This is a genomic window from Flavobacterium sp. SORGH_AS_0622, assembly GCF_030818825.1.
In the GTDB taxonomy this organism is placed as follows: Bacteria; Bacteroidota; Bacteroidia; order Flavobacteriales; family Flavobacteriaceae; genus Flavobacterium.
Genome location: NZ_JAUTAX010000001.1, coordinates 3,690,975 through 3,748,645, shown reverse-complemented (window position 1 = coordinate 3,748,645; position 57,671 = coordinate 3,690,975). Strand labels below are relative to the sequence as shown.

The following is a 57,671-nucleotide window of genomic DNA, read 5'->3' as shown; positions in this document are numbered from 1 at the left end:
CTAAGGTATTTTAATTACGAGACTTGGGAGAAACCTATTTATTAAGTTCGCAAAGCTTTGTCTGTAAAAAAAAATAAATAAAGCTTTGTGAACTTTCCATTTTAAAGACCGTCCAAAAAACTTCTCGGACTTTGCTAAAAACCTTTGTGTTCTTTGCGTTTAAATAACCATCAAGCAAGACCTTTCGGAAATCGATCTAAAACTAAATTTAATTGTAAGTTATGCTCTAAATACGCTTTTGCACCTGCTAAAACCAATGTAAAACCTTCTGTAGAATTGCGAACCTGATCGATTATTTTATCTGTATCACCATGAAAGCCTGAATTTGTAATACTCACAAAAGTTTCATTTTCGTTTAACGGACTAAAAACCCATTCTACTAAAGTAATTTCGTCTGGATTTCCCCATTCAATAACAATCTTTTTATTTTCCTGTAAAACCAATGTTTGAACCGTAAGCGAAAAACCATACATTTCCCAAGTCCATTCTGTTTTTTGGTTTTCTTCCAGCTTTCCTGAACCTTTAGTAAACCAAAATTTGCTAGTAATCTGTGGGTTTACAAAAGCCTCAAAAACTTCTGAAACCGGTTTCCGAATCAGCATTTCGGCTTTTGCAAATTTGTTGTTTTCTGTTTTCATTTGTTTGAAGGTTAGATGTTATAAGTTCTATGTAAAACAATATTTTACAGTCAAACTTCAATTTTTTCTTCCGACCTCTAAATTATGAAATTGCTGTAGTAAAAATGTCAAAAATTAATTAAAAGTGTAACCTACTAATAAATTAAGTGAGTTGGTTTTTATAGAACCATCGTTTATAACTGGAGTGTCAGAAATATTTGTTAAGCCAAGATTTTCTCTTAATTCAATATAAATTTGATTAGTACCATTTAATTTAAATTCTTTTCCAATTCCTGCTGAAAAACCAAAATCTATAGATTTTTTATTTTTTGTGTCCTCATCATTTTCATTAATTAAACCTGGAATATTTGAGTTTGATTTTAGACCAGATTTAAGTAAATAACCTAAATAAGGTCCACCATTTATGTAAAAACTTTTATCATCAGAGAAATTGTATTTTAACAAAATAGGAAGTACGATATAATTTAAATATGCTGTTGCTTTAAATTTATAAGTTCCAAATGGTTCTGTTGGAAGCGTTGGTTCTAATACTTCGATTGTACCTTTCGAAATCTGAGTTTTTCTCTCATAATTCAAATCTGCTTTTATCGATAAATTTTCTTGAATTTGATGTTGAAAAGAAAATCCTAATACGTAAGCGAAACCAGGATTGCTGTCTACATAAGAATCGTAACCTCTAAGGCTGGAGTAGTTTAAACCGCCTTGTATTCCGAATTTAACTTTTGAATCTTGTGCCGTTGTTTTGAAAGTAATTAAAGAAATGATAAATAATAATAAGGTAATTTTCTTCATGTTTTTTGGTTAGTTAATTTTGGTTGAATGTTTTACAGTATTTTTAAAAAGGTTTTAAACTTCCTTTTTATCAATCCATTTTCCAACTGTTGGAGGAGTATAATTTTTCATTTGGTTTAGTAAATCTTCTATATCCTCACTCACCAAAAGCATTTTTTGATTTACTTCTTTTAAAAGACCTTTTTCCGTCATAGTTTGAAGCAATTCTAAAAGTGAATCGTAGAAACCATTTATGTTTAAAATTGCAATAGGCTTTTTATGAAGTCCTAATTGTGCCCAAGTCAGCATTTCGAAAAGCTCTTCAAGAGTTCCAAAACCACCTGGAAGCGCAATTACACCGTCGCATAATTCATTCATTTTGGTTTTGCGTTCATGCATACTTTCAACCAAAATCAATTCGGTTAAGCCTTGATGTGCAATTTCTTTAGATCTTAAGAAGTTAGGAAGAACGCCAATTACTTTTCCGCCTGCATTTAAAGTTCCATCGGCAACTGCGCCCATCAAACCTACATTAGCACCTCCATATACTAATTCTATATTTTGTTCGGCTAAAGTTCTACCCAATGCAATTGCTTGTTCTTCGTAAATTTTATCAGTACCAAAACTTGAGGCACAGAAAACTGTAATTCTTTTCATTTTTTTTTTGGAGTTATGGGTTGTGGGTTAAGGGTTAAGGGTTAAGGGTTAAGGGTTATTGGTTATGAGTTAAGGGTTAAGGGTTAAGGGTTAAGGGTTAAGGGTTATTGGTTATGAGTTCAGGGTTAAGGGTTCAGGGTTCAGGGTTCAGGGTTCAGGGTTCAGGGTTCAGGGTTATGAGTTAAGGGTTATTGGTTATGAGTTATTGGTTATAAGTTGTGAGTTTGGGTAAGCGCCACAATAATTAGCTGATGACTCTAGTTTGATTTCTAACTTCTAACTTCTAACTTCTAACCAATAACTCATAACTTCTAACTTATAATTCATTACGCTTCTTCAGTTCATATTCAAAGTGGGGTAAATTTATCCCATTATTAACAACTACCATTGTATTCGTTTTTTGCGCTCCAAGTTTTAAAACGGCTTTCTGCGAACGGAAATTTTCTGCTGCAACATGAAATATTATCGAATTTATATATTGAAAAGCATAATCAATCAATAGTTTTTTACAAGATTTATTATAAGGTCCGCCCCAAAATTTTCTTGCTAAGAAAGTATATCCAATCGCAATATTTGAGTTTTCTGGTTTATAATCGTAATAACGGGTAGTTCCTATAATTTCATTGGTTTGTTTATCTAAAATTAAAAAAGCGCCTTTAGAATTTATTCCTGTTTCAAAAAAGGTTTTAAAGCCTTCTCTGTTACTTCTGTCTTTTGCAGGATGCTGTTCCCAAATTAAAGGATCTGAAGCAACTTTGAACAGCTCTTCAAAATGACTTTCTTCTAAAGGAATTAACTTTACGATTTCATCTTCTAAAAAATCGGGTTGCAAGTTGAAATATGGTTTTGTCATTTTTTGAAGTTTTATAGTTAGTTTTTAATTGAGATCGTAGAATATGTCATTATAAAATAAATTAAATCCTTTTAATCTGCACACACGAAACATTTTCCATTTTAATTTCTTTACCAACTTTTTTTAGTAATCCCGTTTTGGGATCTCTTCTAAAAACAATCACATTCCCAGTGAGAACATTCGAAGCAACCAAAAATTTGCCGCTTTCATCAATGGCAAAAATTCGAGGATGTTTTCCTAAAGTCGGTTGATAACCAATATTTTTCAAAAGGCCATTTTCGTCAATAGAGAAAATAGCAATATTGTTTTCATTTCCTCGGTTTGTGGCATAAAGAAATTTTCCGTCTGGAGAAATATGAATGTCAGAACTTTCAAAACCTTCTTTTATTTTGTCAGGATGAGTAGCAATGCGCTGGATTTTGTTTAAAACGCCATCATTATATTTGTAAACACTTATTTGACCCGCCATTTCTTCAATACAATACCCAAATTTTTGATTCGGATGAAAGGTAAAATGTCTTGGACCAGCTTCTAAATCGGTTTTGGTAAATGGATTTTTAGTTTCCATTAACGGCTTTTTCTGATTTTCATCAAAAGCATAACAACGGATTTTATCGGCACCCAAATCAGGTAAAAACAGATAATCAAATTGCGGAGAAAATACAGAGGAATGAACGTGAGATCTTGTTTGTCTTTCTTTGTGTGTGCTTCCTTCCATATATTGGAAATTCTGTGCAATAGAATCTATTTTTCCGTTTTCTAAAATCGGGAAAACAGAAACGCTTCCTTCTGTATAATTGGCATTTGCAATCCATTTGCCACTTTTGTGAACGGCAACATAAACAGGATTTTCGCCTCCGCTTCTCTGACTGTTTAGAAAAGTCAGACTTTTAGCTGCAGGATTAAATTCAAAACTGCTAATGCTTCCCGCGTTCGGCGTTTTTGTATCGGTACACGCGTAAACAAATTTCCCATTTGAAGAAACAGTTAAATAAGAAGGATTAACAACGTTCTTAACCGAAGTAAACTTCACCAATTTACCACTTAAAGTATCGAGCTGATAAACTTGAATAGTCTCTGCCGATTTATCACGATTATAAGATCCTAAAAAGACATAAGTGTTTTGAGCAAACAGATTTATCGTTAGGAGAAACGTAATCGTTAAGAAGGTTATTTTTTGTCTCATTTTTATGAAGTTTCAGGTTTCAAGTTTCAAGTTTTTGCCCGCATTGTCAGGCTGAGCGAAGTCGAAGCCCTTTACGTTGTGTCCTTCTCCCGAATTCTCGGGACGCTCAGGGTGACGTTGAAAATGTTTAGTTTCAGGTTTCAAGTTTCAGGTAAAATCAACAATCAACAATTAACCATTAACCATTCACAATTCACCATTAAAAATTACCTAACCCCTTTCCACCATTGTTTAAATTCTTGGTTTTCGTTTTTCAACTCTACTGCTTCACCAATCATAGGTGTGATCAAAGAGATTGGATTATCAGATAAACTATTTAATTCTGTCACTCTGATTAACGGCTCATCCCAAGAGTGAAGTGATAAAGCAAATTTAGAAGAATGAACTGGAAAAACCCTTTTCGTTTTTAAATCTTTCATGGCTTTTATCACATCATCTGGCATGTTGTGAATGTATTTCCATTTTTCGTTGTATTGACCGTTATCAATTAACGCAACATCAAAAGGTCCGTATTTTTCGCCGATTTCAGCAAAATGCGAATCGTAACCGCTGTCTCCGCCCAGATACATTTTAAAATCTTTAGTTTCTAAAACAAAAGAAGTCCAGAGCGTATTGCAGCGTTTAAAACTTCTGCCCGAAAAATGTCTGGAGGGCGTCGTGTGAATAGTAAGATTTTCATCTAATACTATTGTACTGTACCAATCTTTTTCGATGATATTTTCTGGGAGAAAACCCCAGAATTCAAAATGAGAGCCTACTCCAAGAGCAGTAATTATTTTTTTAGTTTTGGGTTTTAATTTTAGGATAGTTTCGTAATCCAAGTGATCGTAATGATCGTGTGTAATCAATAAATAATCAATTTCTGGAAGATCATCAACAGTATAAATATCAGATCCTTTAAACGATTTTGTAGTGCCGGGAATAGGAGAGGCGTTCCCGCTGAAAACCGGATCGATTAGAAAACGCTTTCCTTCAAGCTGAATGAAATAAGACGAATGCCCAAACCAAACCAAAATATCCTGATCGATAGGTAATTCGTGTAAATTGGTTTTTACGGACGGAATCAAATCGGTTGGAATTTTTCTGTCTACTTTTTTAAAGAAAAATTCAAACAAAACTCCCGCAAAGCTAGCTCCTTCGGCAAGATCTGGCGTGAAATGCTGGTTTTCGAATTTTCCGTTTTTATATTGAGGTGAATTTTGAATTGTGGTTAACCTTTCACCAGAAGGTGCTTTTCCGAATTTTGGATGTTGTAAAAAGTTATAAGTTATAAAAACTATTAGAACTAGGATAATTAAGAATGTGATCATTTTTATTGTTGGGGATATAATTTTTGGGTAAATTCAATTGAAAGTAAGATTATCTTTTTTAAGACTTCAATATCGATATCAGTCAATTTATTGATGTAAATGCAGGCTTTTGAAGATTTGTGTTTTCCTAGTTTGGACAAAAGTTCTTCTCTATTTTCTTCGGGCAAATAAAAATAAACTGTGGTGGCAGCTTTTCTAGGAGAAAAAGCGGTAAGAGGTGCATCACCTTCGTGTCCGCTATCGTATTTATAATGATAGCTTCCGAAACCAATTATACTTGGACCCCACATTTTTGGTTCAAAACCTGTGGTCTCCTGCATTGTTTTTAAGAGTTCAAAAGCATCATTTCTTTTTGCGTCATTTTCGACAGCATTAATAAAATCAGTTACACTTTGCTGCGTTTCGGTAGTTTTATTTTTTGCCATTTTATAATTTTTGATTGAATAATTTGCTCTTCATCAAAATGTCTTTGATCTTAATTTCTGAAGCATAAAAAAGATCAGATTTAGCGTTCATTTGATTTTCTAGAATAATTAAACTAATTCCAGAATCAGGAAAATATAAGTTAAGAGAAGAGAAACCATCTCCTAAACCTGTGTGTCCCAAATATTTTATAGGCTCGTTGTCGATAATTCTTATGCCGTAACCGTAGCCTTTTTTGTCTTTTCCGAAGACATTATGCTGCGACAAAATATTATACTTTATCATTAATTTATAGGTTTCTGGCTTTAAGATTTTCCCGTTGTGCAGCTTATTATTCCAAATTACCAAATCTGCTGCGGTAGAAACAACGCCGTCTGCACCTAAACTTTGCGGTGTGATCTGGCTTTGGGTTACTTTTTCTAAAACATTGTTTTCATTAAAATATCCTGAAACTAAATTTTGAATTTTGCTTTTATCGTAAGAAAAAGTATTCTTCATTTCCAGTTTCTGAAAAAGTTCATTTTGTAATGCCGAAACACTTTTTTGTGCCGAATATGCCGCAATTTCACCAAGTAAATTAAAACTCAAATTTCCGTATTTAAAATCGGTTCCAGGTTTAAAAGCCAAAGGTTTATCTAAATCTATAATTCCATGAGTATGATTTAATAATTGATGAACGGTAACCGAATCTGCCCAAGTTTGTTTAAGATGAGGCAGATATTTTTTAATTGGAGATTGCAGGTCAATTTTTCCTTTTTCTACTTCCAATAAAATCAAAACAGCTGTAATCTGTTTGCTGTTGGACATAATCTCAAACTGACTTTCTGGTTTTAAAACTTTTTTAGAATCAAAATCAGAATATCCTTTTGCTTTAGAATACAAAGTTTTTCCCTTTTGCGAAATAAGAACAACACCATTAAAAAGCGGATCTGCATTTTGAATTAAACTGTCAATACTTTTTTTATAATCTACTTTTTTTTGTGCCGTCGAATGACAGCTGGATAAAACAAGTACTAAAAATAAAAAAGACGAAAGTTTAAAAAATGATTTCATTGATGGATTAAAAGATTGTTGATTAGTGTTTTATGTGTTTTACAATTAAAAATTAAAGATTAAAAATTAAAAATTTATGATTGAAAATTAACAATTCACAATTCACAATTCACCATTAATCTAAAACATTCCATTTTCATTGATAGTTTCTTTAGGAATTGGCTGACCTAAATCCCACAGTTCGATGATTTTATCCGATTCAAATTTAAGGATATGAACAACGGCAAAACCAATATCTGTGGGTGTTTGTTTGAGGTGCGAATGTACTGCGACAAGATTTCCGTCTTCTAAAATATGGTGAATTTTAAAAACCTTATTCGGATTTGTTCTGGCAGATTCTTCCATAGCCAGCATCAAAGTTTCGGCATCACCTTTGAAGTGCTGGTTATGATGTTTGAAATTCTTTCCGACATATAATCTAAAACCTTCGTGAGAATGCCCTTTTGCGGCCAATTTCAGAAAGTTCTTAGCGATTTCTTTCTTAGTCATAATTCGAGATTTAAAAGCAAACTAAGGTAAGGAATTCGGCTCGATAATTATTGCAGAAAATGACTGGAAATTTTATAAAATTAAACTTCTTCAGATTTAATTTTTGAGAGATCAATTCCTAATTTAGAAAACTCTTTTTCGCCCAATTCTGTAATGTAAAAATGTTTGTCTGAAGGCGATTTTTTAGCAATCCAGTTTTTATCTGCAAAGTTTTCTAAAAGGAGTTCACCAAGTTTACCGCCAAGATGTTCGTAGCATTTTTTGGCAGGTTTTATTGTAGATTTTGTGCTCATTTATTTTCGTTTTTAGTACAACGAATTTATGAAATAAATGAATCGTTTCGCTAAATGTTTAATTGAAAGATTGTCTGAATTCCAGAGGAGAAACATTCGTTTTGGTTTTAAATAATTTGCTAAACGACTGCTGATGTTCGAAACCTAATTCAAAAGCAATTTCGCTTATAGATAAGCTTGTGGTCGATAGTTTTTCTTTTGCTTTTTCAATCAGTTTATTGTGAATGTGCTGCTGGGTGCTTTGTCCGGTAAGATGTTTCAATAAACCGCTTAAATAATTGGGAGAAACATTCAGGCTTTCGGCAATATAGTGTACGGTTGGCAGACCTTTTTTACTAAGGGAATCGTTGTTGAAATAATCTTCAAGTAATTTTTCTAAGCGCGCCAGAATCTGATGATTGCTTATTTTTCTGGTAATAAACTGACGGTTATAAAAACGCTCCGAATAAGTAAGCAATAATTCGATTTGGGCAATAATTACATCTTGGCTGAATTTGTCAATATTCGATTGATATTCCTGCTGAATATTTTTGATGAGATCGATAATCATTTTTTCTTCCTTATCAGAAAGGTGCAGCGCTTCATGAACGGCATATCCAAAATATTCGTATTGTTTGATTTTCTGCGCAAGCGGTGTATTCCATAAAAAATCAGGATGGATCAATAATGACCATCCTGTATGCTGCATTTCGGAATTTCCTTCTATAGAAAAAACTTGACCCGGTGAAATAAATAACAAAACTCCTTCTTTAAAATCATATTCCTGCTGGCCGTAGCGCATTTTTGCATTTGCATTTCTTTTGAGTGCAATAGAGTAGAAATCAAGCATCAGGCTTTTTGGTTCATTTTCGTTTAAGTATTTTAAATCTTCAAAATTATAAACACTTACAAGAGGATGTTCCGGTTTAGGCAGATTTCGAAATTGATGAAATTCGCTGATACTTTTTATTCGAACGGGTTGTTGATTTGCCATAGTCTAAAGTACTTAATTTTGGTTGTATATAGAAGCAAATTCTTTGGCATATTCAGCCAGTTTTGTTTTTCCTAATTCAGAAGCGCGATTCTTATAATAATCTTCACCTAGTGTACCGTTGTAAAGTCCGGCATACATTTCAACTAAACCTTGGGCAATTTTTGGCTGCATCCCAACAGAAACTAATCCGTTTAGGACTTCTTCGTCGCTGATTAACTGCCATTTTAAATCTGGTTTTCCAATGGCATCGCCCAGAATTTTAGCTGTTTCATCACCCGTTAATTCTTCACTAGAAACATAACGAATTTTTCTTCCGTCAAGCGGAGTTGTGATTTCTTCTGCAATAGCGCTGGCAATATCGTTTGGAGAAACCCACGGAATCAATTGATCTCCACCATAATTTGCTGCAATGATTCCTTGGTTTTTAATCATCGGAATATAAGCCAGCAAATTGTAATAAAATGAAGTCGGACGCATAAACGTAATCGAAACATCTGAAAGTTTATTCAGAACTGCTTCAATCTCGTTATAACGCTGGATAATTCCAGAATTCTGTTCTAAATGTGCACCAATACTGCTCAGAAAAACAACACGTTTTACACCAGATTGTTGGATTGCTTCGGCATAATTATTTCCTATTTTTCGTGTAAACGCATCCAAATCAAGATTCGGATCAAAATAATTTGCTCGAGGAATCATACAATAAACGGCATCTGCTCCAGTAAAAGTTTTGGTTAAAAAACTCAAATCTTCTACAGAACCAATTGCTGCCGATGCACCCAATTTTTCAATTTCTTCTTGTCTTGCATTGCTGCTTGCAATTACGGTAACCGAATGTCCTTTTTGTACTAAAGCTGCAGTTAAAGGCTTGCTGATGTTCCCTAAAGAACCTGTAATTATAATTTTCATAATTCTATTTTTTTGATGATACAAAGTTGCGAAGCATCTATCAAAGAGATGTAGCCAAATCTATTATTGATGTAGTCTAAAAATAGAATTATGAATCTGTATTTTATTTTTCAGATAATTTTCGTTCGGTTTCTGTTTGAGGTTTTCCAGTTGCATTCGGTTCACCCTTACCAGTTGTAATCAGCTTTTTTAAACTGTTTTGAATATAATTCGTCCAGCCAGATTTACAGACTTCATAACATTCATATTCAGGAACTAATCCGAAATGGGTGAATGTAAGTTCTGTTTTTCCGTTTTCTTCTGCGATTTTAAAAGTTGGTTTTGTTCCCGTCCATTCGGTTTTATCTTCGGTGAATTTAAAATAGTTTTGCTCAACCAGCCAGACTATTTTTTCATTTTTAATAACTTCAACCAGTTTTATTTTGCATCGATGAACATCTTCATAATGGTAATCAAATTCATCATTAAGTTCGGCAGTGTTTCCTTCAATTTCTTCAGACCACCAGCTTCTAACATTTTGTATGGCTTTAAAAACTTCTTCTGGAGATTGATCTACTATTATTTTTGTGGTAAAACTTTGTGCGCTCATTTTTAGTGATTTATAAATTAGTAAAGTAAAATTACAATCTAAAAATCAATTAGTTGAGGTGTTTAAAAGACAATTTTACGGTGTGTTTCGGACAAGGAAGGGGGGGAGGGATTTTAGACTTTAGATTTTAGACTTTAGATTTTAGACTTTAGATTTTTGATTTAGACTTTAGATTTTAGACTTTAGATTTTAGAATTGATTTTTAGAATTTAGATTTAAACTTAATGTTGAATCATTTCTGTTTTACTTTTTCTAAAAATTCCAATTAATAAATTGATTATATAAATTGGAGTGGCTACGAAAATTATGATTAAGAATTCAGACACTAAAGTAATATTGATTAATTCAAAATCATCAAAATAATTATAAGTACGATTATTAAGATGGAGCTTGCCAAATACTACAACGATCCAATAAAAGAGAAAACTACCGATTAAAATTACGGTATGAATAATAGTCAAAAGTTTAAACAGCTGTTTATTTAAAATTTTTAGAACCAGCCAATACCCGAGCCCCATTAATAGATAAGAAAAAAATAAAACAATAGCTAAATGATAATTTGAAATGACAAAGTAAGTATCTGAAATGTTTATATCTAATGATGAGTTAGGATAATTGCTTGACACTAATGCAATGAATGCAACTAATACAGCAACAAACCAAAATAAATGATAAACTTTTATTTTTTTAAGATTCATGTTTATTTTATTAAAGTCAATAGAAATTTTAGGTAGGAGTGTTCTTAATCCTTCTTCCAAATTATTAACAAATTGATTTTAAGATTTAATTAAATACCGTCAATTAATGTGGAAGCACCTAAAACAAGACTTAAAAAAATCAAAATACTGATCAAACCAATCAAACAAGTTCTCCAACCGCTGAAAGTTTCTCCACCTTTTTCGATATGGTCTTGAATATTTTTTTCTTGATAAGTTTGAACAGCATAAGAAGCCATTCCTAAATAAGCCGCTGGAAACAAAATTGAAGGAAAGTTATCAGGAAGCCAGAATACCAATACAATAACTATTATTGTAGAAATTATAGTGAAAATCCATGTTTTTCTTGCTTTATCAAAATCATTAAAAGCTTTAAAATTTTCGGCAATGCAATATCCTCCAACTAGAATACCAGCAAAAAATGTTGCTGTTTTTATGGCTTTGGAAGAGTAAATTTTTTCGGTTGGAATTTCTTCAAATACTGATTTTTGTGACTCGTCTTCTTGTATCATTTTTTATTAATATTGGGTAATTACTGCTTTATAGTTTTTATTTTTTCTGGAATTAGATTCATCTGGTCAAAGTGCTTTTGCATCACATTTTCCAAGTCCAAAGTACCGCCTAGAATAATCATTTCTTTATTTTCAAAACGTTTTCCAAGTCGATCTTGGAGCATTACTTTTTCCATGCTTTGGGCAATTTCGATTTCATGTAAAAAATCATTTGGATGTCCAGCTGTACAAATTACAAGTCCAAGGGGAATTGTTTTCATTTTTCTTGAAGTTTCATTTTGACCGTATGCATATCCAACAGAATAAACACGATCAAACCAGCCTTTTAGTTTAGCAGGACAATCGCTCCACCAAACGGGATAAAGAAAAATAATGCAGTCTGCTCTTTCTATTTTTTCTTGTTCACTCCAAACATCTGCCGAAATCGGCAGTTCTGTTCTTCCAAAACCTTCACGTTCGTATTCTTCTTCAGACATATCGCTGTTGAAATTGGAAGCATATAAATCGGAAACTTCTACATTCCATTTTTCAAGAGCTAAAACAGATTTTAATTTTTCTAAAACTTGAAACGTATATGATTTTCTGCTGGGATGTGCGTAAACAATTAAAATATTCATTTTTAGATTCTTTAGATTTAAAACCTTTTGAAATAGAAATAATTTTGTACGAAAATACAAATTAAATCGAAAAAAGCTATCTAATTTATTCTTCCGAAAATTCTAGAATATCTCCAGGCTGACAGTCCAATACTTTACAGATTGCTTCAAGTGTACTAAAACGAATGGCTTTTGCTTTTCCTGTTTTTAAAATCGAAAGATTAGATAATGTCAAATCTACTTTTTCTGAAAGTTCGTTTAATGACATTTTTCTTTTTGCCATCATTACATCTAAATTTACTATTATAGGCATAATTTCTAGTTTAAATAGTTAAGTCAATTTCAGACTGAATTTCAATTCCTCTTTTAAAAACCTGTCCGATAACAAATAGTATAACACCCATAAATATCCATACACTGGCACCTTCTAAATTTAATGTTTCTAGCGCAGGAAGCTTTACACCATTTGTAGTGAGCCAATTGTTGAATTTTGAAGCCCAGTAAGAAAACAAACCAATTCCAAAAGCCAGATAAGCCATGTAAAATATAAAACGATCCATTTCTGCAGTGAAAGGCTGTGTCACATTTAGCTTTTTCTCATGCAGCATTTTTACAATTAGGTAAAACATAATCGCTTTTAAAACAGCGACAATACTCATAAGAATCATTTCCTGAATATAATGGCTGGGACTGAAATTATAAAGATCTAGTAAATTGAGAAACCGTGCGTTGTATGAATTTATAGTCATTGTATAAATACCATTAAATAAATACATACCCGCTTCTATGCATAAACCAATAAAAATGATCCAAGATAAAATATTCAAAAATTTCAGGATTTCTGGTGTTCCAATTTTAATTTCCATTGTAATTAGATTAAAAGTTATGCTGCTAAAATAATAAATATTTATTGATAAACAATAAAAATATAATTTTTATCAAAAAAAAACTCCAGTAGACAGAAATCTATTGGAGTTGTTATTTTGTTTTTATAAGCAGTACTTTAGTTTTTCAAAAGACCACTTGTCCCGCTGTCCACTATATCTTTTTTGGCAGACAATAGGAGTGAAGAGCCAAAAAAGGATGCCGTTTCCATCGGGGCTAAAAGAGAAATTTAATTTTTTATAAGAGCAAATTTGAAAAAAATTATCGAATTGCTTTTCTTTCGTTTTCCAGCATTTTTTCGATATTAAAGTAAATACCGTCAACATTGTAAGCACCTTTTTCAAAACTTAGATAATCGCAGTTGTCGACAAGAGACTGACCTTTCGATTCGATTTCGAAAACGTTCAAAAGAACATATTCGTGTTCGACCAGTAAAACATGAAAACCAGTTTCGCATTTTTTTCCGTCACCAGAAGATAAAATCACATTCATAATACTGTGAAATCTAAAAGAAGTGATTTTAGATGAAGTTTCGTCGCCCTTTAAATGGTAAATATAAGAGAGGTAATTGAGTTGTTTGAGGTCAAAAGGAAATTCACTTAAAGAATGATTGATTAATTTAATAATCTCATCATAATCTGCGTTTTCGAGTTTTTCTTTTCCAAATAATTCGTTTAGTTTTTGCTCATCTGGCGATTTCCAAAAGGCATTGTATTTAGGCTGAAAAACGTATCCTAGATACAAATGGCGGTATTCTTCATGCGATAATAAAGTGTCATTTTTCGTCAGCCTTTCCATTAATTTGGGATAAAAGAATTTGGAATTCTTATCGTTAATTTCTTTTTCGATTGCTTTGTAATCTGGAATCGTGAAACCAAGTTCTTGAGAATACGTTTGAATTCCCAAACAAAAAATTAGGAGAAGAAAAATTTGTTTCAGCATGATTAGAAGGTTTTAGGTTGTAGTTCTGATCTTACTAAAATACAAATTAATTTAACGCAAAACGTTGTTATGATAATTGATTATATACTAATAAAGACCTTAAGTTTTATTATTTTCCGAACTGCCACCATTTCTTTTTACTAACTTCTTTCTTGTTTTTGTGATTGTGATAAATGCAAATCTGATCCGTTAAATAATCGTAAACATCATTATGTAAATATGGCTTTTTAGAACTCATAAGTTTTTTAGCCACACTGTTGATTTTCTTAATTTCTTTTTCGTCAAAAATTGACGACTCAGTTAATGTTGTTTGTATAAATTTCGCAAAACCTTTATGCTGTTCATTATAATTAATATTTCCGTTTCTAAAGGCTTCATCTTGAAGATTGTCTAAACCCCTTAACATTTCTGATTCAATTGTATTAGCTTTTCCGCTAGAAGGAATAAGACTTCTTAATTGTTCAACAACTTCTGGAAATTTGTAATTTGTTGGGAATTTAGGATAAATAGTATCACTAGGTTTATATAAACGCTCTTTTTTTTCACATTCTTCTACAAGTTTCTTTACATCTTCTGATGTGTGCTCGAGCCATTTTCTAGGTGTTATATCAAACTTGTTTTTTAAATCCAAATCAGCACCGAGCATAATTATTTTTTCAATAACGCTCAAATGAATTTGGCGTTCGTCACCTTCTGTTCGCCAAGGAAATCCTTGTATAGCCCAATAAGCAACTGTTGCTCCTTTACTGTCAGTTAAATTCACATCTCCTCCATAATCGAGAAGTAAATCCAGTGACTTTATAAGATTATGGCGTTGTACAGCTATGTGTAGAGCATTATAGCCACTTTTACAATACATATTAGGATTAGCACCATTTTCTAATAAATAATGTATCATTTCTGTTCTTTCAATTTCATCTTTGCATCCATATGATGTTAGAACTTCAATTATTAATGTGTTATAATATTCAGCATTTATATAGGAGTTAACATTGATATTTTCACTATTAATAATTTGCTTTGCAGAATCAAATTCTCCATTTGAAATTTTTGTAGCTAAGATTGAAGAGAATTGCTGTGGGAGTAGCTTAAAATTATTCATTGTAAATTTAATTTGTAATTTTCAAATGTACGTTTTTAATTACAAAAAATAATTTCTTGATGCAAAAACATAAAGTTTAGCTGTTTTAAGTTTTGAAATGAATTCATTCTAATGCCCAAGCTGTTTTCTTAAATCTAAATTTAAGCTGTATTGTTCTTCAATAGGAATTATTTTTCTCTGCACTTTGTTGATATCGTTTCCTTCTTCTGACCACAAGAATGGATAAAAATTAAAAACTTGATCGCCTGGCAGTACAGCAACTTCTTTCTTCCAATTTTCCCATCTGCTGCCTGAATAAAATTTGTCTAAGTCATTATTAAAGCAGAATTCTAAAAATTGAGAATAGGTAATATCAAGCGGTTCGTATTCTAAATTATCTGGAGAAAAATAATAAACATTGCCAAGATCTGTTCCTAAAGCGCCTCCGTTTAATATATAAAAACCACCCAGAGCATCGTCTGCAATTAAAAAATAAGAAGGAGCTTCTCCAAATTCTTTAAAAGATTTTCCTTTATTCCAATCTGGAAGACTGCGGTTGAGTTTGGAACTGCCTGAGCCTAAGATTCTAATCCAGCCGTTGTCTACTATGATTCCGCCGGTTTTATATACAATCGCACCCATTGGTGATTTTGTTGTTACTTGTGTATGATACAAAGCATCTTTGGCTTGCTGTGGATCTGCTGGAAGAATTTCTACTTTGTTTTTGGCAGTATCAATCCATTCTTTTACTAATTTCCATCCAGAATCTTTTGGATCTATAAGTTCGTTTACAGGGCGCATTTTGGTTTGTGAAAAGGTTGTTGATGTAAAAAAGATAACGGCTAATAATTGAAAAAATTTCATTTTGGTTTTTTAAGTTAATAGGGTTTGGTCATTAATCGAATAAGAACTCCTTTTCGTTTTACAAGATTTTTATAATCCCACTGAATTTCTTTTCCTTTTTCCAGCCAGCGTTTTAAATCTTCTTCATTGATTTGATCGGAGTTTGTATAACGGATTTCAGCAGCTTTAAAAGAACCTTCGTTTTGAAGTTTTTCTTCGTCAAAAGATTGTCCGCTCCAAAAAAGCAATCTAACAGAATCTTTCAATTTGCTGTAACCCACAATCGGATTTCCATCTAAAAACCAAACTGGGTGTGCATGCCAGATTTTATTCTCGGCTTCGGGCAGTAAATGGTTGATTTTAGTACTTAAAACTGTGCATATCTTTTGATCTTCATCGCTTTGAGAATCGTTATATGCCTGAATTTCTTTGTTCATGTTTTTCAAGTTTAATGTGTTAAACTATTTCTTCAGAAGATTTTAAAAAAATACAGCCGCCATGTTGAGAGTATGCCTTTTCTTTTTCTGTAAATCCTCTTTTTTTATAAAATTCAATTGCTTTTGTATTGTTTTCTAGACATTTTAAAGTTACGGCAGATTTTGTTACGGCAATAGCTGCTTTTAATAATTCTGTTCCAATTTTTTTGTTTTGATATTTTTCGTCAACATATAAATGATGAATAAAATTTGTCGGCATCCAAATCGAAATAAAACCAACAGGAATATCATTTACTAATGCAGTGAGAATATATTCTCCCTGTGTGTATTTTTCGAAATCATCTAGATGGAATTTGGATGTATCGAGCCATGAAAAAGTTTTTTTTCTTTCGTTTAAAAACAATTCTTTTAAAGCTGGATAATGTTTATTTTGGACTTCTTCTATGATCATTAATGAATTCGTTTATTGATTTATTTTGAAATTTTCTGAAATCAAAGAACCATCTTGTGCAAAACCTTGAACTGAAAATAAATAACCTTGTAATTGAGGATTGGATTTTATTTTGAATGAAACCTCTCCATTATTCGTTTGTAAATCTGGTTTCCAATCAATTTCTGTCCAATTACTGTACTTTTCGGTATTGAAAGCGTAAATTGGTGAATAATATTTTTTCTCTTTATCAAATCCGTCTGTAATGATGTATTGATTAAAAAGTTCAACGATATTATTTTGATAGTTTTGTGTGGTGAAAACCTGAAAAATTTTATTTCCTTTCACAGTTTGAATCATAATGTTTTCGATGTCTTTTATTTCTAAAGAAACACCAAGTAATTCATTAGATGAAATATATTTTCCATCAATATATAAAATTGCTTCTTTGTCAATTCCAGTTTCTAGATAGGTTTCTTGACCTTTCCAGGTTACCATTTTGACATTTTGATCAAAATTTAAAAAATACATTAAATCTTTGTTCTTAAAATGTTCTGCAATTTCTATATCATAATATTTTCCAATATCAAAAACCAATGGCTGGTATTTTTTTATGAGTTTTTTTCGATCGACAGCTCTTTTGTTTTGAGCAGTAATTCTTATCTCATCCAATTTTATGGAGCCCTCTGTATACATTTCATTCCATGAATTTTCGTTTAATATAGAAGTTTGTTTTATTCTGTTTTCACTGTTTACATTAGTCAACGACGAGTTTTTTAAATTATTAAGCTGAATATTTTCTGGTTTTATGGCTTCGTTATTATTGTTTACAAATGAAATTTTGACTGCATCTCCTTTGTAAATGAGAAGATTATTGAAGCTGAAATCTTTTTTTCCATTCAAAAATATTTTATCAATAATTATATTATCTGTCGTTAACAGAGCCAGATGATTTGCAGGAAGAGTTGACAAGCTGCCCTTTAGCTTAAATCCTGCTTCAAAATCATATTTATAAACAGGATTTAAGTCAGCAATCATTTCTTTTAATGTAAACTGAGTCCAGCCTTGCGTAAGCAACAGTAAATCTAAATGCTGATTTCTGTTATCATTTTTTGTATTAAAATAATAGGCAGGATTTTCAATATATCCTTTTACATAAGGAGATAGGAGGAAAGCACTTTTTATAGTATTGGTTTCTGTATAATTTAATGCGTTTAGAGGTAATATTGACGTACTCAAATTTGCATTTATACTTTGATCTAAGTGAGATATTTTAAGCTTGTAGTTAATAGAATCATTTTCAACAGTTGTTTTTTCTATCGCAACGATTGGTTGTACTTCTTTTTCAACGTAAAATTTTCTTTCCGCAATTGGCTGATTATCTTTAAAAAGGGTAATCGTATTAATACCCTTATAGAAGTTTTTTTTGTCGATTTCTAGATTTAATGCTTCTAAGTTTTGAATTTCGAGATAATCTAGAATATTATTTTTTTGATGAAATAACAGTTTGTAACGATTCTTTTTTATTTCAGGAATAGAATTGCTGTTTGTCTTAAGACTTAGTTTGATATACTCAGGCGATGTATTGTCAAGATTTAAAAGCATACCTGTTTTTTGAGCAGCAGGCAGATTTACTTTTATTACAGTGTCATTAATATGGACAACGGCACTGTATGTTTCATTTGGCTCATAGAGAAAGTTACACTTTGTCATTCCCAAATGCTGGCTTTTAAAAGTGGCAACTTCCTTATTTTTTGTATTTATTATCTTGCCTAAATAATCAATTCCTTTTCCATTACATAATGATTTAATGCCAATTGTATTTTCTACATTCTCCAGTAAATAACCTCCTTCTGGAAAGAACTGAATATCATATTTATTTTTCGAAGAGGTTTGCTTTACGGAAATGTTGTTCAGAATATTTATTTCTTGAATAAAGGTATTGTCATCTCCAAAGTTTCTCATGTAATTTGTCGTAGCTTCAAGATAATAAACTCCAGTTTTTAGCGAATCGTTTATTATAAACTGTCCTTTTCCGATTCCTTTATAAATAAAAACTTGCTGATTTTGAATTATTTTGCCTTTTACATCCAAGAGATTCACATTGAGACGTGTTGTTTTTAGAGAAGGTTTGTTCGAAATGTCACCAACATAAGCTTTAAACCAAACAATGTCATCAATAAAATAAGATGTTTTATTGGTATGAAGAAACACTTTTTCAAAATATAACGGATTTTTTTTAAGCGGCTCAATAACAGTATCAAGAAAGGATTCTTTTTGTGAAAAGGTTGTTTCGGGATTTTTCACTGCATTTTCCTGAGAAAATGAAATGCCGTAAAAACATGCTGTAATAATAAAAGTTATAATCTTTAATTTCATTTAGAGATATCTTTGTATATTGAGTTTTTAGGCGGGCTAATTTTTTTTAAAAAGACCAAATTGGACTTGTTTTTAGATTATCTGATTTCTACTGTTCTTCAATTATAGAATTTCCTTTAGAATGATCTCCAGAGTTCCATTGCCAGGTTTCATGGAGTCTTATTTTTCCGTTCTCTAAAACTTCTGGTTTCGAGGAACACATTCCTGTCATTAATTCGCCTTTGTCATTTACTTGATGATAGCGCATTTCGATATTTCCTTTTTCATCAACCAAACCAATTAAGTGCCCAGTAACTATTTTTCCTCCCGAATATTGAGCCGTTAAAATATTTCCTTCTTGTTGATAATGAAATACTGTCTCGTGAGACGTTTCTCCATTGTCACTATTACTGAAGGGTTTAAAAATTTTACCGTTATAATTAATCATTTTGGATTTTTTAGTCTTTTCGATTTAAATCGGTAATCAATAACGGATTGTTCTCTTTAAGTTTGTTCACCAATTCTTCGGCTGTTCCAGGATTTGCTTTGATATGTTCGAATTCCGATGAAGTTATTCCAACAATCTGTAGAAATGAAACTTCTCCATGCGGGGTATGTTTTTTTTCAATTTCGGGATCATTTACAATAACAAGTGCTGTAATATCGGTATCTGTATCGAGACGAATAGGTCCGTTTGCAGGCATGTAATGAAATTCTTCAAACCAGTTACCGCTGCTAAAAACATATTTTGCAATATTTTGAAGTAGAACCACTGCCCAGCTTGGGTTTCCGTTATCGGCTTCGAAAGGTTTTAGTCTAAAAGTAAGCTCAAAACCCCATTTGCTAAATTCCCCATCAACTTTTTCTTCATTATAATATAATTCAGAAAATCCGTAGGTTATAAAATGATAATGATCTGTTTGTTTTTTACTTTCATACACGCTTATACCGTCTAGAGGGTCTTCTCCACCAAGCATATAACTAATCGCAGGTACAAAATGTTTAGGTTCCTGCCCTGGATAAAGTCGGTCAAATTCTTTGTCAATTTCTAACCATCCAACAGCGTCATCTTCTGAAAATTCTTTCTTGTATTCTTCTAAAGTCATCTTTATCGGTTTGTAGTTTAAGTGTATACAAGATATTATTTTTATTCGAAAACTGGGAATTTACGATATAAAAAAATCCGACTCGCTTTCGCAAATCGGATCTTGTTTTATTCTATTTTTTTTATCAGCTGCAGAGTTCCTTGCTGTAAACCTTTGTAATAATCGCCTTTTTTTAACTCAGGAACCACATACGCAGCTATGATATCTTTCATTTCTTGATCGGTCATTTTTGCACGTATTTTGTCAACTCCCTGTACTTGAATTTGTCTTAGTTGTTTACTGATTACAATTAAAATTGAAGTGTCGATCTTTAATTTAGAAAGCAGGTATTTATCTAAGTCCAGCGAATAATCTGTCAGGTCTGTATAAGGTGCTATTGTTGCGGTTGTAACAATTAGGATTTTGCTTTTTGTTTTGGCTTCACTTGCTTTTAAATAATCGTTTAAATCCTTGATTTGTTTTGGAGTAAGGATTTTTTCGAAATCATTTACATAATCGTATGATTTGGCAAAGATGTTTTGTGCTTCACCTTTTGTTTGTGCAAAAAAATAATTTGGAAAAAAAAGAACAATTGCAAAAACGAATACTAATTTTTTCATGGCAGATATGTTGATTTGGGCGATGCAAAACTAATGCTTTATTATTAAAATTCAGGCCTTAAATTGTTACGAAAAATCAATATTTATTTCCCATAACATTCAAATAAAAAAATCCGATTTACTTGTAAATCGGATTTTTAAATTTTACTGCAATAAAGGAAGTAAATGATCCCATTTAAGTTCTTTTGCAAAATCTAATGCAGTTTTTCCATTTTCGGTTTTGGCATTTTTATCTGCGCCAGATTCTAATAAAACTTCAATAGAAGTCTGATTTCCTGCAATTGTTTCGCGATGTAAAAACGTATAACCCAATTCGTCTTGAGCTGTTATTTCTTCAGGATTATTTTTTACAAAGTCAATAAGGCTTTCTTTCATGTTTTTACTCATCGGATGTTCAATGATGTTTTCTGCTTTTTCTTTTTGTTCGTTAACCACCAGAATATCATTAAAATCACCAAAATCTAACCCCCAAGCTTCATCATGTGATGCTCTTTCTTGCTTACTCATTTCAGAACGCATTGCCTGAATCGTAAAAGCACCATACGTTTTTCCGCCAATTGCAAATAACCAATCGCTGATTTGATTTACTGGAATTTGTACTTCATCACCGTTATTTACATTCGTTAATTCGTCAGGATCATTTACTAGAACACCGTATATATTTTCTCCGTCAAAATTTACATCGTTAATCCACATGTGTTCTACAACAGTTTCATTGTCGATTTCCTGCGTAAAAGCCAGTTTTACACAAGCAACATCAAGCCCTGGAATTATTCGGCGATATTCCCAGGATAATTCTCTCCAGAAATATTTAAAGGTTTCTTGTGCTTTTTTATAAGCTTCAATCATTTTTGGATTTTCTCCGTCGGCGTAGAATATTTTTGTCTCTTCCATTATATAGTATTTATGAGTGATTTTCTAATTTTTACGTTATTCTAAACGAATAAAAAACCGATTTGTTTTCGCAAATCGGTTTTTTTATATCAAAAGTAAATCGGGTTTAGAAATTTACATCGTCTGCAATATTCCCGCCTTGTTCTGCGGCAAATTTTGCAGCATATTCTTTTTGTTTTTCCTGCTGATAATTTGTGAATTCCATGATGTCTTCTGAATTCCAATTCTGATTTTGCTCCGTCATCCATTGCATTGCCACAGATTGAAAATCGGCAAGATTGATTCCGAAATTATCCAAAATCCATTGAGCACCGTCAATTCCGTATTCATAACCTGCTTGTCTTGCTCCTGCAAGTTCTTCGTAGAAATAGCGATCAGTTCTGATTCTTTCTAGATTTGCAGCACCTTCTTCAGAAATTTCAGCTTTAAGATTTTCCAACTGCGGAACTGTTACATTTTCAGCGTAATATTGTCCGAATAAAGTTGTAACCGTAAACGAAGTATCTTCGCCCATACGCTGCGGCCAGATTGTATTTAATTCTTCCCAGATTATTGGTTCAAATCCCATTGCTTTACAAACTTCCAAGTAATCTATTCCGGCGCTTATTTTAAGACACATTGCGGTATAAGTTCTTAAATCTACGCCATGTACAGGTTCTAAAAACGGATTGTTGTCATCTACTTTTACAAATCCTGAAGTTTGAATTCCTGAGTATTTTAGTGAATTAGCATGTTCAAATCGTATCATTTGATCAGAATCGCAATTGTTCCATTCTGTGTAAACTGCTCTTCTGTAGTTGAAATATATATTTTGAATATCTTTTTCATCTAGATTTTCGCCGTTTGCTCTTTCGTCTGCAATCCAAGCTTCCGCTCTTGCAGCTACTTCATTATCAAAATCTTCTACATCGTAATGTGTTCCGTGTAAAGTTTCAGGATCGTATTCTGTTTCTTGATAATTGTTATCGTCTTCGTAATTGTTATTTGAAGTCTGGGCTTCGTAATTTTGGTTTTCCTGTTTATTGTCTCCGGTTAGAGATCCAAAAAGCTTTTTAAACATTTGTCGATTTTTAGGGTTAATAACTATTTATATTTCAATTGATTTTGATACATTTTTTCGTTGTGTTCTTTCAAATCTGGGGTAATTTTATTCCACTCATCATACATTGCTCTTAAATAAGTATGATATAATTTTGGAGCATTTTGAATTGCAGACTGTCTTTGTTCTTCCAGTTCATCCATTTTCGCATTGATTTCACTCAAAACTTTTTTGTCTGTTTCGTGTATTGTGCTCAAACTTAATTCATGTCGCTGATGGTAAAAGGCACGTTCTTTTTCATTTTCAATTTCATAAGCCTCTTGTAAATGTGCAGTTCTCTGTTCGGCAAGTCCCCGTGCAATATGTTGTAAATTCCTTCCCTGTGTGCTTGGCGCAAAAGTATTCTGTGTTTTGCAATACGGACATGAAATATAGGTTTCGATTAAAAAGATTTTTTCGATTGTGATATTTCCACCGCATTGTTTACAGCTGAATTTATCTTTAATAGATTCAAATTCATCTAAGATTTTCTGATATTCTATTTCAAGATCACGCTCCTGTGTTTTTTCTATTTGTTTTCTCCAATATTCATATTTGTCTTCAAAACCTCTATGATAACGATCGGAACAAACAGTTCTAAAATCAGAAATTAACCCGTAATATTTACTTAGAACAGAAACCTGCGAATTGATGTTTTGGTAAGTATCCAATATTTTTTCTTCGAAAGTGTCTCTGGCTTTTTCTCTTATATTGTTTAATTGCCCATTTACACCTGAATAAACTTTCTGAAAAGTTCTTTTATAAAGATCATCGTCTTCTTCTAAAATCTGTTTTAGTTCTGGAATTGCTGCCGTTGCAAACTCTTCCATTTTGGTTTCCAATTTTTCTAAAAAACTAAACCATCTTTCTTGTGATTCCTGAAGTTCACAATACCAATCGGGTAGACTTTCTTCTTTTTCTTTCTTGAATAATCCGAACACTTATCTTGATTTTTTAAATTGAATTATCTTCTTTCTTAATGTAAACTCCGTCTGTAAGTTGTACTGTTATGAACTCAAATCCGCAATAAGCGCAATGTGTTACGCCATCTTGTTTGGCTCTTCCAGCGCCGCAATTTGGGCAATCCTTTACATTCATTTGGGCTTGGGTAATTTCTAATTCACCGCCGTAATTAGATTGTTTTTTTGCGTTTGCTTTAAGTTTGTCTAGAAATGAATTGACTTTTTTTTCTTCCATTACAGTTCACTTAATAGTTCAGATTTCTTTGTTTTAAATTCCGCTTCGTCAATTAAACCAGCATCAAACAATGATTTGAGTTTTTGAAGTTTAGAAGTCAGATCGTCTGTTTCTTGTTTTGGAGTTTCTTTATTCTGCTGTATTTGGTTTAAAAGAATTCCCATACTCAGTGCATTTTGTGTTGCATCGTGAAGCGCTGTTCCTTTGTCTCCAATAGCAGTTGCGGTGTTAAATTTGGTAAACTTATCCATATCCGTTACCATATTCATATTGGTGATTTTATCGTAATGAGCGGTAACTTCTTCTGGCAATGTCACGCTGGTAATAACAAACTGCGTTAATTCAATTCCCAATTGTAGAAAATAAGGTTTAAGATAAGGCTCTATTTTTTGACCTAATTGGGTAATATTTCCAGCAACATCAGTAATTGTAATATTTTCATTTGCGAGAACTTCACCAAATTTTGGCGCAACAAAATCTCTTAATTGATTCTGTAATTCAAAAATGGTCAACTGTTGATATGTTCCTGCATATTGACGAAAGAATTTGGCAGCATCAACAATCTTAATATCAAAACTCCCAAAAGCGCGAACCCTGATTTGCCCAAACTGAGGATCATTTAATAGGATAGGAGCAGGAGTTCCCCATTTGTTATTGATAAATTGATGAGTATTGAAAAAGTAAACGTCAGCTTTAAACGGACTTTCAAATCCGTATTTCCAGCCTTTTAGTTTACTCAGAATCGGAATGTTTTCTGTAGATAAGGTGTAAAGTCCCGGTGAGAATACATCTGCAAGCTGTCCTTCATTTAGTAACATTGCCTGCTGACTTTCTCTAACGGTTAATTTTGCTCCGTTTTTGATTTCTTTGTCTTCATCATAATATTTCCAAATTAATAGATTGGGATCAATTGTAGTGGCTTCAATTATTTCTATAAATGGTAATTTCATGCAAAATTATTTAGAAATAATAAAAATAAGAATTTTAAGACGATGAGAAAATTTTTTAATGTCAAGTTTTTAACAAATTTTTCTTTATAAAAGTTTAAGGCTTTATTTTTGAGACAATGTATTATCATTCTTTGTTCCTCGAAATGACAAACAAAGCTGTTGATTGGATATAACAATAAAAAAATCCGACTCGCTTTCGCAAATCGGATTTTTAGATTGAAAATTATATATAACCGTAAAACGGTATATTTTTACAAGTGAATTACTTCGCCGTAAGCATCAGCAACAGCTTCCATAACAGCCTCGCTCATTGTTGGGTGAGGGTGGATAGATTTAAGGATTTCGTGACCTGTAGTTTCTAGTTTACGAGCTACAACTGCTTCAGCAATCATATCTGTAACACCAGCACCAATCATGTGGCATCCTAACCATTCTCCGTATTTAGCATCAAAAATTACTTTTACGAATCCGTCTGCAGCTCCGGCAGCTTTTGCTTTTCCAGAAGCTGAGAATGGGAATTTACCAATTTTTAATTCGTAACCTTTTTCTTTTGCTTGTTTTTCTGTTAAACCTACAGAAGCAATTTCAGGAGTTGCATAAGTACAACCTGGAACGTTTCCGTAATCAATAGGATCTACGTGAAGACCTTTAATTTTTTCCACACAGTTAATTCCCTCAGCAGAAGCGACGTGAGCTAAAGCTTGCCCTGGAGTAACGTCTCCAATTGCGTAGTATCCTGGAATGTTAGTTGCGTTGTAAGCGTCTACCAAGATTTTATCTCTGTCAACAGCAATACCAACTTCTTCTAATCCGATATTTTCAATGTTTGTTTTGATTCCAACAGCAGAAAGTACGATGTCAGCTTCAAGAACTTCTTCTCCTTTAGCAGTTTTAACAAACGCTTTTACTCCTGCACCAGTTGTGTCTATACGCTCAACAGATGAGTTAGTCATAACTTTAATTCCTGCTTTTTTCAATGAACGCTCAAATTGTTTTGAGATATCTTCGTCTTCTACAGGAACAACGTTTGGCATAAATTCTACGATAGTAACATCTGTTCCCATTGAGTTGTAGAAGTGAGCGAACTCAACTCCAATTGCTCCAGAACCAACAATGATCATAGATTTTGGTTGTGTTGGCAATGACATTGCCTGACGGTATCCTATTACTTTTACACCATCTTGAGGTAAGTTTGGTAACTCACGAGAGCGAGCTCCGGTAGCGATGATAATGTGGTCAGCGCTGTATTCTGTAACTTTATTATCTTTATCAGTAACGTCAAGTTTTTTTCCTGGTTTTAGTTTTCCAAAACCTTCAATAACGTCAATTTTGTTTTTTTTCATTAAGAATTGAACTCCTTTGCTCATTCCTTCAGCAACACCACGGCTGCGTTGAATTACTGCTGGGAAATCTTTGTCAAATTCTGAAACTTTCAATCCGTAATCAGAAGCGTGTTTTAAATAATCAAAAACCTGAGCCGATTTTAGTAATGCTTTAGTTGGGATACATCCCCAGTTTAAACATACACCACCAAGATTTTCTTTTTCAACTACAGCTACTTTAAAGCCTAATTGTGAAGCTCTAATTGCTGTAACATATCCGCCAGGACCACTTCCTAAAACAATAACGTCGTATTTCATTTTTTTGGTTTTTAATATTAACTACCGAAAATGAAGTTTATATTTCCGAAACTCATTTTTCGATTATTATTCTTTTGTTATTTGTGCTTGCGAATTTAATGATTTATTTTAAATCAACGTTCGAAAATTTGTTTTTAGCAACACAGATTTTGGTCTTTTCACAGAAACCGGAGTAATTGTTAATTGTAAATTGTGAATTATGAATTGAAAATTGAGATTTAGAAGTTAAATCTGAAAATTTATCAATGTCAATTTTCAATTTCAATTTCAATAACAATGTCATCATCAATTTCAAAAAGCACTAAAATTCAAAAAAAATATAGCCACAGATTATTAGGATTAAAAAGATTTTTAAATCAGTTTTAATCTGTATAATCTGTGGCTATTATAATTTTAAATTTCATGTGAAATCCTATGCGTGGGCTTCGACTTCGCTCAGCCTGACAAACTCTGTTAGTTGTTAGTTGTTAGTTGTTAGTTGTTAGTTGTTAATGATCAACCATCAACCATTAACCATTAACCATTAACCATTAACCATCAACTATTAACCATTAAATCTTAACGTGTCCCCAGTTTTCTCCGCTGGCAATTCTTCTAATCTGCATTTCGCTTACTCCGAATTGTTTGGCAATCATTTTAAGACGTGTTTTTTGTTCTGGACGCGCAAGAATTTTTTTGATTAACATGACTTTCGTTGTTGTTAATTTTCGTCCGTCGGCTTTAAGATTGTGTTCGATTAGATTCTTTTTGGCTTGGATAACTCTCGGACTTTTACGGCTGTGCGCCATCATTTCCTGCTTGGTTGCCCAGCGTAAATTGCTTACATCATCATTTGCTCTGTTGTAATCTAAATGCAGAACATACGTTTGATCTTCGGAATCTTTCGGAATAAAATATTGGGCTACTAATTTGTATAGGAAGAGATATTTGTTTACGATTTTATCGTCTTTTTTAACCTTAAAACGGAAGGTTGGATATCCATCGCTTAATCCGCCTTTCAGGATGCGTCCGTTTTCAATTTCATCAGTAAAACTTATAAGTCTTCCTCTGTTTGAAATTGCATATCTTAATTGTAATGAGGCATTTATTTCTATTTCTTTAAACTGTTCGTTTGGATAAAATCTATTTTGTGGCATTTTCTTTTACATTTGATTTCTATATTCTCAAAGATAAATAATAAACGAAAAATTACCGCTATGTTGTTGATTATGAAAGATTAATTTTATGATTTCTATAACGCTAATTTAACGTTTTAAAGCGATTTCGACAGTTTTTAATCGGATTTTAAATCACAAATTGTGAATTATGTAGTTTTTTAATTTTCCAGTAAGTATAAATTTTAAGATAATGAATTGTTAATTACTGATCGAGCCAATTTTTAAAATTATTAATTTCTTTTTTGCTGATGAAAATAGGGTCGTTTTCTACAGAAGGAACGGTCAAAATTAATTCTACTTTTTGGTGAGAATGTTTGATGACTTCTTTAATGCTGTTTCTATGAACGATATACTTTCTGTTTATTTTAAAGAAGTTAAAGGTGTCTAGGTTGTTTATGATATCTGTAATCGTACTATTATATAAGTAACTATTTCCAGATTTTACATAAATAAAAAGATGCTTTCCCGTGGCAGCAAAATAGTTGATTTCGCTTTCATTAATAGAAATCAATTTATAACCGTGGTTGACCAAGAAATGACGCTGTATTTTACTGTTTTCTGGATTTTCTAGCGCTATTAGGGATTGAAGCGTAGACTCGCTGTTAAAACTGTTTTTGATTTTTTTGAATTTATGAAGCGCCTCTAATAATTCTGTTTCTTCAAATGGTTTTAAAAGATAATCGATTGTAAAATGCTTGAAAACAGATATCGCATAAAAATCGTAAGCGGTAATAAAAATAACGGGGCAGGCGATGATTGTTTTTTCGAAAATCTCCAAACTCTTTCCGTCGCCCAGATGAATGTCCATAAAAGCTAAATCGACTTTGTTTTCACTAAAAAAAGCAACAGCTTCTTTTACAGATTTTAGAACTGTAATTGCTGTGATCTGTAGAATTTCCTGCTGCTCTAAAATGGATTTTAGATAGCTGGAAGCAAGATATTCATCTTCAACAATAGCAATTTTCATCTTTTAGACATTTTTATACGCTCGAATTATTTGCAAAGATAATTCACTAATTATTTATTACAATAAAGAATGCATTTTGTTGTAAATATTATATCAAAAAAAAAAGGTCCAGTTTTTCAACTGAACCTTTTAAAAAAACAAATAGGTATTATAGATTGGGATTGTTCAATCTCGCACTTGCTGGATAAATAATCGTGTAACGCGGATCGTTTTGTATCAAAGTATAATCTTCACCACCAAATTTGTGAACAATTTGTTTTTGAGATGTTCTTCTCAAATCAAACCAACGCTGTCCTTCAACAGCAAATTCACGTTGTCTCTCGGCTAAAATGAAGTTTGTTAAATCAGCTTCATTCATCGCATTTACATCACTTTCAAGCTGAGCATATGCTGCAGCAGTATATCTGTTTTTGATGAAACTCAACAATGTTGTTTTAGCATCGCCAAGGTTATTTAATTTTGCAGCTGTTTCTGCCTTTGTTAAATACAATTCAGAAGTTCTGAAAGAACATTTTTGATCGTCATTACCGCCTTTTTGAATTCTAAAACGGCTTCCGCTTGCTAAAAAGTAAAGAGGAAAACGTAAATCGGTTGTTCTGCTGTAAGCCGCAATTAATTCAGGCGAAGCATATGAAGCTCCCTTTAATCTGTTAATGTATGCATCTTCTAAAGCTAAAATAGATTCTTTTGAATCGTATTTTGTTGCAAAAACAGAGGCAGCTTTTAAATCAACCAGATTGTTGTTGATTGCCAACGCTTTATTTGCAGCATCTAAAGATTTCTGCCATTGTTGCTGATGTAAGTAAACACGGCTTTCTAAGCTGAATAATGCAACTTTTGAAAAACGATAATTTAAACCTTTTGGTTGTGAATTTAAATTGATTAGTTTTTCAGCTTCTTGAGTATCAGTAATTATTTGATTGTAAATTACTTCAACACTTTGAGGAACGAAAACCTGCTCCAAATCAATTTCTAAAGCCAAAGGAACGCCTTTGTCTGAAGCAGCAGTTGCAGCGTTGTATGGTTTTGCGAAAAGGTTAACCAAATCAAAATAAGCCATTGCTCGTAAAGCATAAGCTTCTCCAATTAATTGATTTTTTTCTTCAGAAGCAGCTAGTTTTTTTGATGCTTCGTTGATCACCACATTCGTGTAGAAAATTACATTATATAAATCCTGATATTGAAAATCTCTTGTAATACGGTCTGGATTGGAATCTTTCCAGATAAAAATATCTTTGTAGATATTGACATCTTCGTTAAATTCATCCATCGTCAATTCATCTGTACGAAGTGTTGTCAATGCTTTATGTTCCGGATATTTTGAATATCCTGTTGTTAATACCGCACGAAATTGTTCTTGTGTTTCTGGAATAACACGGCCAACAGGTGTTATATCCAGATAATCATCGCAGCTTGTTACTGCAATTGCAGCAACAAAAAGTAATATGTATTTTGAGATTTTTTTCATCTTTAATTGTATTAGAAAGTTACATTACATCCTAAAGTGAATGATTTAGGAACTGGTTGTGCATAAATGTTTCCGAAAGTTTCTGGATCAAAGTAACCTTTGTAATCTGAACTAATTACGAATAAGTTTCTTGCCTCAACATTAAGTCTGATGCTTTGAATATTGATATGATCTGTAAATGCTTTAGGGAATGTGTATCCTAAACGCATACTGCTTAATCTCATATAACTCATTTCGTTAACCCATGTATCTAAATAATTGTAAGTTGGAATTTGATTTTGTCCAGAAAACCATAAGTATGCCATATACGAATCTCCTGTTCCAGAATCTTTACTTGTAATTCCAGGTAAATTAGAAGATGTATTTGTTGGTGACCATGCATTTAAAATATCATTAGTATAATTTTGTCCTCTATCAACTATTGTCCCGTTATAAGGAGGAGTTCTTACTACAGTTTGCTTCAAATTGAAGGCAGCAGCTACTGTGAAATCAAAATTACTTACTTTAATAGTGTTGGTAAGACCACCTGTAAATTTAGGATCTCTATCGCCTAAGTAAACAAATAAATCTCTCATTTCAGCAGCTGATAAACTTGACTGTGTAAGTTCTCCAGGGAAGAAGTCAGCATAAGGATCATATAATCCGAAGAATTTCTGAGCATTTACTGTTTCTCCTTTTTTGTTTACAAATAATGGATATCCGTTTTCGTCAATTCCATTTGTTTTATAACCAAAAACAGCATTTACAGGAAGACCTTCTCTACTTGGAAGAAAATCATTATCACGTACTTCAATACGATCTACATTACTTTTGTTGTGAGAAAAGTTAATACTTGTATTCCATTTAAAATTTGGACGGTCAATATTTCTTGTAGATAAAGTAATCTCATAACCTCTATTGGTTACTTGCGCCCAGTTTAAATTCGTGTATTCAAAACCATTTTCTAAAGGAAGTGCTCTTGAACCAATTAAGTCAGAACTTTTTCTTCCGTAAAAATCAGTTACAATGCTGATACGGTTGTTGAACAAGCCAAGATCCATACCTAAGTTGGTATTAGACGTTTTTTCCCAACGTAATTTATCGTTTGGCGGACTTTCTACAGAAATGGTTTGTTCTGTCTGTCCTGGTAAAATGGTTGTGTTTTTATACGTTCCTACTACAAATGGAGAAGTATTTTTGTCAATGTTACCTTGTAAACCATACGAAGCACGGAATCTTAAGTTAGAAAGTGTTAAGTTATCTTTTAAGAAATCTTCTTCAGAAACGGTCCATGAAGCAGATGTTGACCAAAGCGGCAGATATTTGTACTTTGGATCTACACCAAATAAATCTGAACCATCGTATCTAACACTTCCAAAGAAACTGTATTTTCTATCGTATGTATATGATGCCGTAGCAAAAAATGAAGCAAAAGCATTTTCGTTTTCCGTTTTCAAATACGTTCTGTATTCCAAATCATTAGCAAAATTGGTATTTGGGAACATAATTGGTTTTGTAGTCAAAGTGCTCTTGTCAAATCCAAAACCTTTTGTTGAAATAGAAGTTGCGTAACTTCTTCTTAACTCATTACCAATCATGGCTTCAACTTCGTGCTTTTCTCCAAAAGTTTTAGAGTAATTCACCATAGTTTTTAGATTGTACTGAAAAAAGTCAGTGTTTGAGTTTTGGATAATACCACCATCAGGAAGGAAATAGTTGAAAGCTCCGTTAGTAAAGTAACGAGATTTTTCTCTTTGTTTTCTAGTATAATAAGTGTCTTTATCAGCAAATTTTTCGCTAGAAGTATTGTCTAATTGTAAACCTAATTGTGATGTTACTCTTAAATCTCTAGTGATTTTGTATTCAGCGTCCAATAAAGCTTTTACAGCTCTTGTTTTTAAGTCGTAAGAAGTGTTTGCTCTTTCTTCTAAAATATTAAATGGAACATAACGATCTGAGTAACCAGAAATATCTTGGTCATATTTATAACTTCCGTCAGCATTGTATGGAGTTAAATATGGGTTTACATTTCTAGAATAATTACTTGGACTTGTAAAAGCGTCAGTATCTGTTAAGTAAGATGTAGTTTTGTTTTCAGAACCAAAAATTCCAACTCCAACTTTAAATTTATCTGTAATTTCGAAATTGTTTTTCAAAGTTAAGTTGTAACGTTTGAAACCAGTCCCGATAGTTGTTCCTTTCTCATCATAGTATCCTAAAGAGAAATAGTAATCTGATTTTTCACCACCGCCAGATAAACTTAAACCGTGCTGCGTGTTTATTGCAGTTTGGTAAATTAAGTTACCCCAGTTGGTATTGTTGTTTCTTAAATCATTAATAGATTGTTGAGTTGCTGGACTTAAAGAAGAAAATCCACCAGCTCTAAAAGCAGCTAGTTCATTAGATCCGTTAAGGATACGAGAAATTTCTCCAGCGTTGTCTCTGTATGTTAAATCTTCACGGCTTGCCATGTTAAGCTCTAAATCAACTTTTTGGCTTGCATTCAATAAGTTTAATTTAGAAAATTCTGGTCTTTGTGTAATAAAAGTATTTGTATTAAAGTTTACAACCATTTTACCGGCTTTACCTTTTTTAGTAGTTACAACGATTACACCATTTGCAGCACGAGCACCGTAAATAGCCGTTGCAGCAGCATCTTTAAGAACAGTAATATCTTTAATATCATCTGGGTTTAAACCTGCGATAGAGAAATTGTTTAATACATCGATATTATCTTTATCGTAATTTTTTGGAACTTCATTTCCTTCTAATGGTAAACCATCAAGTACCCAAAGAGGATCTTGTGTACCGTTAAGAGAAGCTGTACCCCTAATTCTAATTTTTGCCGGAGCACCAGGAGCACCAGATGGAGTAGAAACAGCAACACCTGCAATTTGTCCCACCAATAATTGATCTATACTAGAAACCCCAGTTTGCTGGATTGCAGCCATATCAATTTTGGTAACAGCACCGGTAACTTTTCTTTTCTCAATTTTTTGATAACCTGTAACTACAACCTCTTGAAGTTTTGCAGATTCAGATTTTAAATTAATGGTATAGTTTTTTTGAGAGTCTAATTCAAGAGTGTACGATTTGTATCCCATAAAAGTAACTCTCAAAGAAGTAACGTTTTTTCCAATTTTTAAGGTGAATTTACCGTCGAAATCTGTAGTAGTTCCGATTGCTTCACTTTGAATAATTCCTGCTAATGCAGTTTTGTTTGAAATGGCATTGTTTTCGACAAAAATCGATGCACCTGGAATAGGCGACTGATCTGCTTCGTCTAGAATAATTCCCGTAATAGTTCGGGATTCCTGCGAGTATCCTGCGATGGCCAGGAACAGCAGTAAGGCATGTAGAATTTTTTTCATGTTTTTGGATTGGTATTAAAAGGTTGTATTATTTAGGGCTTTTTCGATTCGTTGTATTAAATCGCGGTAATGGTTTTGGGTTGATTGATCTCCTGTATTCTTTTTTGTTTTTAATAATTGAAGTACTTTATTTAATTCTCCTTTTTTATCAGAAGTCACTTCTGTAACTCTTTTTAAAGAAGATTGATTGATATTTCTTGCCATGTGTGCATCATCTATATAATTACATAAATGCGGCATATTGAGTGTTTCTTGAATTTCGATTGTTTTTTTTGCATCTGTTTTTTCAAACAATTTATTGGTCGATACAACTAAAACATCTACATAATTCTTTTGTGTCATTCTTTCTAGAATAGTCAAAGATTTATTGGCCAATGTTCCAGCAAAAACACTTTGATGTAATTTTTTAAACAAGTCATTTACGGTAAAAACCTGTTCTTTGGTTTTATTACGCTGATACAATTCGTTTTCTGTCATTCTAAGCAAACGATCATCGCTTAATAAATCATACAAAATGCTGTATTGTAATTCTCTTGAAAGCGTGTATGGCGTATACTCGTAAGGACCAAGAGGCGAATCTTTCAGCGGATTTGTTTTGTCCAAAATGTCATTAAAAAACAACCATTGCGGAATCGTAATTATGTTTTTATTCAAATAATCTATAGCTCTTTTTTGCATTACTGCAGGAACTGGAACATAACTTTGTTTGTTATCGCCATGAACAGTTGTATTGAGATAAATACCGCCAATATTGTTCATTACATGGCGATTGTACATTTGCCATTGCCCAATAGTTCCGATGTATAATTTTCCAGTTTCGTAATACGATTGATCTTTCTCGTAAGTCCAGTTTACAATATTATCGACAACACGTTTTAAGTTTTTTAAACCATATTCGCTTGCTTTAACAGCATCATTCCCTAGATCTTCAGACTGCGAACGCGGATCAATTATATTTTCCTGCTGTTCACCGTAGAAATAAATTGGGTCATTTTGGTGCTGGGCAATTAAAGTGTTTAATTTTAAAGTTTCATTGTCATTTGGACCATACCATCTGTAACCCCATTCGATAGCATATTTATCGTATTCACCAATTTTTGGAGTAATAACGGTAACATTATCTTCTGGCTGTGCTACATAATTGTAACGCGCATAATCCATAATAGAAGGAGCTGTGCCGCCCATTTTTGCTGTAAATTCTTTAGATCTTAAAGATTCAACATCATAAGCAAAAGAAGAACCCATGTTGTGTTTTAAACCAAAAGTATGTCCAACTTCATGAGACGAAACAAAGCGAATAGCTTCTCCCATATGTTCGTCGCTGAATTTATTTCCTCTTGCTTTTGGATCGATTGGTCCAGTTTGAATTCGCATCCAGCTTTGAAGCGAAGTCATAACATTATGCCACCAGATAATATCCGATTCGATAATTTCACCGCTTCGTGGGTCCACAACAGATGGCCCCATAGCATTCGATTTTGGAGATGCAGCATACGTAATCACAGAATAGCGTACGTCATCAATATCAAAATCTAAATCATTTTCAGTAGGTTCTTTTGCAATAATTGCATTTTTGAAACCCGCTTTTTCAAAAGCTGCCTGCCAATCGTGAACTCCATCGATAATATATTTTCTCCATTGTTTTGGAGTAGATGGGTCGATGTAGTAAACGATTGGTTTTTTCGGCTCTACTAATTCACCTTTCAAATATCGCTCTTCATCTTCTTTCTTAGGTTCTAAACGCCAGCGGGTAATCAATTCTTTTTCAAGCATTGCCTGCTGTGCATCGGCAAAGTACCAATGCTTTTCGGTAAAGAAACCAATTCGGTTATCAGAAAAACGAGGTTTCATTGGAGTTTTATCCAATAAAATAATATTACTAGTCACGCCAAGCGTTACCGATAGTGCCGGTCCGCCTTCGCTTACAGAAGTTGTTAATTGAGATTTAACAACAATATTTTTTGGGAAAGATTTTAATCCTTCTATATAAGATAGTTCAGATTTTACAGAACCTCCAAACCCAATGTTGCTCAAAACATCATTGAAGCTTTTTTGTTTTCCGTCAAAAATCTTGTTTACTTTTATTACGACAGATGTAGAATCGTTGTTTTTAGTTTCAATATCAAAAACTTCAATAATAGATTCGGCAAAATTATTTTGTACAGATTGTGTAATCGCATCTTCTTTTGGTGAAGAAACTTTAGGAACATACGATTTTACCCAGACTTTCTTTGCGATTGTATCTTTATAAAAACTAATAATTTTGTTTTCATAATTCATTCCTTTATTTAAACCAGCTTCATTTACTTGAAAAGGAACTTGAGATAATTTATTTACAACTAAAAATTCTCTTTCAAATAAGCTGTCCTGAATTTCAAAATAAACATCAGTTTTAACTTGAATAATGTTGAACAGTCCTTTTTTAACGGAACCTTTTTTTACAAGGTCATCATATTTTTTTCCTTTTTTGGAGTCGGTTGAATCTTTTGTAATTTCAGTAGACGCTTCTTTTTTGTCTTTCTTTTTCTTTTGAGATTGAACAGTAAGCGGAGATAATAATAAAATGAGTAAGCAAAATGTTATCAAATTATGCAGGAATGCCTTTTCCTTCATCAGATGTTAAGTTTAGGTTAATTTTTGGCCGAAACTATTTGATTTTAGTTCAGCAAAAAAAAAAAAAGGAGTGAACGGATTTTTTTTAGGAGTGAATGGATAGTAAAGGAAGGATACAAACGAAACTGCCATCTTTTTCTGATGTCTCAAATTCGTTGTTTGAATAATAATTGTAAATGCTCTGCAGATAATTTAGACCAAATTTAGTACTTGGTTCTGCATTCAATTTCTTTTGAAGATTGTTACTGATAATAACCTGATTTGCTTTGATCAGGATTTTTGTCGTCAAAGGGTTTTCTTGAGTAGCTGTGTTGTGCTTTATAGCATTTTCGACTACAACTTGAAAAGCCAGATACGGAATAAATTTGTTTAACGCAGATTCGTCTTCAATTTCTATAGAAAAAAATAATTCTTCTTTAAAACGGGTTTGCTGTAAAAAGATATATTTCTCGATAAATAATAATTCATCCTTTAGAGGAACGACATTCTTCTCAGGCGGATCAATTAAATAACGATAAATACGAGATAAGTTCAAAGTAAATTTCTGCGCAGTTTTAATATCGCTTCCAATTAACATATAAAGTGAATTGAGCGAATTGAATAAAAAGTGCGGATTTATCTGCTCTTTTAATTGCTGCAGTTGGATAAGTGCTTTCTCTTTGATGATTTTTTCATTTTCTACCAAGAGTTTGTTTTTCTCCTTAATTACAATTCCTTTTTCTTTATAGGCGCGTCTGTTGGCATAAGAAAATAAGTAGAATATCAGCAAAAGCATAACTGTTGTTATAGAATATATCCATGTTGAATATTTTTTAGTCAATAAAACAGTTTCATCCTCAATCATTTTTGGAAAACTAATGGAAATATACCAAGGCAGATTTTTAATATCTAATCTTGTCGTAAAACTGATTACATCCAGCTTTAAAAATTCAGACATCGTAACTCTTTTGGTGTAATCCAATTTTAAAAAATCAGATGCCGAAGTTCTGTTGGGATCTTTCTTATAAGTGAAAATGGTATCTGATGGCTTAATAGCAGAGAAATCATAAATGTTTTTCCCTATGAAAGTGGAGTCGGGATGATAAACGCATGTTCCTGCCTTGTCAAATACAAAAGCATAATTCGAAGCAGCTTTGTCAACAGTCGAAAAATTATCGTGTAATTTTTTTAAGCTGATGTCATAACCACAACGAACCGTAGTATGATTTTTAGAGATGGTTTTAAAGTAAATTCTCCAAACCCATTCTTTTCCTTGTTTAATTACTGTGTTGCTGCGAACAGTGGTTTGATTTTTAGCAATAAAATTGGTAATATCTTTTTTTATTTCATCAGAAACAGAATCGTTTCCAAATTCTATTTTTTCATCATTAATCTGAAACCAGTTATCAACTATCATAGAATTGATGGACTGAACAGATGACAATACTTTTATATTAGCTGATAAATTTGATTTATTGCTGATTTTTAAAGCATGTTTGATTCTGTTTTCCTGTTCCAGAAATCTCGAAAATTCCCGCGACATTAATTCATGTTTTTTAATGAAGTTCAATCGCGCCTCACTTTCATTTGCTTTTTTTGTAACATCAGTAATTAAATTACTTAACATGTATACAGAACAAACTGTGATAAGAATCGAAACAATAACGTATATTAAAAAAGCACGTCGTGAAGTAATATTTTTTAATCTAAATTTCAAAGAATATCGGTTATGACTTAGTTCGCCACGGCGAATTGTGAGTCATATAAATTTTTATAATAACCATCAGTTTTGTGCAATAATTCCTGATGCGTTCCTTGTTCAACAATTAGTCCTTTGTCCATCACCACAATCTTATCTGCATTTACAATTGTTGCCAATCGGTGGGCAATAATAATAGAAGTTCTTCCTTTTGTAATTGTTTCAGTTGCACGCTGAATCAATTCTTCAGAATAGGTATCTATAGAAGAAGTTGCTTCGTCTAAAATCAAAATACTTGGATTGCTTACATACGAACGTAAAAAAGCAATCAATTGTCTTTGTCCAGACGACAGCATTACGCCTCGCTCTTTTACATCAAAATCATAATTATCGGGCAGATTCATAATAAAATCATGAACGCCAATTTTCTTCGCGGCATCAATTACTTGATCGCGGGTAATTTCTGGATTATGTAAAGTGATGTTATTGTAAATCGTATCGGCAAACAAAAATACATCTTGTAAAACTACTGCGATTTGTTTTCGAAGTGAAGCCAACGTATAGTTCTCGATATTTTCGCCGTCAATACAAATCGTACCGCTGTTAATTTCGTAAAAACGATTCAGCAGATTAATTATAGTCGATTTTCCTGCACCTGTAGAGCCAACAATCGCAATGGTTTGTCCTGCAGCAACAGATAAATCAATTCCTTTTATAACTTCTTCCTCGGGAATATAACTAAAACGAACCGCTTCAAATTCTATACTTCCGTTAAAAACTGGCGCTTCAATTTTCCCAGTATCCTGAATATGATCTTGTGTATCTATAATATCAAAAACACGATTGGCAGCAATCATTCCCAACTGCATCTCATTGAATTTATCTGCAATTTGTCTTAATGGATTAAAGAGCATTCCAATAAACATTGTATACGAAAACAAATCTCCAAAAGTGGTAAAATGATCTCCGTTCAAAATTCTAAAACCACCATAAACCACAACTAATCCCAAAGTAATAGATGAAATAATATCAGCAATAGGGAAGAAGATCGAGTTGTATAAAATCGTTTTGATCCAAGCCACGCGATGTTTATTATTGATGTCTTTGAAGTTTTCGGCTTCGATTTTTTCACGATTAAAAAGCTGAACAATTTTCATTCCCGTTACGCGTTCCTGTACAAAAGAGTTCATGTTGGCAATCTGAGTTCTCACTTCTTCAAAAGCCACCTGCATTTTACGTTGAAATATTCTGGTAATGAAAACCAAAATAGGCATGGCAAGAACCACAATCCAAGTCAGCTTCCAGTTCATGTAAAACATAAAAATAAGTACGACAAACATTTTCATCAAGTCGCTTATAATCATAAATAAACCTTGACTGAAAATACGGGCAATCGATTCAATGTCTGAAACGGCTCGAGTAACCAACTGGCCAACCGGAACCAAATCAAAATACTTCATTCTGAAACTCAAAATGTGTTTAAAAAGTTTTGTTCGAATGTCCTTAACAATGTCTTGACCGAGCCAGTTCGCCCAATATACAAAGTAAAACTGCGAGAAAACTTCCATTAATAAAACTACACCCATCAAAATGATATACATCAATAATCCCATCTTGTCATGGGTTTTTATATATCCATCTACGGTTTCTTTAAGTAAATAGGGGCGGAGTGCGGCGAAAATAGACAGCGATACGGCGAAAATAATTACACCGTAGTAACGCCATTTATAAGGCTTTGTATATTTTAAAATTCGTTTGAATAATCCTGTATCGAATGCTTTTGCTTTCATTTTTTTTGGTGCTTTAAGCTATAAGCTTTAGGCAGTAGGCTTTTAATAAAGTGCTAAAAGCTTATTGCTTAAAGCCTATAGCCTACAGCTATAAATAATCGTAATCTATTTTGGTTAAATATAAACCATGTGCTGGAACCGAAAATCCAGCTTTTTCCCTGCTTTTACTGGCAATTATATTTTCAAAATCTGCCAGCGTAATTTTGTGTAAACCGATATTAATTAAAGTACCGACAATTGCCCGAACCATATTTCTCAAAAATCGATTTGCTGAAATAGTAAAAATCAGTTTTGAGTTTTCTTGTTTCCAAAACGCCTCAAAGATAGTGCAGTCAAAAGTATTTACATCTGTATTTACTTTTGAAAAACATTGAAAATCGGTATGTTTCAATAATAACTGCGCCGCTTCGTTCATCAAATTCACATCCAGTTTCTGATTTACATACCAGCTTAATTCCTGTAAAAATGGATTTTTAATGGTATTGATATGATATTCGTACGTTCTTTTGGTTGCGTCAAATCGGCAATGCGCATCATCATGAACCAGAATAATATCAAAAATGGCAATATCTTTTGGTAAATAAGAATTCAGTTTATGAATCAAAATTGGAACATCTAAAGTTTTCTCAGTATCAAAATGCCCAAACATTTCAGTTGCATGCACACCAGTATCTGTTCTTCCAGCGCCCATAATGCTAATAGATTCATTTAATAAAACCGATAAAGCTTTATTTAAAGTTTCCTGAACAGAAGAAGCGTTGGGCTGTATCTGCCAGCCATGATAATGTGTTCCGTTATAAGCAAATTGAATAAAATATCTCACTGTAGAGGTTCAAAGGTTCAGAGGTACAAAGGTACGAAAAAAGGTTCTGAGATTCTAAGATGCTTTCGCGAGACTTCGGGACTAAGTTTTTTCTTTTTAGGGACAAAGGTTCAAAGAGGCAAAGGTTCAAAGGTTTTTCTGTGATGTATATCTGTAGAAACCCACCGCAGTGTGTCTAACGGCAGATTGGAGTTTTTAAGGTTCTAAGTTTTTTTAACATGTGTCAACAAAAAAATCTCAGTATCTTAGCATCTTAGAACCTAAGCCCCTTTAAAAAAATGACAAAAATCCTTCTGCTTTCTGATACGCACAGCCATATAGATGATACTATTTTAAAATATGTTAATCAGGCAGATGAAGTTTGGCACGCCGGCGATATTGGAGATCTGAATGTTACCGATACTATAAAAAAACTAAAACCGCTTAGGGCTGTTTACGGTAATATCGACGATGCAAAAGCAAGAATGGAATTCCCTTTAAACAATCGTTTTTCATGTGAAAATGTTTCCGTATGGATTACGCATATTGGCGGTTATCCTGGTAAATACAATCCAAATATTAAAGAAGAAATGGCACAGAATCCGCCAAAGCTTTTTATCTGCGGGCATTCTCACATTTTAAAAGTAATGTTTGATAAGAAAAATAATTTATTGCACATGAATCCGGGTGCCGCAGGAAAAAGTGGTTTTCATAAAGTGAGAACAATGCTTCGATTTGTAATTGATGATGATAAAATCAAAGATTTAGAAATTGTGGAAATTGGAGCAAAATAACTTTAATTCGGTAATGGAATCTGAATTTTAATTTTGGTTCCTTCATTTTCTTTTGATGTAATAGATAGTTTTCCCTTGTATTTTTTAATTCGGGCTCTAATTCGGTTCAAACCAAAACCTTCTACATCATTTAGCTTTTGGGTTCTAAAACCAATTCCGTCATCATGTATACTCAAGATCAACTGATCGTTTTTTTCAATTAAAGAAAGCCTCGCTTTTTTGGCGTCGCTGTGTTTTATAACGTTGTTGAAAAGTTCGCTTACAATGAAATAAATTTTCATTTCAAATTTTTCAAGATATCTTCTGCTAGTTGGGATAGAACTCGAAAATTCAAATTCAATCGCAGAATTGGAGTTTTTTTCGCATAAATCTTCTAATGCATAAATTAACCCAAAGCGAACTAAAAGCGAAGGAACAAGATCGTGGGACATATCTCGTAAAAGTTCATGTGCTTCAGACAAAATGGCTTTTGCTTTTTGTATTTCATCAGATTTAATATCGTTTTGGGCAGTAAAAGTATTTAAATGTAATCCAGCAGATGAAAGCAGTGAATTAATATTATCATGCAGAAAAGAGGCTATTTTTTTTCGCTCTATTTCCTGAGTATCAATTCCAGAATTAATGATGTCAAGGAGGATTTTTTGTTTCGTATCTTTTCGTTTTATTTTTTGTTTTAATTTATTGTTCTGATATAAAAAATAAAATAAAAAGAAGATGATAACTATTAGAACAATTGATAAACTGACTATTTTTTTATTTCGCAACTGCTCACTCATTTTAAGCTGATTAACAGTTGTTTTGTTTTCAGTTTGTGTTACAGGATTGTGACTTTGAAGATTTGCGACAACTTTTTGCGAAACAAAAGTTCCTTTGACCGCGAAAGAGAAAAGAAGTGATATGAAAAAATTAAAACCAAACATAAAAACTGATTTTATGGATTAATCAAATTGTTTTTAAGAGCATATTTTACTAAACCAATTGTGCTTTTAATGTTTAGTTTTTTCATAATATTTTTGCGATGGGTTTCAACAGTATGTGAACTAATGAAAAGTTTTTCGCTGATTTCTTTTCCGCTGTATTCCAAGGCAATTAAAATGATGATCTCGATTTCACGCGGACTTAGAATCGGATTTTCGATAACTGCATTGTGGTTCAATTTCGGATTATCTTTAAAGGTATTAAAGATTTTTTCTCTAACAGCATCGCTAAAATATTCCTGTCCGTTATAAACTGCTTCAACCGCTTCAATGATGTTTTCGCCTGCGCAATTTTTTGTGAGATAACCTTTTGCGCCAAGTTTCATTACTTCTTTAATGATTTTTAAATCATCATAACTAGATAAAATAATGACTTTGCAGGGCGATTGTTTTTCATTAAATTCTTTTAAGGTTTCAATTCCGTCTTTTTTTGGCATGCTGATATCCAGAATTAAAACATCAGCTCCATCCAAAACCACATCATTAAAGACTGTTGTGCCGTCTAGTGAACTTCCTGCTACTTCGAAGTTTGGCACTGTTTTCAATAAGTTAGATAATCCATCAATTAAAACCTGATGATCGTCTGCAAGATGGATTTTTATTTTTGGAGTCATTTCTTTAGAAACTAGTTGAACGACAAAATTATGAAAATTATCTTACAATTATTTCGTTTTAAGGCGAAAAAAAACCCGAATAAAATTCGGGTTCTTCTTCGCACATAAAAATTAAGTTTATAGGTTTATCTCAAACGGTCGACAGATTTTACAAGATCTTCATCCTTCTTGATGGCCTTATTAGCTAAAACTAATAATACGATAGCAACAATTGGTAGAAACATCCCAATACCTTTCTCAGAGACTTCAGCCTCTCCAGATAAATTTAGCGAACGATATACAAATAATCCTAATAAAATTAAATTTAATATTATGTTCAGTCTGTTTAATACAAACTGATTTTGTCTCTTTTTGAATGAAATAATACTAATTACACTAAGCATTGTGGTTAACCCTAACAAAACGGTGTAAAGCTGGTCCTGCATAAAAAAGAATGGTTTTCCTGCACTTGTCGTCCATAACGGAACAAAAAGCATTAAAATGCCCGTTGCAGCAAAAGCCAGAAATAGATATACAGTTTGAATTCTTTGTATCATGATCTAAAAATGTTTTACAAAAATATATTTTCTTTTTTTAAAATACTATTGTATGATTAAATTTTATTCGTATTATTGCATCATAATACCGTAAGCACTTCATACTGCGGTCAATTCAAATTAATTATCTACCTATTCTTTTTACAGTATTTCCTTTAAAATAATTAAATTCATAGAACATTCATGTTTGATATTTCTGCATTAAAAGAAATGAAGCTTGCTGAGCTTCAAGAAATAGCTAAGTTAGCTAAAACAATAAAGATTAATGGTGTCAAAAAAGAGACTTTAATTAGTCAAATTTTAGCACATCAAGAAAGTACTCTTGTGCCCGCTGAAGCTCCTCAAACAGAAGCAGTTTCTGATTCTAAAGACGAAAAACCAAAGCGAGCGAGAATAGCTCCAGTGAAAACTAAAGCAGCAAATACCAAAAATACTCCCGTTTTAGAATTTGATAAAGTAGAGGAAACTGTTCAAAAAAACGATACTGCTGAAACTGTGCAGCCAATTGCAGAAGCTGCCGCTCCAGAAGTACAAGGAGATAAGACATCAGCAGCAAAGAAAGAGCCTAAAATTGTAAAGTTCAACAAATCGGCTTACGAGAAAAAAGTAGCTCTTAAAAAAGATAAAGAAGTTGTAAAAGAAATTACAACTGAAGAGCCTTCAGAATCAGTTACTTCAGAAATAGCTACTTCTGAACCAACAGCTGAAACGGCTGAGAAAACTCCACAAATTGCTCCTGCAAAAAAGGTTAATCCGAATCAAAATAAAAACCAGAATCCAAACCAAAATCAAAACCCGAATTCGAATCCAAATCAGAATCAAAACGGGAATGGCAATGGAAACGGAAATGGAAATCACAACAACCAAAATCCTAATCATAAAAATAAAAAAAGCAATAATTTTAGAGATTCAGACTTTGAATTTGATGGAATTATCGAAAGTGAAGGCGTTCTTGAAATGATGCCCGACGGTTACGGATTTTTACGTTCATCAGATTACAATTATTTAGCTTCTCCAGATGATATTTATTTATCAACTTCGCAAATTAGATTATTTGGTCTAAAAACCGGAGATACTGTAAAAGGAGTGGTTCGCCCTCCAAAAGAAGGAGAGAAGTTTTTTCCTTTGGTTCGTGTATTAAAAATTAATGGGCACGATCCGCAGGTTGTTCGCGATAGAGTTTCTTTTGAACATTTAACACCAGTTTTCCCTTCAGAAAAATTCAAACTAGCAGAAAAAGGCAGTTCTGTTTCAACCCGAATTATTGATTTGTTTTCACCTATTGGTAAAGGACAGCGTGGTATGATCGTTGCACAGCCAAAAACGGGTAAAACAATGCTTCTTAAAGATATTGCAAATGCAATTGCAGCTAACCACCCAGAGGTTTATTTGATCGTTCTTCTTATCGACGAACGTCCTGAGGAGGTTACAGATATGCAGAGAAGTGTTCGTGGTGAAGTTATCGCTTCTACATTCGACAGAGAACCACAAGAACACGTAAAAATCGCTAATATAGTACTTGAAAAAGCAAAACGTTTAGTAGAATGCGGTCACGATGTTGTGATTCTTTTAGATTCTATTACACGTTTGGCAAGAGCTTATAATACAGTACAGCCAGCATCTGGAAAAGTATTAAGTGGAGGTGTTGATGCAAATGCATTGCAAAAACCAAAACGTTTCTTTGGAGCTGCGAGAAATGTAGAAAACGGAGGTTCTTTAAGTATCATCGCAACTGCATTAACAGAAACAGGTTCTAAAATGGACGAAGTTATCTTCGAAGAATTTAAAGGAACTGGTAACATGGAATTACAATTAGATCGTAAGATAGCCAATAAACGTATTTTCCCTGCAATCGATCTTACTTCGTCTAGTACACGTCGTGATGATTTATTGTTAGACGAAAAAACATTACAAAGAATGTGGATTATGCGTAAATATCTATCGGATATGAACCCAGTAGAATCTATGGATTTTGTAAATGACCGTTTCAAGAAAACTAAAAACAACGAAGAGTTTTTAATTTCGATGAATGACTAAAAAAGGTGCAAAGGTTCAAAGTTGCTAAGGGACTAAGGTTTTTCTTTTGCATTGTATAAAAAAACAAAAAGGGATGAGTTTTAACTCATCCCTTTTTTGTATTTGAAATTCTAGCAATTTTGAGGTTATTTTTCTAAATCAAAATCAGTGTAGTTTTTAAAACATTCGTGTCTTTTATAAAAACCTTTGAACCTTTGCAGCTTTGAACCTTTGTACCTAAAAAATAGCACCTTATTTTTTATCAACTACAGGTCTATTTTCTCTGTTCGCTAAATCCCATGCGATTACAAAAGCTAATTTTGTTCTTCTGGCCAAAGCATCGTATTCGATTTTTTCTGGAATATCGTCTTTTCCATGGTAATCTTCGTGAACTCCATTAAATAAGAAAACAGATGGAATACCATGTTTTGCGAAGTTATAATGATCAGAACGCTCGTAAAAATGATTTGGATCTTTAGGGTCGTTAAATTTAAAATCTAAGTCCATTTTGATGTATTTGTCATTTTGAGCTACAACAGCATTATGTAAGTCTGAAGATAATCTGTCCGCACCAATCACATATACGTAATTGTTTGTTTTAACATGCTCAACATCGCGACGTCCGATCATGTCAATATTGATATCAGCAATCGTATTTGCGATTGGAAATAATGGATTTTCAGAATAGAAACGAGATCCGTGCAAACCATGTTCTTCTCCGGTAACGTGAAGAAATAATATAGAACGTTTTGGTCCGTGGCCTTGTTTTTTAGCTTTAGCAAACGCTTTAGCCATTTCTATAACCGCTACAGTTCCAGAACCATCATCGTCAGCTCCATTATAAACCTCTCCGTCTTTAATTCCAACGTGGTCATAATGAGCAGAAATTACTAAAACTTCATTTGGTTTTTCAGAACCTTCAATGTATGCCCAGATATTTTCTGAGTCAGGTAAATTTTGATTGCGTTTTGCGTTTAAGAAAGCAGCAGGAATTGGCTGGTAGTAATCTGAAGCGCCTTTAGGAAAAGATACCCCGTTTTTTTTGTATTGCTCAATCATATAAAGACCAGCTTTTTTCTGTCCTTTAGAACCTGTTTCTCGGCCTTCCATTTCATCAGAAGCAACAGTATAAAGCATTTTTTTAAGATCCTTCTCGGTAATAACTTTGATATATTTTGTCGGATCCGAATTGTCTTTGGATGCAACTGACTGCGTAGTTTTACAAGAATACGCAGAAGCAATTAATAATAAAACGAGTAATTTTTTCATTCTTATTGTTAGTGTAAATTAATAAATGTGTAAAGAACATAAAAGGTGAGTAAAAATATAATAAATAGTGAGTTTATTACAAATAAGAAAAAACTTTTTATAAAGGACACTATTCTAGATTCGCCATAAAAACGATGGTGTGCGGGATAAAAATAATAACACATCCAAATCGTTCCTGCAAATGTTATAATTCCTGATATAAAAGATAACGGATTATCTTCTCCCAAAAGACCAATTAATCGGTTGACGATAAACATGATGAGAAATATCAAAAGCAGAAATGAAAAATAGTGAAGTGTAAAAATACCATGATCAAAATAATACCATCTTTTTTTACTGTGGAAAAGCCACAAGAAAAATGCAAAAAAAGGCATGATGATAAACAGGATTTTAGGTATGTTATGTACAAAAGATTCTATAAATTTTTCAATAATTTGCTTTTTAGTGTTATTCTCCGTCACGTGCACAGCTTTTTCATATAGCCAGTATTCAAATTGTGTCAGTTTTTCGCTTTCTTTCCCATATTTTTGAATGGAATCGATTTCTTTCATTGTTTTCAATTTAAAATAGGACTTATCCAATGTTTTTGACTTCAAATAAGACTTTTCAGTGTAGCTTTTAATTTCTTTTGTATTTTCTTTTTCTAAACTGGACGCAATTTGCTTTTCACTTTTTGTCAAATTCTCAGTTATCTCACTTGGGAATAATGCAATTAAAAGAAAAGTAATAAAACTTATAAAAATATAAAGACGAACCGGAGCCAAATAAGAAAGCCTTTTTCCAGAAAGATATTCTTTAGTTAAAGTAGAAGGTTTAAAAAGAAGGTTTTTTATTGTTTTCCAAAAAGCATTTTCATAATGCGTTAAATCTTCAAAGAAATGAATAAATAAATGATGAAATGTTTTTCTGGAATCTGTATTTTCCTGTCCGCAATTTGGACAGAATTTTTGTTCTACAACATGCCTGCAGTTCAAGCAGGTTTTATCTTCTCTAATTTTACTATGTGACATTGGTTTGGTTTAGTTAATTTGTTTTTGGCTGGGAGGGCAGGTAGTATTACTTTTTTAGAACTTCATTCAAAAATAATTGCAAATGGTCAAAAGATCTTTTTGCTGCAACAGGATTATAAGCCGCACCTTTTGAATTATCATTTCCAGCTTCTGGATTGGTGAATGAATGAACAGAATCAGCATAATAAATCATTTGCCAGTCGGCTTTAGAATCACGCATTTCTTGTTGGAATGCTGTAATTTCGTCTTTTGGTACAAACGGATCGTCAGCTCCGTGGCATATTAAAACTTTCGTAGTTATAGTTTCTGTTTTTCTGCTGGCATCTTTCCCTAAACCGCCATGAAATGAAGCAACTCCTTTAAGTTTTAGATGACCGCGTGCAGCTTCTAAAACTCCTGTTCCTCCAAAGCAATAACCAATAGCAACTATATTATCGGCATTGGCTCCCTGTTTTACTAATTCTTGTAATGCAATATTGATGCGTTTTTGGTACGCTTCAAAATTGGCTTTATAAAAACCAGCTTGTTTTCCAGCTTCTCCAGTATTTTTTGGATAATTTCCTTCTCCATAAATATCAGCGATAAAAACATGATAACCCAATTTAGATAATTCCTCCGCGATTCCTTTAGAAGCATTGTCGATTCCCAGCCAGGCTGGTAAAAGTAAGATTCCAGGATTTTGACTGCTCTTTTTAGCAGATTTTATAAATAAACCATTTAACTGCTGGTTTCCTTCTGTATACTTAACGGGTTTTAGTTGTGCATTCATAAGGTTTGAAAATAAGATTGCACTGAATAAAATTAGCACTGTATTTTTCATAATTCTACAATTTTTAACAAATATCAGAAATATTATGTTACAAAAAAACCTCATAAGTAAATTCTTGTGAGGTTTGTAACCAATATTTTAGATAACAAATACGTGTTTTTTTATAAGGATATATTTCTTTTAAAAGCGCAGCCCAATTCTACGATAGAATCAGTTTTGGCAATGCCTGGAATTCCATCAATTTTTTCATAAAGAATGCGGCGCATGTGTTCATGATTTTTGGCAATTATTTTTATATATAAAGTAAAGGAACCCGTTACATAATAACATTCTGTGATTTCTGGAATTTCTTTAAGTGCTTCAATTATTCGGTCAGAATCAGAATCTTTGTTTAGCGTAATTCCCGTAAAAGATGCCCAGTCATATCCAATTTTCTTTTCCTGAATAATGGGTTTTATACCTCCAATTACACCTTGTTCGATCATTCTGTTAATACGTTGATGCACCATTGTATTTGATATTTTCAAATTAGCAGCAATCGCAGAAAAAGCCATTCTGCCATCTTTTTCTAATTCTTTAATAATACTAATATCAAATTCGTCTAATAATTCCATTCAATAAAATCGTTTAATAAATTCGGTTTTTGTGATTTATAAAAGTAACTATTTTTTTTAATAAAGGGAGAATAAAATATAAAATGTATTAAAATGAATATAGCTTTTTAAATGCTGAAAAAATAATTTTTGACTTTAATTTTGTTATTTTTGAGTCAAAATATAATTTTATAGTCGAAAATTAATTTAATTTTAATATTTTTGTAAAAATAAAAAGCAGATTATGATAAGTACAGAAAAAGCACTTTCATCAAAATCAGAAATTTTGATCGAAAAAGAAAATAGATATGGAGCTCACAATTACCATCCGCTTCCAGTAGTTTTAGAACGCGGAGAAGGAGTATACGTTTGGGATGTTGACGGCAAAAAATATTATGATTTTTTATCGGCTTATTCTGCAGTAAATCAAGGTCATTGTCATCCAAAAATTGTGAACGCAATGATAGAGCAAGCGCAAAAACTAACTTTGACTTCTCGTGCTTTTTACAATGATAAATTAGGGAATTACGAAGAATATGTAACCAATTATTTTGGATTTGATAAAGTTCTTCCAATGAATACTGGAGCTGAAGCCGTTGAAACAGCACTTAAAGTTTGCAGAAAATGGGCTTATGAAGTAAAAGGAATTCCTGAAAATCAAGCGCAGGTTATTGTGTGTGAGAATAATTTTCACGGAAGAACCACTACCATTATTTCTTTCTCAAACGATGAAACAGCCCGTAAAAACTTCGGACCTTTTACAGATGGTTTTATAAAAATTGAATATGATAATCTTGAAGCTCTTGAAAATGCTTTAAATTCATCAAAAAATATTGCTGGATTTTTAGTAGAGCCAATTCAAGGGGAAGCGGGAGTGTATGTTCCTTCTGAAGGCTATTTAGCAAAAGCAAAAGCCCTTTGTGAAAAACACAATGTACTTTTTATTGCAGATGAGGTGCAGACTGGAATTGCACGTACAGGGAAATTATTAGCCGTTCATCATGAAAATGTGCAGCCAGATATTTTAATTCTAGGAAAAGCAATTTCTGGCGGTGTTTATCCAGTTTCGGCTGTTTTGTGTAACGACGAAATTATGAATGTTATTAAACCAGGACAACACGGATCTACTTTTGGTGGAAATCCTGTTGCTGCTGCTGTTGCCATTGCTGCTCTAGAGGTAATTAAAGATGAGAAACTTGCTGAAAATGCAGAACGTTTGGGAATTATTTTAAGAGATGGATTAAATAAAATCGCTGAAAAAAATAATTTAATTACACTTGTCCGCGGAAAAGGACTTTTGAATGCAATTGTAATCAACACCGATGAACACTCTGATTTAGCGTGGGAAATCTGCTTAAAATTTAGAGACAACGGATTATTAGCAAAACCAACTCACGGAAATAAAATTAGATTAGCTCCGCCTTTGGTTATGACAGAAGAGCAAATTAATGAATGTCTGGAGATTATTGAGAAATCTTTAAATGAGTTTAAGATCTAATCGATAAACATAATTTAACTTATATAAAAAACATACTCATATTTTGGGTATGTTTTTTTTTAAATGATATTCAAGAAAAAAAAACATTATTCTGTTATTATTCAGTCTTTTAGGGGTAGTCTTAAATGGGTTGCAGGTGTAATTTTGTTCTCAAATTTTTAAAAACAATTGTTTAAACTAATTTGAGTTATTATGATTACAATAAGCCTTTGCATGATTGTGAAGAATGAAGAACAGTTATTAGCAAGATGTTTAAACTCTGTAAAACATCTTGTAGATGAAATTATTATAATCGATACAGGTTCAACAGATAAAACAAAAGATATTGCATATTCATTTACAGATAAAGTTTATGATTTTAAATGGACAAATAATTTTGCAGATGCCAGAAATTTTGCTTTTTCTAAAGCAACAAAAGATTATCAATTTTGGCTTGACGCAGATGATATTTTTGTTGAGAAAGATCAAGTTTTATTTTTAGAATTAAAAGAAACGCTTTCATTAGAAACAGATATGGTTTTAATGAAGTATAATTATTCAGTAGATGAGAATAATAATCCATTGTTTTCATTTTATAGAGAAAGATTGGTTAAGAGAGAGAACAATTATAAATGGAATGATCCCGTTCATGAGTATATAGAATACGGTGGTAATTATTTAGTTTCGGAAATTGCTGTAACCCACAAAAGAGTATCTTCTTCTTCAGATAGAAACTTAAAGATTTATAAAGAAATGGTTGAGAGAGGTGATTATTTTTCACCGAGATCGCTTTTTTATTATGCGAGAGAGTTGAGAGATCATGAAATGTATGCTGAGGCAGAAAATTATTTTACAAAGTTTTTAGAAATCCAAAAAGGATCTTCTGATGATTTTGTTTATGCCTGCCTGGAAATTGGAAAAATTCTTAAAAAACAAGGTAAATTGGATGATGCGTTAAAGGCATTATTTTATAGTTTTACTTTCGATAATCCCAGAGCAGAGATTTGTTGCGAGATTGCAGGTGTTTTCCAAAATAAAGGCGATTTTAAAAAAGCTATTTATTGGTACAAATTTATCCTTGGATTACAATTTCCTGAAAATGATATTGCTACAACAACCCCAGAATGCTGGAATTTTATTCCTCATATAGAATTAGCAGTGTGCTATGATAAAATTAGTGATATTGAGCAAGCAATTTTTCATAATGAAGAAGCTGGAAAGTTTAAAATAAATCATAAATCAGTACTGCATAATCGTCAATATTTTGCTTCTGTGATGGAAGAAAAAAAGACTTTTCTATTTAAATGGAATTAAATATTTAAGAGCAGAAATCTAAGCTTCATATTGTTTTAGAGATTTTATTATCGTAAGAGATAAAAATAAAAAGCAGCAAATAAATTGCTGCTTTTTTTGTACACCATTTTTTATTTAAAAGCGACTATTTTACAACAATCGCTTTTGGTATAATTACTAAAAATATCAAAAAAAGTAATTATTTCTTAGGCACTGCTCCAGGGATCAGTTCTTCTTTTTGTTTGAATTTGCTGTATTCGACAACTCCAGTTTTATCTGCCCAGTCAAAATATTTTGCAGAAAGATCATTTACAATTCCAGGATTTTGAGCTGCGACATTTGTTGTTTCGCCTCGGTCTTTTTCTAGATCATAAAGTTCCCATTGGTAAGACGGATAAATAGAAACCAATTTCCATTTTCCTTCTCTAACAGCTCTATTTCCAGCTCTTTCCCAGAATAACGGTGCACCTCTGTTTACTTCAGAAGCATTTTCAAATAATACTGGCAGTAAACTTTTCCCTGGAAGCGGATTAGAATTTACACCATTAAGGTTTTTAGGATATTCAATTCCAGCCAATTCGTAAAAAGTAGGAGCAAGGTCGATAATGTGTCCAGTTCCTTTATCAATTCTACCAGATTTAATTTTGGATGGATACCATGCAATAAACGGAGAACTGAAACCCCCTTCGTGCATATTATTTTTATAATCCTGCAATGGAGTATTCGATAAATAAGCCCAGTTTTGTTCTTGATAATCAAAAGAACCAGAAGTTCCAACTGGTCCGTCGTTACGAACCAAACCTCTTCTTAATTGATTGTAAGTATTGAAACCGCCTTGTGCACCATTATCTGCAATAAAAATAATCAGAGTGTTTTTGTCTTTTTTCAAAGCTTTAAGTTTTTCTAAAACCTTCCCAACATTTTGGTCCATATTGTCTACCATTGCGGCGTAAACTTCCATTTTAGCTTTCCAGAATTGCTTTTCGTCATAGGTCAATTTATTCCATTCTGGAACTTCAGGATCTCTTGGTGATATAGTCTGTCCTGGAAGTAAAATTCCGTTCTCTCTTAATTTTTGAATTCTTTTTTCTCGTAAAGCATCCCAGCCTTCATCAAATTTTCCTCTGTATTTAGCAATATCAACAGGTTTTGCCTGCAGCGGCCAGTGAGGCGCAGTAAAAGCGAGATATAAAAAGAAAGGTTTGTTTTCTTTATTTTGTTCGTCTAAGAAGGTAACCGCATTATTTCCAATTTCATCTGTAAAGTAATACGAATCATCTTTTGGATGCAGCTCTTCATTATTGCGAATCATTTTTACAGGATAAGGCGTTTTTCCAAACGTAAGCGGTTTAGTATCAAAATAATTTGAAGCACCTTTTAAAATTCCGTAAAACTTGTCAAAGCCTCTTTGGTTTGGCCATTGCGATTGATCTTCAGAACCTACGTGCCATTTTCCAGACATTAAAGTGCTGTAACCTCCAGAGCGGAAAACTTCGCCGAGAGTTAAAGATTCTTTATTTAAATAACCTTGATAGGCTGGTAAACCTAAATTCACATCAAAATAACCAACTCCAGCTTTATGCTGATATTGTCCCGTTAATAAAGAGGCTCTGGTTGGCGCGCAAATCGAGTTATTATAAAATTCGCGAAGGCGTGTTCCTTCTTTTGCTAAGCGATCCAGATTTGGTGTTTTAATTTCAGAACCATAATTTCCTAAATCCGAATAGCCCATATCGTCAACCATAATTAAAATTACGTTTGGTTTAGAAGATGTGGTTTGGGCATTGGTTTTATAAGAACCTATTATTCCTGTCAGTAAAACGGAAAATAAAATGTTTATTCTTTTATTCATGTTATTATAATTTACTAGTCAAAATTTTATCTTGGATATTTTTGTAAAGTGAAGATTTTTAAGGCTTAAAAAGCAAAAAAGCGATAATCAATGTGATAATAATATTGAATAATTGAGCCGTTAAAAATGCTATTAAAGGTTTTCTGCTATTATGCTGCAGTAAATCTTTAAAATTAGTTTCTAAACCAATACTTGTAAAAGCCAGAGCAAACCAAAGTCCCTGTAGGTTTTTCAAACTTTCTTTTAGAACTTCTCGAGTTTCAGGAGCTACAAAAAATGAAAAAACAATTGATGCACCGATAAAGCCAATGACAAACTTTGGAAAGCGTTCCCAAATTACACCCAATGTTGGTTTAGAATTCTTTACTTCAGCAGATTGATTATGCGTGTAAGTCCAATAAATGGAAATGGCAAAAGCAGCTAAACCCAGTAAAACATTCTGTGAAAATTTTACAATTGTACTTATTTTTAAAGCTGTCTCTCCCACTAATGTCCCAGATGCTACAACCGCTCCAGAAGTATCAATACTCCCGCCAAGCCAGGCTCCGGTAACTTCTTCAGGAAAATTAAAATGACTGGCAATTATGGGCATAAAAATCATCATCGGAATGGCGGTGACCAAAACCATCGAAATTACATAAGATAGTTTTTTAGAATCTCCTTTTATTGCACCAGAAGTTGCTATCGCCGCAGAAACTCCACAGATAGAAACAGCACTCGAAATCATCATTGTTAATTCGTCGTCTACTTTTAACTTTTTGCAAAGCCAGAATGCAAAATACCAAACGGATAAAACAACCACCAAAGCCTGAATTAAACCTAAAGACCCTGCTTTTAAAATATCCGAAAAAATAACACTAGTTCCCAACAAAACGAGTCCGATTTTGACAAAGAGTTCGGTTGACAAAGCAGAACGAAACCATTCTGGAAGTTTGAAAAAATTCCCAATTATTAATCCGATTAGTAAACTGAAAATTACAGCTTCTAGATTTAATGCTTTAACTTCTGTATTTCCTGCAATTATTAGTGCAAGAATAGTTAGAGTATAAATTACTGGAAATGTGAATAGGAAATTTTTAATTGATTTTCCCACTAGAAAAGTTCCGATAAGTCCGATTGAAATAGAATAAATAAATTGAAAACCAATAATTTGGAGGTTTTTTATTTCGAATACATTAGTGATTAAATCAGCTCCGTTTGTCCATTTGAAAACAGGAACTTGTGGAAGGAAAATAAAAAGAGATATTCCAATAATAAGAAAACCGAGAATGACGACAGTCCAATCTTCGTGAATATTAAATTGTTTTGTTGAGGTTGACATTTAAATGTTTTCTTTCCTGCAAGGTTTTTAAAACCTCGTAGGTATTAATTTTAGATTTGAATTTTAGATTAAACCCGACAGATTTTTAAAACCTGTCGGGTTTGTGTAAAGGATGATTAGAGGTCTACAAAGTATTTTTGTTTTCCAAAATCAAATTCATAATAGGTTAGATTTGGCCAAAGCGGATCAATCAAACCTTTTTCCCAAGTTTGTAAAGCAGTTTGTAATTCTTTTACCTTTTCTGGATTTTTCTGCGCTAGATCTGTTGTTTCAAATTTATCAGAAGCAAGATTATACAGCCAATTTTCATGTGTTTTGCCGCTAATGATTAATTTCCAGTCACCGCTTCTAATCGCTTTTGCATCGCCCGAGCGCCAGTATAAATCTTTGTGGGCTGTTTTATTTTCATTTACTGTTGCAACTAAATCTACCCCGTCATAAACTCTATCTTTTGGCAAATCAGAATGTATGGCTGCGGCAATTGTGGTGAAAAAATCTAAAGTACTAACCGGTTTTTTGTAAACCGTATTTGGTTTGATTTTCCCTTTCCACGAAAGTGCAAAAGGAACATTTATACCGCCTTCAAAATGAGAAAATTTACCGCCCTTTAACGGTGCATTTGTTGTCGCAAAAGTATAATCGGCGCCGCCATTATCACTAGCAAAAATTATTAAAGTATTATCTTCTAAACCTTCTTTTTTCACTTTTGCACGAATTCTTCCAATCGCATCATCCAAAGCGCTGATCATCGCAAAATAAACACGTTTATTCTCGTCTTTTACATTCGGAAAACGATCGTAATATTTTTTTCGAACCTGAAATGGCGTGTGTGGTGCATTAAAAGGAATGTACAGCAAAAAAGGTTTGTTTTTATTTTTATCGATAAAAGCTTCAGCTTCGTCAGCAAATTTTTCTGTTAAATACGCTTTTTCATCAATTATGGTGTTGTCTCGGCGAATTTGTCCAATTCCTACACGGCCTTTTCCCCAAATTGTTTTATCGGTAAAATCTTTATGATGATGGTTGATAATATCAGGATTATTGTCTTCTGGAGCATATAATGAAAAAGCCTGATAAAATCCGTAATGGTAATCGAAACCTCTGTCCAGCGGAAAAAATCCTTTGTTATGTCCCAAATGCCATTTCCCGATAATACCGGTGCTGTAACCTTGTCTTTTGGCTAAATCGGCAAAAGTAATTTCAGATTTTGGCAAACCCTGCGTTGCAATAGAGGCATCATTTGGATATTCGATCTTATCATTTAATTTCCAATTATTGGTATCCAGCAAATATTTAAAAGCATAATATTCTAAGTTATTTTTAGGATAACGATCGCCTGGCTGATATTCATGTCCAAAACGTTCCTGATATCTTCCTGTGATTAATCCAGCTCTCGAAGGCGAACAAATCGCAGCCGATGCATATCCATCTGTAAATGTAACTCCGGATGCTGCCAGAGAATCAATCTGTGGTGTTGGAGTCGATTTTCCGCCGTAGAGCGAAATATCATATTTGCCTAAATCATCGGCTAAAAGAATAATAATATTGGTCTTTTTTCCAGAAACGGAATCTGCAGCAGCTTTTGATGCTAAAAATTCTTTTTTGCCTTCGGCAAGTTTTTGATCTTCTTTTACTAAGGTTTCATTGGTATTGATGGGCCAGAATAGAAAGGCGGCTAGGATAAGCAGAATAATTAAAATAGGGATAACGATCTTGGTTATTTTTTTATATGCTGGCATATTGGTTTTGGTTAGTTATTTTTGAATTTTATGCGCATTTTTTCATTTCGAAGAATCTTTAAAAGTGGTCTTTCAAATATTGTCGATTTTGATAGCGTGGCTTCGACTTCGCTCAGCCTGACATAAAGCGGATGTGTTTTAGTTAATTAGATGAACTTCTTCAGAAGTAAAAAATCAAGTATTATTTCGAAGCCAATGCAACATCAACTTCATTTTTTAAATCGCTGATGCCTTCTTTTTTAAACACAATTTTTCCATCTTGGTATAAGAGTAAAGTTGGAAAAACTTTAATTGTTTTTAGATCTGCAATAACCTGCGGACTATCTTCTAATTCGATTTCTACGATTTTTAAATTCGAACTATATTCTCCTCTAATCGTTTCTAAAACAGGTTTTACTTTTTTACACGGACCACAATATTTGGAACCAATATCTACTAAAACCGTTTTGTTATCTGCAATTATTTTATTGAATTCTTTTAAGGATAATTTGCTTTTAAGATTGGAATAAAACGGTTTTCCGCCGCCAATCCAATTTGCAATACCGCCTTCTAAGCTATACGCTTCTGAAAATCCCGTTTTTAGTAATTCTTTTTCTAAAATAACACTTCTGCCGGCTCCAATAGAATAGATAAAAACAGGTTTAGATTTATCTAGTTTAGCCACATATTGGTCATAATTTTCAGATTGAAGGTTGAAATTTACAGCACCTTCAATATGATTTAAAGCAAATTCTTCTGGCGTTCGCGCGTCTACAATCTGCGGATTTTTTTGACTTTTTATTTTCGAATAAAATGAATCTAACGATAATGAACTATGATTTTCATTTTGCGAAAAAGCAGCAACTGCCCATACAAAGGCAATTGCTGTTATACTGGTTTTTAAGATTTTATTTCTCATACCATTACGCTTGTTCTAGTACTGGAGCTTGCGGTTGTTCTTCAGAAACTGGTTTGGCTTTTATTGGTAGTGACAATACACCTTCTGCAAGAGAACTTCCTTCTTTTTTAGACTTGAAAATTGGCCATAAAAATTGTGCGTACCATTCTTCTTGTTTGTATGATTTTGTTCCGTATGATTCTGGGAATTTACGAGTGATTAATCCAGTTCCGAAGATTACATCCCAGATAAAAAACATGTTTCCGAAGTTTCCTTTAAAATGTCCAACGCCATCTCCGCT

The 57,671-nt window shown here is 32.8% G+C and carries 57 protein-coding genes (1 of these 57 only partly in view); 4 read left to right on the top strand and 53 right to left on the bottom strand.

Going from position 1 to position 57,671, the window contains the following annotated elements; genetic code table 11:
- Nucleotides 1-170 precede the first annotated feature (170 nt).
- The 41 genes from QE431_RS15765 to truA all read right to left on the bottom strand — a co-directional run bounded on the left by QE431_RS15765 (nt 171) and on the right by truA (nt 40,254).
- The gene (locus QE431_RS15765; protein ID WP_134139965.1) at nt 171-638 is read right to left on the bottom strand and encodes an SRPBCC family protein; all 468 of its coding nucleotides are present in this window, start codon (nt 636-638) and stop codon (nt 171-173) included.
- Nucleotides 639-752: 114 nt separating this feature from the next.
- Nucleotides 753-1,430: a porin family protein gene (locus QE431_RS15760; RefSeq protein ID WP_307297610.1), complete on the bottom strand. Its 678-nt coding sequence runs from the start codon at nt 1,428-1,430 to the stop codon at nt 753-755.
- Between the two features lie 54 nt (nt 1,431-1,484).
- On the bottom strand, nt 1,485-2,066 hold the full coding sequence (locus tag QE431_RS15755; RefSeq protein ID WP_134139966.1) for a TIGR00730 family Rossman fold protein: 582 nt from the start codon (nt 2,064-2,066) through the stop codon (nt 1,485-1,487).
- Between the two features lie 316 nt (nt 2,067-2,382).
- Nucleotides 2,383-2,919 (bottom strand): GNAT family N-acetyltransferase, encoded by a 537-nt coding sequence (locus tag QE431_RS15750; RefSeq protein WP_057116647.1) that lies wholly within the window; start codon nt 2,917-2,919, stop codon nt 2,383-2,385.
- 61 nt (nt 2,920-2,980) lie between these two features.
- Complete coding sequence (locus QE431_RS15745; RefSeq protein WP_307297609.1) at nt 2,981-4,105, bottom strand: lactonase family protein; 1,125 nt, start codon at nt 4,103-4,105, stop codon at nt 2,981-2,983.
- 206 nt (nt 4,106-4,311) lie between these two features.
- Nucleotides 4,312-5,415 carry an MBL fold metallo-hydrolase gene (locus QE431_RS15740; RefSeq protein ID WP_134139969.1) on the bottom strand — a complete coding sequence of 368 codons (1,104 nt, stop codon included), beginning with the start codon at nt 5,413-5,415 and terminating at the stop codon, nt 4,312-4,314.
- 2 nt (nt 5,416-5,417) lie between these two features.
- A complete protein-coding gene (locus tag QE431_RS15735; protein ID WP_134139970.1) occupies nt 5,418-5,840 on the bottom strand; it encodes a DUF1801 domain-containing protein in 423 nt (140 codons plus the stop codon).
- A gap of 1 nt (nt 5,841) precedes the next feature.
- Nucleotides 5,842-6,891: a serine hydrolase gene (locus tag QE431_RS15730; RefSeq protein ID WP_134139972.1), complete on the bottom strand. Its 1,050-nt coding sequence runs from the start codon at nt 6,889-6,891 to the stop codon at nt 5,842-5,844.
- A gap of 120 nt (nt 6,892-7,011) precedes the next feature.
- Nucleotides 7,012-7,380 carry a nuclear transport factor 2 family protein gene (locus QE431_RS15725; RefSeq protein WP_057116642.1) on the bottom strand — a complete coding sequence of 123 codons (369 nt, stop codon included), beginning with the start codon at nt 7,378-7,380 and terminating at the stop codon, nt 7,012-7,014.
- An 80-nt stretch (nt 7,381-7,460) separates the two neighbouring features.
- Nucleotides 7,461-7,673 carry a hypothetical protein gene (locus tag QE431_RS15720; RefSeq protein ID WP_057116641.1) on the bottom strand — a complete coding sequence of 71 codons (213 nt, stop codon included), beginning with the start codon at nt 7,671-7,673 and terminating at the stop codon, nt 7,461-7,463.
- A gap of 58 nt (nt 7,674-7,731) precedes the next feature.
- Complete coding sequence (locus tag QE431_RS15715) at nt 7,732-8,646, bottom strand: AraC family transcriptional regulator (protein WP_134139975.1); 915 nt, start codon at nt 8,644-8,646, stop codon at nt 7,732-7,734.
- Between the two features lie 12 nt (nt 8,647-8,658).
- Nucleotides 8,659-9,555: an NAD(P)H-binding protein gene (locus QE431_RS15710; RefSeq protein WP_134139976.1), complete on the bottom strand. Its 897-nt coding sequence runs from the start codon at nt 9,553-9,555 to the stop codon at nt 8,659-8,661.
- 103 nt (nt 9,556-9,658) lie between these two features.
- Nucleotides 9,659-10,144, bottom strand: coding sequence for an SRPBCC domain-containing protein (locus QE431_RS15705; RefSeq protein WP_134139978.1), 486 nt, complete (start codon nt 10,142-10,144; stop codon nt 9,659-9,661).
- A gap of 221 nt (nt 10,145-10,365) precedes the next feature.
- Nucleotides 10,366-10,842 carry a hypothetical protein gene (locus tag QE431_RS15700; protein ID WP_307297602.1) on the bottom strand — a complete coding sequence of 159 codons (477 nt, stop codon included), beginning with the start codon at nt 10,840-10,842 and terminating at the stop codon, nt 10,366-10,368.
- 89 nt (nt 10,843-10,931) lie between these two features.
- On the bottom strand, nt 10,932-11,372 hold the full coding sequence (locus QE431_RS15695) for a hypothetical protein (protein ID WP_281866254.1): 441 nt from the start codon (nt 11,370-11,372) through the stop codon (nt 10,932-10,934).
- 20 nt (nt 11,373-11,392) lie between these two features.
- Nucleotides 11,393-11,989 carry an NAD(P)H-dependent oxidoreductase gene (locus QE431_RS15690; RefSeq protein WP_134139983.1) on the bottom strand — a complete coding sequence of 199 codons (597 nt, stop codon included), beginning with the start codon at nt 11,987-11,989 and terminating at the stop codon, nt 11,393-11,395.
- A gap of 85 nt (nt 11,990-12,074) precedes the next feature.
- Nucleotides 12,075-12,281, bottom strand: a complete 207-nt coding sequence (locus tag QE431_RS15685; RefSeq protein ID WP_057116634.1) for a helix-turn-helix transcriptional regulator — start codon at nt 12,279-12,281, stop codon at nt 12,075-12,077.
- A 10-nt stretch (nt 12,282-12,291) separates the two neighbouring features.
- Nucleotides 12,292-12,834 carry a DUF2975 domain-containing protein gene (locus QE431_RS15680; protein ID WP_057116633.1) on the bottom strand — a complete coding sequence of 181 codons (543 nt, stop codon included), beginning with the start codon at nt 12,832-12,834 and terminating at the stop codon, nt 12,292-12,294.
- A gap of 280 nt (nt 12,835-13,114) precedes the next feature.
- Nucleotides 13,115-13,795 carry a DUF4919 domain-containing protein gene (locus tag QE431_RS15675; protein WP_243839317.1) on the bottom strand — a complete coding sequence of 227 codons (681 nt, stop codon included), beginning with the start codon at nt 13,793-13,795 and terminating at the stop codon, nt 13,115-13,117.
- Between the two features lie 109 nt (nt 13,796-13,904).
- On the bottom strand, nt 13,905-14,897 hold the full coding sequence (locus tag QE431_RS15670; RefSeq protein ID WP_307297590.1) for an ankyrin repeat domain-containing protein: 993 nt from the start codon (nt 14,895-14,897) through the stop codon (nt 13,905-13,907).
- A 108-nt stretch (nt 14,898-15,005) separates the two neighbouring features.
- Nucleotides 15,006-15,740 carry a DUF2625 domain-containing protein gene (locus QE431_RS15665; protein ID WP_307297587.1) on the bottom strand — a complete coding sequence of 245 codons (735 nt, stop codon included), beginning with the start codon at nt 15,738-15,740 and terminating at the stop codon, nt 15,006-15,008.
- A gap of 14 nt (nt 15,741-15,754) precedes the next feature.
- Nucleotides 15,755-16,156: a DUF1801 domain-containing protein gene (locus QE431_RS15660; RefSeq protein WP_307297585.1), complete on the bottom strand. Its 402-nt coding sequence runs from the start codon at nt 16,154-16,156 to the stop codon at nt 15,755-15,757.
- Nucleotides 16,157-16,175: 19 nt separating this feature from the next.
- On the bottom strand, nt 16,176-16,607 hold the full coding sequence (locus tag QE431_RS15655) for a GNAT family N-acetyltransferase (protein WP_307297582.1): 432 nt from the start codon (nt 16,605-16,607) through the stop codon (nt 16,176-16,178).
- A 12-nt stretch (nt 16,608-16,619) separates the two neighbouring features.
- Nucleotides 16,620-18,965: a hypothetical protein gene (locus QE431_RS15650; RefSeq protein ID WP_307297580.1), complete on the bottom strand. Its 2,346-nt coding sequence runs from the start codon at nt 18,963-18,965 to the stop codon at nt 16,620-16,622.
- 88 nt (nt 18,966-19,053) lie between these two features.
- Complete coding sequence (locus tag QE431_RS15645; RefSeq protein WP_307297578.1) at nt 19,054-19,392, bottom strand: n-acetylglutamate synthase; 339 nt, start codon at nt 19,390-19,392, stop codon at nt 19,054-19,056.
- Between the two features lie 10 nt (nt 19,393-19,402).
- Nucleotides 19,403-20,050 carry a suppressor of fused domain protein gene (locus QE431_RS15640; protein WP_307297576.1) on the bottom strand — a complete coding sequence of 216 codons (648 nt, stop codon included), beginning with the start codon at nt 20,048-20,050 and terminating at the stop codon, nt 19,403-19,405.
- 107 nt (nt 20,051-20,157) lie between these two features.
- On the bottom strand, nt 20,158-20,649 hold the full coding sequence (locus QE431_RS15635; protein ID WP_134139990.1) for a YgcG family protein: 492 nt from the start codon (nt 20,647-20,649) through the stop codon (nt 20,158-20,160).
- A gap of 144 nt (nt 20,650-20,793) precedes the next feature.
- Nucleotides 20,794-21,543 carry a DUF2314 domain-containing protein gene (locus tag QE431_RS15630; RefSeq protein WP_307297573.1) on the bottom strand — a complete coding sequence of 250 codons (750 nt, stop codon included), beginning with the start codon at nt 21,541-21,543 and terminating at the stop codon, nt 20,794-20,796.
- Nucleotides 21,544-21,649: 106 nt separating this feature from the next.
- Nucleotides 21,650-22,603, bottom strand: a complete 954-nt coding sequence (locus tag QE431_RS15625) for a DUF6620 family protein (RefSeq protein WP_307297571.1) — start codon at nt 22,601-22,603, stop codon at nt 21,650-21,652.
- Nucleotides 22,604-22,626: 23 nt separating this feature from the next.
- Nucleotides 22,627-23,562 carry a hypothetical protein gene (locus QE431_RS15620; RefSeq protein WP_307297568.1) on the bottom strand — a complete coding sequence of 312 codons (936 nt, stop codon included), beginning with the start codon at nt 23,560-23,562 and terminating at the stop codon, nt 22,627-22,629.
- A gap of 13 nt (nt 23,563-23,575) precedes the next feature.
- Entirely contained in the window at nt 23,576-23,818 is a 243-nt protein-coding gene (locus tag QE431_RS15615) for a hypothetical protein (RefSeq protein ID WP_307297566.1), read from the bottom strand.
- Nucleotides 23,818-24,768, bottom strand: coding sequence for an SPFH domain-containing protein (locus tag QE431_RS15610; protein WP_307297564.1), 951 nt, complete (start codon nt 24,766-24,768; stop codon nt 23,818-23,820). The genes QE431_RS15615 and QE431_RS15610 overlap by 1 nt, the downstream gene beginning before the upstream one ends.
- Nucleotides 24,769-25,019: 251 nt before the next feature.
- Complete coding sequence (lpdA, locus tag QE431_RS15605; RefSeq protein ID WP_134139998.1) at nt 25,020-26,408, bottom strand: dihydrolipoyl dehydrogenase; 1,389 nt, start codon at nt 26,406-26,408, stop codon at nt 25,020-25,022.
- Nucleotides 26,409-26,959: 551 nt separating this feature from the next.
- Nucleotides 26,960-27,544, bottom strand: a complete 585-nt coding sequence (locus QE431_RS15600) for an NUMOD4 domain-containing protein (protein WP_111285499.1) — start codon at nt 27,542-27,544, stop codon at nt 26,960-26,962.
- A gap of 223 nt (nt 27,545-27,767) precedes the next feature.
- Nucleotides 27,768-28,532, bottom strand: a complete 765-nt coding sequence (locus tag QE431_RS15595) for a LytTR family DNA-binding domain-containing protein (RefSeq protein WP_307297558.1) — start codon at nt 28,530-28,532, stop codon at nt 27,768-27,770.
- A gap of 148 nt (nt 28,533-28,680) precedes the next feature.
- Entirely contained in the window at nt 28,681-30,000 is a 1,320-nt protein-coding gene (locus QE431_RS15590; protein ID WP_307297555.1) for a RagB/SusD family nutrient uptake outer membrane protein, read from the bottom strand.
- An 11-nt stretch (nt 30,001-30,011) separates the two neighbouring features.
- On the bottom strand, nt 30,012-33,350 hold the full coding sequence (locus QE431_RS15585; protein ID WP_307297552.1) for a SusC/RagA family TonB-linked outer membrane protein: 3,339 nt from the start codon (nt 33,348-33,350) through the stop codon (nt 30,012-30,014).
- A 15-nt stretch (nt 33,351-33,365) separates the two neighbouring features.
- Nucleotides 33,366-35,963 (bottom strand): zinc-dependent metalloprotease, encoded by a 2,598-nt coding sequence (locus QE431_RS15580; RefSeq protein WP_307297550.1) that lies wholly within the window; start codon nt 35,961-35,963, stop codon nt 33,366-33,368.
- Nucleotides 35,964-36,048: 85 nt separating this feature from the next.
- The gene (locus QE431_RS15575; protein ID WP_307297547.1) at nt 36,049-37,659 is read right to left on the bottom strand and encodes a sensor histidine kinase; all 1,611 of its coding nucleotides are present in this window, start codon (nt 37,657-37,659) and stop codon (nt 36,049-36,051) included.
- Nucleotides 37,660-37,676: 17 nt separating this feature from the next.
- Nucleotides 37,677-39,431 (bottom strand): ABC transporter ATP-binding protein, encoded by a 1,755-nt coding sequence (locus QE431_RS15570; RefSeq protein WP_307297544.1) that lies wholly within the window; start codon nt 39,429-39,431, stop codon nt 37,677-37,679.
- Between the two features lie 88 nt (nt 39,432-39,519).
- Nucleotides 39,520-40,254 (bottom strand): tRNA pseudouridine(38-40) synthase TruA, encoded by a 735-nt coding sequence (gene truA, locus QE431_RS15565; protein WP_057116611.1) that lies wholly within the window; start codon nt 40,252-40,254, stop codon nt 39,520-39,522.
- Between the two features lie 278 nt (nt 40,255-40,532).
- On the opposite strand from truA, the gene QE431_RS15560 reads away from it, so the two are divergent.
- A complete protein-coding gene (locus QE431_RS15560) occupies nt 40,533-41,027 on the top strand; it encodes a metallophosphoesterase (RefSeq protein WP_057116610.1) in 495 nt (164 codons plus the stop codon).
- 2 nt (nt 41,028-41,029) lie between these two features.
- On the opposite strand, the gene QE431_RS15555 is transcribed toward QE431_RS15560, so the two are convergent.
- From QE431_RS15555 to QE431_RS15545, 3 genes are all read right to left on the bottom strand, one after another.
- On the bottom strand, nt 41,030-41,947 hold the full coding sequence (locus tag QE431_RS15555; RefSeq protein WP_307297539.1) for a sensor histidine kinase: 918 nt from the start codon (nt 41,945-41,947) through the stop codon (nt 41,030-41,032).
- A gap of 11 nt (nt 41,948-41,958) precedes the next feature.
- Entirely contained in the window at nt 41,959-42,618 is a 660-nt protein-coding gene (locus QE431_RS15550) for a response regulator transcription factor (RefSeq protein ID WP_057116608.1), read from the bottom strand.
- A gap of 125 nt (nt 42,619-42,743) precedes the next feature.
- Entirely contained in the window at nt 42,744-43,154 is a 411-nt protein-coding gene (locus QE431_RS15545; protein WP_134140009.1) for a DUF4293 domain-containing protein, read from the bottom strand.
- A 183-nt stretch (nt 43,155-43,337) separates the two neighbouring features.
- Here QE431_RS15545 and rho point away from each other — a divergent pair, with 183 nt between their 5' ends.
- Nucleotides 43,338-45,191: a transcription termination factor Rho gene (gene rho, locus QE431_RS15540; protein ID WP_307297533.1), complete on the top strand. Its 1,854-nt coding sequence runs from the start codon at nt 43,338-43,340 to the stop codon at nt 45,189-45,191.
- A 231-nt stretch (nt 45,192-45,422) separates the two neighbouring features.
- Here rho and QE431_RS15535 read toward each other — a convergent pair whose 3' ends face one another.
- The 4 genes from QE431_RS15535 to QE431_RS15520 form a co-directional block, all read right to left on the bottom strand.
- A complete protein-coding gene (locus QE431_RS15535; RefSeq protein ID WP_307297530.1) occupies nt 45,423-46,439 on the bottom strand; it encodes a M28 family peptidase in 1,017 nt (338 codons plus the stop codon).
- A gap of 8 nt (nt 46,440-46,447) precedes the next feature.
- Nucleotides 46,448-47,449 (bottom strand): DUF3667 domain-containing protein, encoded by a 1,002-nt coding sequence (locus tag QE431_RS15530; protein ID WP_307297527.1) that lies wholly within the window; start codon nt 47,447-47,449, stop codon nt 46,448-46,450.
- A gap of 46 nt (nt 47,450-47,495) precedes the next feature.
- Complete coding sequence (locus QE431_RS15525) at nt 47,496-48,269, bottom strand: dienelactone hydrolase family protein (protein ID WP_307297524.1); 774 nt, start codon at nt 48,267-48,269, stop codon at nt 47,496-47,498.
- Nucleotides 48,270-48,379: 110 nt separating this feature from the next.
- Nucleotides 48,380-48,832, bottom strand: a complete 453-nt coding sequence (locus QE431_RS15520) for an Lrp/AsnC family transcriptional regulator (RefSeq protein ID WP_057116602.1) — start codon at nt 48,830-48,832, stop codon at nt 48,380-48,382.
- A gap of 223 nt (nt 48,833-49,055) precedes the next feature.
- Here QE431_RS15520 and rocD point away from each other — a divergent pair, with 223 nt between their 5' ends.
- Both rocD and QE431_RS15510 read left to right on the top strand, forming a co-directional pair.
- Complete coding sequence (gene rocD / locus QE431_RS15515; RefSeq protein ID WP_134140019.1) at nt 49,056-50,309, top strand: ornithine--oxo-acid transaminase; 1,254 nt, start codon at nt 49,056-49,058, stop codon at nt 50,307-50,309.
- Between the two features lie 192 nt (nt 50,310-50,501).
- Entirely contained in the window at nt 50,502-51,602 is a 1,101-nt protein-coding gene (locus QE431_RS15510) for a glycosyltransferase family 2 protein (protein WP_307297518.1), read from the top strand.
- Between the two features lie 178 nt (nt 51,603-51,780).
- Here the strand turns inward: QE431_RS15510 and QE431_RS15505 are convergent, their stop codons facing one another.
- The 5 genes from QE431_RS15505 to QE431_RS15485 form a co-directional block, all read right to left on the bottom strand.
- Nucleotides 51,781-53,433 (bottom strand): arylsulfatase, encoded by a 1,653-nt coding sequence (locus tag QE431_RS15505; RefSeq protein ID WP_307297516.1) that lies wholly within the window; start codon nt 53,431-53,433, stop codon nt 51,781-51,783.
- 58 nt (nt 53,434-53,491) lie between these two features.
- The gene (locus tag QE431_RS15500) at nt 53,492-54,754 is read right to left on the bottom strand and encodes a YeiH family protein (protein WP_307297513.1); all 1,263 of its coding nucleotides are present in this window, start codon (nt 54,752-54,754) and stop codon (nt 53,492-53,494) included.
- 116 nt (nt 54,755-54,870) lie between these two features.
- Nucleotides 54,871-56,493, bottom strand: coding sequence for a sulfatase-like hydrolase/transferase (locus QE431_RS15495; protein WP_307297510.1), 1,623 nt, complete (start codon nt 56,491-56,493; stop codon nt 54,871-54,873).
- Nucleotides 56,494-56,674: 181 nt separating this feature from the next.
- Complete coding sequence (locus QE431_RS15490; protein WP_281866229.1) at nt 56,675-57,391, bottom strand: thioredoxin domain-containing protein; 717 nt, start codon at nt 57,389-57,391, stop codon at nt 56,675-56,677.
- Between the two features lie 4 nt (nt 57,392-57,395).
- On the bottom strand, nt 57,396-57,671 hold the 3' portion of the coding sequence (locus QE431_RS15485; protein WP_307297505.1) for a sterol desaturase family protein. 783 nt of this gene lie beyond the right edge of the window; the window shows 276 of its 1,059 coding nt (coding positions 784-1,059); its start codon lies beyond the right edge, outside the window — the gene reads right to left on this strand; the stop codon is at nt 57,396-57,398.

Bases quoted from the DNA above. Each gene is read 5' to 3' on its own strand.
- QE431_RS15555 (WP_307297539.1), bottom strand. From the start codon at position 41,947: ATGTTTGGTTTTAATTTTTTCATATCACTTCTTTTCTCTTTCGCGGTC.
- QE431_RS15550 (WP_057116608.1), bottom strand. From the start codon at position 42,618: ATGACTCCAAAAATAAAAATCCATCTTGCAGACGATCATCAGGTTTTA.
- QE431_RS15560 (WP_057116610.1), top strand. From the start codon at position 40,533: ATGACAAAAATCCTTCTGCTTTCTGATACGCACAGCCATATAGATGAT.
- QE431_RS15680 (WP_057116633.1), bottom strand. From the start codon at position 12,834: ATGGAAATTAAAATTGGAACACCAGAAATCCTGAAATTTTTGAATATT.
- QE431_RS15660 (WP_307297585.1), bottom strand. From the start codon at position 16,156: ATGAACAAAGAAATTCAGGCATATAACGATTCTCAAAGCGATGAAGAT.
- QE431_RS15500 (WP_307297513.1), bottom strand. From the start codon at position 54,754: ATGTCAACCTCAACAAAACAATTTAATATTCACGAAGATTGGACTGTC.
- QE431_RS15510 (WP_307297518.1), top strand. From the start codon at position 50,502: ATGATTACAATAAGCCTTTGCATGATTGTGAAGAATGAAGAACAGTTA.
- QE431_RS15610 (WP_307297564.1), bottom strand. From the start codon at position 24,768: ATGAAATTACCATTTATAGAAATAATTGAAGCCACTACAATTGATCCC.
- QE431_RS15545 (WP_134140009.1), bottom strand. From the start codon at position 43,154: ATGATACAAAGAATTCAAACTGTATATCTATTTCTGGCTTTTGCTGCA.
- QE431_RS15530 (WP_307297527.1), bottom strand. From the start codon at position 47,449: ATGTCACATAGTAAAATTAGAGAAGATAAAACCTGCTTGAACTGCAGG.
- QE431_RS15490 (WP_281866229.1), bottom strand. From the start codon at position 57,391: ATGAGAAATAAAATCTTAAAAACCAGTATAACAGCAATTGCCTTTGTA.
- QE431_RS15755 (WP_134139966.1), bottom strand. From the start codon at position 2,066: ATGAAAAGAATTACAGTTTTCTGTGCCTCAAGTTTTGGTACTGATAAA.
- QE431_RS15590 (WP_307297555.1), bottom strand. From the start codon at position 30,000: ATGAAAAAAATCTCAAAATACATATTACTTTTTGTTGCTGCAATTGCA.
- QE431_RS15705 (WP_134139978.1), bottom strand. From the start codon at position 10,144: ATGAGCGCACAAAGTTTTACCACAAAAATAATAGTAGATCAATCTCCA.
- QE431_RS15495 (WP_307297510.1), bottom strand. From the start codon at position 56,493: ATGCCAGCATATAAAAAAATAACCAAGATCGTTATCCCTATTTTAATT.
- QE431_RS15635 (WP_134139990.1), bottom strand. From the start codon at position 20,649: ATGAAAAAATTAGTATTCGTTTTTGCAATTGTTCTTTTTTTTCCAAAT.
- QE431_RS15730 (WP_134139972.1), bottom strand. From the start codon at position 6,891: ATGAAATCATTTTTTAAACTTTCGTCTTTTTTATTTTTAGTACTTGTT.
- QE431_RS15665 (WP_307297587.1), bottom strand. From the start codon at position 15,740: ATGAAATTTTTTCAATTATTAGCCGTTATCTTTTTTACATCAACAACC.
- QE431_RS15720 (WP_057116641.1), bottom strand. From the start codon at position 7,673: ATGAGCACAAAATCTACAATAAAACCTGCCAAAAAATGCTACGAACAT.
- QE431_RS15760 (WP_307297610.1), bottom strand. From the start codon at position 1,430: ATGAAGAAAATTACCTTATTATTATTTATCATTTCTTTAATTACTTTC.
- QE431_RS15535 (WP_307297530.1), bottom strand. From the start codon at position 46,439: ATGAAAAAATTACTCGTTTTATTATTAATTGCTTCTGCGTATTCTTGT.
- QE431_RS15505 (WP_307297516.1), bottom strand. From the start codon at position 53,433: ATGAATAAAAGAATAAACATTTTATTTTCCGTTTTACTGACAGGAATA.
- QE431_RS15650 (WP_307297580.1), bottom strand. From the start codon at position 18,965: ATGAAATTAAAGATTATAACTTTTATTATTACAGCATGTTTTTACGGC.
- rocD (WP_134140019.1), top strand. From the start codon at position 49,056: ATGATAAGTACAGAAAAAGCACTTTCATCAAAATCAGAAATTTTGATC.
- QE431_RS15675 (WP_243839317.1), bottom strand. From the start codon at position 13,795: ATGCTGAAACAAATTTTTCTTCTCCTAATTTTTTGTTTGGGAATTCAA.
- QE431_RS15740 (WP_134139969.1), bottom strand. From the start codon at position 5,415: ATGATCACATTCTTAATTATCCTAGTTCTAATAGTTTTTATAACTTAT.
- QE431_RS15710 (WP_134139976.1), bottom strand. From the start codon at position 9,555: ATGAAAATTATAATTACAGGTTCTTTAGGGAACATCAGCAAGCCTTTA.
- QE431_RS15685 (WP_057116634.1), bottom strand. From the start codon at position 12,281: ATGCCTATAATAGTAAATTTAGATGTAATGATGGCAAAAAGAAAAATG.
- lpdA (WP_134139998.1), bottom strand. From the start codon at position 26,408: ATGAAATACGACGTTATTGTTTTAGGAAGTGGTCCTGGCGGATATGTT.
- QE431_RS15570 (WP_307297544.1), bottom strand. From the start codon at position 39,431: ATGAAAGCAAAAGCATTCGATACAGGATTATTCAAACGAATTTTAAAA.
- QE431_RS15750 (WP_057116647.1), bottom strand. From the start codon at position 2,919: ATGACAAAACCATATTTCAACTTGCAACCCGATTTTTTAGAAGATGAA.
- QE431_RS15630 (WP_307297573.1), bottom strand. From the start codon at position 21,543: ATGGAAGAGACAAAAATATTCTACGCCGACGGAGAAAATCCAAAAATG.
- QE431_RS15735 (WP_134139970.1), bottom strand. From the start codon at position 5,840: ATGGCAAAAAATAAAACTACCGAAACGCAGCAAAGTGTAACTGATTTT.
- QE431_RS15595 (WP_307297558.1), bottom strand. From the start codon at position 28,532: ATGAAAATTGCTATTGTTGAAGATGAATATCTTGCTTCCAGCTATCTA.
- QE431_RS15725 (WP_057116642.1), bottom strand. From the start codon at position 7,380: ATGACTAAGAAAGAAATCGCTAAGAACTTTCTGAAATTGGCCGCAAAA.
- QE431_RS15520 (WP_057116602.1), bottom strand. From the start codon at position 48,832: ATGGAATTATTAGACGAATTTGATATTAGTATTATTAAAGAATTAGAA.
- QE431_RS15765 (WP_134139965.1), bottom strand. From the start codon at position 638: ATGAAAACAGAAAACAACAAATTTGCAAAAGCCGAAATGCTGATTCGG.
- QE431_RS15615 (WP_307297566.1), bottom strand. From the start codon at position 23,818: ATGGAAGAAAAAAAAGTCAATTCATTTCTAGACAAACTTAAAGCAAAC.
- QE431_RS15670 (WP_307297590.1), bottom strand. From the start codon at position 14,897: ATGAATAATTTTAAGCTACTCCCACAGCAATTCTCTTCAATCTTAGCT.
- QE431_RS15695 (WP_281866254.1), bottom strand. From the start codon at position 11,372: ATGATACAAGAAGACGAGTCACAAAAATCAGTATTTGAAGAAATTCCA.
- QE431_RS15525 (WP_307297524.1), bottom strand. From the start codon at position 48,269: ATGAAAAATACAGTGCTAATTTTATTCAGTGCAATCTTATTTTCAAAC.
- QE431_RS15645 (WP_307297578.1), bottom strand. From the start codon at position 19,392: ATGATTAATTATAACGGTAAAATTTTTAAACCCTTCAGTAATAGTGAC.
- QE431_RS15580 (WP_307297550.1), bottom strand. From the start codon at position 35,963: ATGAAGGAAAAGGCATTCCTGCATAATTTGATAACATTTTGCTTACTC.
- QE431_RS15700 (WP_307297602.1), bottom strand. From the start codon at position 10,842: ATGAATCTTAAAAAAATAAAAGTTTATCATTTATTTTGGTTTGTTGCT.
- QE431_RS15600 (WP_111285499.1), bottom strand. From the start codon at position 27,544: ATGCCACAAAATAGATTTTATCCAAACGAACAGTTTAAAGAAATAGAA.
- QE431_RS15745 (WP_307297609.1), bottom strand. From the start codon at position 4,105: ATGAGACAAAAAATAACCTTCTTAACGATTACGTTTCTCCTAACGATA.
- QE431_RS15640 (WP_307297576.1), bottom strand. From the start codon at position 20,050: ATGACTTTAGAAGAATACAAGAAAGAATTTTCAGAAGATGACGCTGTT.
- QE431_RS15655 (WP_307297582.1), bottom strand. From the start codon at position 16,607: ATGATCATAGAAGAAGTCCAAAATAAACATTATCCAGCTTTAAAAGAA.
- QE431_RS15585 (WP_307297552.1), bottom strand. From the start codon at position 33,350: ATGAAAAAAATTCTACATGCCTTACTGCTGTTCCTGGCCATCGCAGGA.
- QE431_RS15690 (WP_134139983.1), bottom strand. From the start codon at position 11,989: ATGAATATTTTAATTGTTTACGCACATCCCAGCAGAAAATCATATACG.
- QE431_RS15715 (WP_134139975.1), bottom strand. From the start codon at position 8,646: ATGGCAAATCAACAACCCGTTCGAATAAAAAGTATCAGCGAATTTCAT.
- QE431_RS15625 (WP_307297571.1), bottom strand. From the start codon at position 22,603: ATGTTTAAAAAGCTTTTTGGATCTCTAACCGGAGACAATAAACAGGAA.
- rho (WP_307297533.1), top strand. From the start codon at position 43,338: ATGTTTGATATTTCTGCATTAAAAGAAATGAAGCTTGCTGAGCTTCAA.